48 protein-coding genes, 1 tRNA gene and 1 pseudogene (1 of these 50 running past the window's edge) are annotated in these 57,671 nt (G+C 62.6%); 16 read left to right on the top strand and 34 right to left on the bottom strand.

Going from position 1 to position 57,671, the window contains the following annotated elements:
- The 4 genes from KQH55_RS00995 to KQH55_RS00980 all read right to left on the bottom strand — a co-directional run.
- Positions 1-2,130, bottom strand: partial view of a ribonucleoside-diphosphate reductase subunit alpha gene (locus KQH55_RS00995; protein WP_235090012.1) — the 5' portion only. The gene continues 849 nt to the left of window position 1, outside the view; the window shows 2,130 of its 2,979 coding nt (coding positions 1-2,130); the start codon lies at positions 2,128-2,130; its stop codon lies beyond the left edge, outside the window.
- Between the two features lie 347 nt (positions 2,131-2,477).
- Positions 2,478-3,101, bottom strand: a complete 624-nt coding sequence (gene ampD / locus KQH55_RS00990) for a 1,6-anhydro-N-acetylmuramyl-L-alanine amidase AmpD (RefSeq protein ID WP_076787442.1) — start codon at positions 3,099-3,101, stop codon at positions 2,478-2,480.
- A 124-nt stretch (positions 3,102-3,225) separates the two neighbouring features.
- Positions 3,226-3,564 (bottom strand): PP0621 family protein, encoded by a 339-nt coding sequence (locus tag KQH55_RS00985; RefSeq protein ID WP_076785486.1) that lies wholly within the window; start codon positions 3,562-3,564, stop codon positions 3,226-3,228.
- Positions 3,565-3,623: 59 nt separating this feature from the next.
- Positions 3,624-4,553 carry an inner membrane protein YpjD gene (locus tag KQH55_RS00980; RefSeq protein WP_235090041.1) on the bottom strand — a complete coding sequence of 310 codons (930 nt, stop codon included), beginning with the start codon at positions 4,551-4,553 and terminating at the stop codon, positions 3,624-3,626.
- A gap of 128 nt (positions 4,554-4,681) precedes the next feature.
- Here KQH55_RS00980 and ffh point away from each other — a divergent pair, with 128 nt between their 5' ends.
- Positions 4,682-6,049 (top strand): signal recognition particle protein, encoded by a 1,368-nt coding sequence (gene ffh, locus KQH55_RS00975; protein ID WP_235090011.1) that lies wholly within the window; start codon positions 4,682-4,684, stop codon positions 6,047-6,049.
- Positions 6,050-6,162: 113 nt separating this feature from the next.
- Positions 6,163-6,711 (top strand): hypoxanthine-guanine phosphoribosyltransferase, encoded by a 549-nt coding sequence (locus KQH55_RS00970; protein WP_076785489.1) that lies wholly within the window; start codon positions 6,163-6,165, stop codon positions 6,709-6,711.
- 55 nt (positions 6,712-6,766) lie between these two features.
- On the opposite strand, the gene KQH55_RS00965 is transcribed toward KQH55_RS00970, so the two are convergent.
- Both KQH55_RS00965 and KQH55_RS00960 read right to left on the bottom strand, forming a co-directional pair.
- Complete coding sequence (locus KQH55_RS00965; RefSeq protein ID WP_076785490.1) at positions 6,767-7,363, bottom strand: MarC family protein; 597 nt, start codon at positions 7,361-7,363, stop codon at positions 6,767-6,769.
- 12 nt (positions 7,364-7,375) lie between these two features.
- A complete protein-coding gene (locus KQH55_RS00960; protein WP_235090010.1) occupies positions 7,376-9,112 on the bottom strand; it encodes a proline--tRNA ligase in 1,737 nt (578 codons plus the stop codon).
- A gap of 112 nt (positions 9,113-9,224) precedes the next feature.
- Here KQH55_RS00960 and KQH55_RS00955 point away from each other — a divergent pair, with 112 nt between their 5' ends.
- Together KQH55_RS00955 and KQH55_RS00950 are read left to right on the top strand one after the other, a co-directional pair.
- Positions 9,225-9,935, top strand: a complete 711-nt coding sequence (locus KQH55_RS00955; protein ID WP_083703755.1) for an RNA pyrophosphohydrolase — start codon at positions 9,225-9,227, stop codon at positions 9,933-9,935.
- A gap of 98 nt (positions 9,936-10,033) precedes the next feature.
- On the top strand, positions 10,034-10,636 hold the full coding sequence (locus tag KQH55_RS00950) for a CNP1-like family protein (RefSeq protein ID WP_083703798.1): 603 nt from the start codon (positions 10,034-10,036) through the stop codon (positions 10,634-10,636).
- Positions 10,637-10,740: 104 nt separating this feature from the next.
- Here the strand turns inward: KQH55_RS00950 and proB are convergent, their stop codons facing one another.
- From proB to rplU, 4 genes are all read right to left on the bottom strand, one after another.
- Entirely contained in the window at positions 10,741-11,859 is a 1,119-nt protein-coding gene (gene proB, locus KQH55_RS00945; protein ID WP_076787446.1) for a glutamate 5-kinase, read from the bottom strand.
- Between the two features lie 53 nt (positions 11,860-11,912).
- Positions 11,913-13,031 carry an Obg family GTPase CgtA gene (cgtA, locus tag KQH55_RS00940; protein ID WP_235090009.1) on the bottom strand — a complete coding sequence of 373 codons (1,119 nt, stop codon included), beginning with the start codon at positions 13,029-13,031 and terminating at the stop codon, positions 11,913-11,915.
- Positions 13,032-13,299: 268 nt separating this feature from the next.
- Positions 13,300-13,560: a 50S ribosomal protein L27 gene (rpmA, locus tag KQH55_RS00935; protein ID WP_235090008.1), complete on the bottom strand. Its 261-nt coding sequence runs from the start codon at positions 13,558-13,560 to the stop codon at positions 13,300-13,302.
- Positions 13,561-13,578: 18 nt separating this feature from the next.
- On the bottom strand, positions 13,579-13,890 hold the full coding sequence (gene rplU / locus KQH55_RS00930; protein WP_013434098.1) for a 50S ribosomal protein L21: 312 nt from the start codon (positions 13,888-13,890) through the stop codon (positions 13,579-13,581).
- A gap of 241 nt (positions 13,891-14,131) precedes the next feature.
- Between rplU and KQH55_RS00925 the strand changes: the two genes are divergently transcribed.
- From KQH55_RS00925 to KQH55_RS00885, 9 genes are all read left to right on the top strand, one after another.
- A complete protein-coding gene (locus KQH55_RS00925) occupies positions 14,132-15,157 on the top strand; it encodes a polyprenyl synthetase family protein (RefSeq protein WP_235090039.1) in 1,026 nt (341 codons plus the stop codon).
- A 30-nt stretch (positions 15,158-15,187) separates the two neighbouring features.
- Positions 15,188-15,264 (top strand) — tRNA-Pro (locus tag KQH55_RS00920).
- A gap of 678 nt (positions 15,265-15,942) precedes the next feature.
- Positions 15,943-17,256 (top strand): HlyC/CorC family transporter, encoded by a 1,314-nt coding sequence (locus KQH55_RS00915; protein ID WP_235090007.1) that lies wholly within the window; start codon positions 15,943-15,945, stop codon positions 17,254-17,256.
- Between the two features lie 202 nt (positions 17,257-17,458).
- A complete protein-coding gene (locus KQH55_RS00910) occupies positions 17,459-18,817 on the top strand; it encodes a GspE/PulE family protein (RefSeq protein ID WP_076797345.1) in 1,359 nt (452 codons plus the stop codon).
- 14 nt (positions 18,818-18,831) lie between these two features.
- Positions 18,832-20,058 (top strand): type II secretion system F family protein, encoded by a 1,227-nt coding sequence (locus tag KQH55_RS00905; protein ID WP_235090006.1) that lies wholly within the window; start codon positions 18,832-18,834, stop codon positions 20,056-20,058.
- A gap of 45 nt (positions 20,059-20,103) precedes the next feature.
- A complete protein-coding gene (locus tag KQH55_RS00900; protein ID WP_235090005.1) occupies positions 20,104-21,096 on the top strand; it encodes an A24 family peptidase in 993 nt (330 codons plus the stop codon).
- Positions 21,097-21,098: 2 nt separating this feature from the next.
- Positions 21,099-21,710, top strand: coding sequence for a dephospho-CoA kinase (gene coaE / locus KQH55_RS00895; protein WP_235090004.1), 612 nt, complete (start codon positions 21,099-21,101; stop codon positions 21,708-21,710).
- A gap of 141 nt (positions 21,711-21,851) precedes the next feature.
- Positions 21,852-22,607: a cell division protein ZapD gene (gene zapD / locus KQH55_RS00890; RefSeq protein ID WP_235090003.1), complete on the top strand. Its 756-nt coding sequence runs from the start codon at positions 21,852-21,854 to the stop codon at positions 22,605-22,607.
- A gap of 25 nt (positions 22,608-22,632) precedes the next feature.
- Entirely contained in the window at positions 22,633-22,833 is a 201-nt protein-coding gene (locus tag KQH55_RS00885; RefSeq protein WP_076785499.1) for a DNA gyrase inhibitor YacG, read from the top strand.
- Between the two features lie 3 nt (positions 22,834-22,836).
- On the opposite strand, the gene KQH55_RS00880 is transcribed toward KQH55_RS00885, so the two are convergent.
- The 4 genes from KQH55_RS00880 to secA form a co-directional block, all read right to left on the bottom strand.
- On the bottom strand, positions 22,837-23,298 hold the full coding sequence (locus KQH55_RS00880) for an NUDIX domain-containing protein (protein ID WP_076787453.1): 462 nt from the start codon (positions 23,296-23,298) through the stop codon (positions 22,837-22,839).
- A gap of 17 nt (positions 23,299-23,315) precedes the next feature.
- On the bottom strand, positions 23,316-24,188 hold the full coding sequence (locus KQH55_RS00875) for an ATP-binding protein (RefSeq protein WP_235090002.1): 873 nt from the start codon (positions 24,186-24,188) through the stop codon (positions 23,316-23,318).
- A gap of 43 nt (positions 24,189-24,231) precedes the next feature.
- Entirely contained in the window at positions 24,232-25,473 is a 1,242-nt protein-coding gene (argJ, locus tag KQH55_RS00870; RefSeq protein WP_076785501.1) for a bifunctional glutamate N-acetyltransferase/amino-acid acetyltransferase ArgJ, read from the bottom strand.
- A gap of 89 nt (positions 25,474-25,562) precedes the next feature.
- A complete protein-coding gene (gene secA / locus KQH55_RS00865; RefSeq protein ID WP_235090001.1) occupies positions 25,563-28,397 on the bottom strand; it encodes a preprotein translocase subunit SecA in 2,835 nt (944 codons plus the stop codon).
- 287 nt (positions 28,398-28,684) lie between these two features.
- Here secA and KQH55_RS00860 point away from each other — a divergent pair, with 287 nt between their 5' ends.
- Positions 28,685-29,164 carry a DUF721 domain-containing protein gene (locus KQH55_RS00860; protein ID WP_235090000.1) on the top strand — a complete coding sequence of 160 codons (480 nt, stop codon included), beginning with the start codon at positions 28,685-28,687 and terminating at the stop codon, positions 29,162-29,164.
- Between the two features lie 7 nt (positions 29,165-29,171).
- Here the strand turns inward: KQH55_RS00860 and lpxC are convergent, their stop codons facing one another.
- The 17 genes from lpxC to coq7 all read right to left on the bottom strand — a co-directional run bounded on the left by lpxC (position 29,172) and on the right by coq7 (position 49,093).
- Positions 29,172-30,089 carry a UDP-3-O-acyl-N-acetylglucosamine deacetylase gene (gene lpxC / locus KQH55_RS00855; RefSeq protein WP_076785503.1) on the bottom strand — a complete coding sequence of 306 codons (918 nt, stop codon included), beginning with the start codon at positions 30,087-30,089 and terminating at the stop codon, positions 29,172-29,174.
- A 497-nt stretch (positions 30,090-30,586) separates the two neighbouring features.
- The gene (gene ftsZ, locus KQH55_RS00850) at positions 30,587-31,777 is read right to left on the bottom strand and encodes a cell division protein FtsZ (protein ID WP_076785504.1); all 1,191 of its coding nucleotides are present in this window, start codon (positions 31,775-31,777) and stop codon (positions 30,587-30,589) included.
- Positions 31,778-31,888: 111 nt separating this feature from the next.
- The gene (gene ftsA, locus KQH55_RS00845; protein WP_076785505.1) at positions 31,889-33,121 is read right to left on the bottom strand and encodes a cell division protein FtsA; all 1,233 of its coding nucleotides are present in this window, start codon (positions 33,119-33,121) and stop codon (positions 31,889-31,891) included.
- 36 nt (positions 33,122-33,157) lie between these two features.
- Entirely contained in the window at positions 33,158-33,919 is a 762-nt protein-coding gene (locus KQH55_RS00840; protein WP_076785506.1) for a cell division protein FtsQ/DivIB, read from the bottom strand.
- 15 nt (positions 33,920-33,934) lie between these two features.
- A complete protein-coding gene (locus KQH55_RS00835; protein WP_076796913.1) occupies positions 33,935-34,876 on the bottom strand; it encodes a D-alanine--D-alanine ligase in 942 nt (313 codons plus the stop codon).
- 2 nt (positions 34,877-34,878) lie between these two features.
- Positions 34,879-36,270, bottom strand: coding sequence for a UDP-N-acetylmuramate--L-alanine ligase (gene murC, locus KQH55_RS00830; protein WP_076785508.1), 1,392 nt, complete (start codon positions 36,268-36,270; stop codon positions 34,879-34,881).
- Complete coding sequence (gene murG / locus KQH55_RS00825) at positions 36,267-37,397, bottom strand: undecaprenyldiphospho-muramoylpentapeptide beta-N-acetylglucosaminyltransferase (RefSeq protein WP_235089999.1); 1,131 nt, start codon at positions 37,395-37,397, stop codon at positions 36,267-36,269. Before murG ends, murC begins: the two co-directional genes overlap by 4 nt.
- A complete protein-coding gene (gene ftsW, locus KQH55_RS00820; protein WP_076796910.1) occupies positions 37,394-38,677 on the bottom strand; it encodes a putative lipid II flippase FtsW in 1,284 nt (427 codons plus the stop codon). Before ftsW ends, murG begins: the two co-directional genes overlap by 4 nt.
- Entirely contained in the window at positions 38,674-40,191 is a 1,518-nt protein-coding gene (murD, locus tag KQH55_RS00815; RefSeq protein ID WP_235089998.1) for a UDP-N-acetylmuramoyl-L-alanine--D-glutamate ligase, read from the bottom strand. The genes ftsW and murD overlap by 4 nt, the downstream gene beginning before the upstream one ends.
- A gap of 23 nt (positions 40,192-40,214) precedes the next feature.
- Complete coding sequence (mraY, locus tag KQH55_RS00810; protein WP_076796908.1) at positions 40,215-41,384, bottom strand: phospho-N-acetylmuramoyl-pentapeptide-transferase; 1,170 nt, start codon at positions 41,382-41,384, stop codon at positions 40,215-40,217.
- Between the two features lie 11 nt (positions 41,385-41,395).
- On the bottom strand, positions 41,396-42,826 hold the full coding sequence (gene murF / locus KQH55_RS00805) for a UDP-N-acetylmuramoyl-tripeptide--D-alanyl-D-alanine ligase (RefSeq protein WP_235089997.1): 1,431 nt from the start codon (positions 42,824-42,826) through the stop codon (positions 41,396-41,398).
- Complete coding sequence (locus KQH55_RS00800; RefSeq protein ID WP_235089996.1) at positions 42,823-44,355, bottom strand: UDP-N-acetylmuramoyl-L-alanyl-D-glutamate--2,6-diaminopimelate ligase; 1,533 nt, start codon at positions 44,353-44,355, stop codon at positions 42,823-42,825. The genes murF and KQH55_RS00800 overlap by 4 nt, the downstream gene beginning before the upstream one ends.
- Positions 44,352-46,142 (bottom strand): penicillin-binding protein 2, encoded by a 1,791-nt coding sequence (locus tag KQH55_RS00795; RefSeq protein ID WP_235089995.1) that lies wholly within the window; start codon positions 46,140-46,142, stop codon positions 44,352-44,354. The genes KQH55_RS00800 and KQH55_RS00795 overlap by 4 nt, the downstream gene beginning before the upstream one ends.
- Entirely contained in the window at positions 46,139-46,498 is a 360-nt protein-coding gene (ftsL, locus tag KQH55_RS00790) for a cell division protein FtsL (protein ID WP_076796904.1), read from the bottom strand. The genes KQH55_RS00795 and ftsL overlap by 4 nt, the downstream gene beginning before the upstream one ends.
- Positions 46,495-47,448 (bottom strand): 16S rRNA (cytosine(1402)-N(4))-methyltransferase RsmH, encoded by a 954-nt coding sequence (gene rsmH, locus KQH55_RS00785; protein WP_076796903.1) that lies wholly within the window; start codon positions 47,446-47,448, stop codon positions 46,495-46,497. Before rsmH ends, ftsL begins: the two co-directional genes overlap by 4 nt.
- Before the next feature lie 14 nt (positions 47,449-47,462).
- The gene (mraZ, locus tag KQH55_RS00780; protein ID WP_076787457.1) at positions 47,463-47,891 is read right to left on the bottom strand and encodes a division/cell wall cluster transcriptional repressor MraZ; all 429 of its coding nucleotides are present in this window, start codon (positions 47,889-47,891) and stop codon (positions 47,463-47,465) included.
- A 572-nt stretch (positions 47,892-48,463) separates the two neighbouring features.
- A complete protein-coding gene (gene coq7 / locus KQH55_RS00775; protein ID WP_076785518.1) occupies positions 48,464-49,093 on the bottom strand; it encodes a 2-polyprenyl-3-methyl-6-methoxy-1,4-benzoquinone monooxygenase in 630 nt (209 codons plus the stop codon).
- A gap of 374 nt (positions 49,094-49,467) precedes the next feature.
- Between coq7 and KQH55_RS00770 the strand changes: the two genes are divergently transcribed.
- Positions 49,468-50,652 carry a porin gene (locus tag KQH55_RS00770; RefSeq protein WP_076785519.1) on the top strand — a complete coding sequence of 395 codons (1,185 nt, stop codon included), beginning with the start codon at positions 49,468-49,470 and terminating at the stop codon, positions 50,650-50,652.
- Positions 50,653-50,821: 169 nt separating this feature from the next.
- Here KQH55_RS00770 and KQH55_RS00765 read toward each other — a convergent pair whose 3' ends face one another.
- The 3 genes and pseudogenes from KQH55_RS00765 to KQH55_RS00755 form a co-directional block, all read right to left on the bottom strand.
- Positions 50,822-52,498 carry a long-chain fatty acid--CoA ligase gene (locus tag KQH55_RS00765; RefSeq protein ID WP_076785520.1) on the bottom strand — a complete coding sequence of 559 codons (1,677 nt, stop codon included), beginning with the start codon at positions 52,496-52,498 and terminating at the stop codon, positions 50,822-50,824.
- A 414-nt stretch (positions 52,499-52,912) separates the two neighbouring features.
- A pseudogene (locus tag KQH55_RS00760) lies at positions 52,913-53,047 on the bottom strand (IS5/IS1182 family transposase); the annotation flags it as partial.
- A gap of 117 nt (positions 53,048-53,164) precedes the next feature.
- Positions 53,165-53,674: a YadA-like family protein gene (locus KQH55_RS00755; RefSeq protein ID WP_235089994.1), complete on the bottom strand. Its 510-nt coding sequence runs from the start codon at positions 53,672-53,674 to the stop codon at positions 53,165-53,167.
- A 3,787-nt stretch (positions 53,675-57,461) separates the two neighbouring features.
- Between KQH55_RS00755 and KQH55_RS00750 the strand changes: the two genes are divergently transcribed.
- Positions 57,462-57,671 (top strand): hypothetical protein (locus KQH55_RS00750; RefSeq protein WP_235089993.1); only part of this gene is annotated, 210 nt, incomplete at its 3' end.

Genomic DNA, 57,671 nt, shown 5'->3' with positions numbered 1-57,671 from the left:
GCTCGCCAGTTCGGTGGACGCCCAGTACGCGTAGTAACAGACGGCTTCCATCGAGCGGTCCGCGAACTCCACCGCCTGCTGCGACGCATACGGCGTGCGCAGCAGGTGCAGGCAGTCCTGGAACCCCATGATGCCCATGCCGACCGGCCGGTGCTTCAGATTCGAGTTGCGCGCCTTGGCAACCGCGTAGTAATTGATATCAATTACATTGTCGAGCATGCGCATCGCCACGCTGATCGTGCGCTTGAGCTTATCGTGGTCCAGCACATAGCCGCCGTCCGCGCCTTGCTTCATATGCGCGACCAGGTTGACCGAGCCCAGGTTGCAGACCGCGATCTCGTTGTCGCTCGTGTTCAACGTGATTTCAGTGCACAGGTTCGACGAATGCACGACGCCCACGTGCTGCTGCGGCGAGCGCACGTTGCACGGATCCTTGAATGTAATCCATGGGTGGCCGGTCTCGAACAGCATCCCGAGCATCTTGCGCCACAGTTGCGCGGCCGGAATCTTCTTGAACAGCTTCAATTCGCCGCGCGCAGCCTTTTCCTCGTAAGCGACATACGCCTGTTCAAACTCAGTACCGAACTTTTCATGCAGGTCCGGGCAGGTCGACGGCGAGAACAGTGTCCAATCGCCCCCCTCGATCACCCGCTTCATAAACAGATCCGGGATCCAGTTCGCAGTGTTCATATCGTGCGTGCGGCGGCGATCGTCGCCGGTGTTCTTGCGCAGTTCGAGAAACTCCTCGATGTCTAGATGCCAAGTTTCGAGATACGCACACACCGCGCCCTTGCGCTTGCCGCCCTGGTTAACCGCGACCGCCGTGTCGTTGACGACCTTCAAGAACGGTACTACGCCCTGCGACTTGCCGTTGGTGCCCTTGATATGCGAGCCGAGCGCACGCACGCGGGTCCAGTCGTTGCCGAGCCCGCCGGCGAACTTGGACAATAGCGCGTTTTCCTTCAGTGCCTCGTAGATGCCGTCCAGGTCGTCCGCGACGGTCGTCAGGTAGCACGACGACAGTTGCGAGCGGCGCGTGCCGGAATTGAACAGCGTCGGCGTTGAGCTCATGAAATCGAACGTCGACAGCACATTGTAGAACTCGATCGCCCGCGCCTCGCGATCGATTTCGTTCAGCGCGAGCCCCATCGCCACCCGCATAAAGAAGGCCTGCGGCATTTCAATACGCTGCCCGTCCACGTGCAGGAAGTAACGGTCGTACAACGTCTGCAGCCCGAGGTAGCCGAATTTCAGATCGCGCGACGCATCCAGCGCGTCACCCAGCTTCTTCAAGTCGAATTGCAGCAGCTTCTCGTCGAGCAACTCAGCCTCGACGCCTCGCTTCAAGAACTGCGAGAAGTACTCCGCATAGCGCTCGCCCATCTCGGACTGCAACACCTCTTCGCCAAGGATCTCGCGGCGGATCGTATGCAGCAGCAGCCGCGCGGTGACCTGGCTGTAGGCCGGCTCCTTCTCGATCATTGTGCGCGCGGCAAGGATCGCCGAGTCGTAGACCTGCGACAACGGCACGCCGTCGTAAAGATTCTTCACCGTTTCGGCGACGATCGGCTCCGCGCTGACCGCCTCGCCGAGCCCGTCGCAGGCGGCCGTGATCACATTGCGCAACGCGGCAAGGTCCAGCGGGCGCACAATGCCATTGTCGTTAACGTTCAATCCGCCTTGCGCCGGCTGTTGCGCCACTTCGTGCGTGCGCTCTGCAGCGCGTTTCTCGCGATACAGCACGTAGGCGCGAGCGACATTGTGCTCGCCGGCCCGCATCAGCGCGAGTTCGACCTGGTCTTGAATGTCTTCGATATGGAACGTGCCGCCGTTCGGCCGGCTGCGCACAAGCGCGCGCACGACCGCCTGCGTCAGCGTCTCAACTAATTCGCGCACGCGTGCCGACGCGGCGCCCTGGCCGCCATTGACGGCAAGGAAGGCTTTGGTCACCGCGATCGCGATCTTGGACGGCTCGAACGACACCACACTCCCGTTGCGGCGAATGACCTTGTAGTCGGCAAGCGTCGCCTGCGGCGCCAATGCGCGCGCGCCATGCGCAGCGCCACCACCATGCGGCAAGCCAGCTGCGGCATTGGGCTGTTGGGACGTGACGTTCTCGGTGGTTTGCATGGGCAAAACTCCTGATCTTGTGTCGTGCGGTGAATCCGCGTTCTTGGAACGAGCGGGGCGTGGCACAGCGTATTGGCGCGGTACCGCGGCGCCCCAAAAAACGATGTCTGAGAAGGCAATGCGGCGCCGTCGATGTCAACGAGGCGCCGCATAAAAACCACAATATCTAGTAGCGACGCTGCCGCCACACACCAACTATAGTGGAAATTTACCCCAGATTCCACGAATAAATTTGCGTTCGGAGACTTGACTTTTTGGCATGCGCCACCGGTTGTGGGCTCGCCACCACGCAAGCGCAGAGACGCCGCACGCCCTGGCGTCGCGGCGTGCACCCGCGCGACACCCGTTCAGCGCAAATAGGGGAAAAACGTCGCCGGCAGCGCAAGCTGCGCACGCAACCGATGCCAGTCGAAATGCGGCCCCGGATCGGTCTTGCGACCCGGCGCGATGTCCGCATGGCCGACCAGCGCGGTGATGGGATAACGCTCACACAGTGCGGCACACAATCGCGTCAGCGTGTCATACTGGGGCGCCTCGAACACGTGCTCGTCCGAGCCCTCCAGTTCGATGCCGATCGAAAAATCGTTGCAGCGTTCGCGACCGACGAAACTCGACGCGCCAGCATGCCACGCGCGCTCATTGCACGAGACGAATTGCAGCAATTTGCCGTCCCGCCGCACAAAAAAGTGCGCCGATACGCGCAGCCCGCGCAGTCGCGCATAGTACGGGTGCGCGTCGCAATCGAGTTGATTGAGGAACAGCGCCGCCACCGCATCACCGCCAAACTGTCCCGGCGGCAGACTGATGCTGTGCACCACCACCAGCGTCGGCTCGACTCCTGCGGGACGCGCATCGAAATTCGCGCACGGCGTGTGCCGGGCGGGCCGGGCCCACCCTAGCACATCGACCACGAGGCGCGCCGGCGCGGCAGCGCCCTCGCCGCGCGGCGCGCCCGCCGCTGGATCAGTCATCGGGCCGGTCATCGGACCCGTTGTCGTTGTCAGGCCAATCGTCGGATCGGTCATCGGGCACGCCGCGCGACTCGTTGCCGCTGCGTCGTCGTTCACGGATTTCTGCGCTGCGCACATCGCCCGCTCACCGCGCATTATCGCGCCTGGCCGGCCGGACCGCGTAGCGGACAGCATGCTCGTTGGAACAAAAGGGCTGGCCTTCTACCGACACCGTCTCGCTCACGGGTACGTGTACGCCGCACTGTGCGCAACGCACTATGGCCTCCGGCAGTGCGCCGTCACCGGCGGCACCGGTGCGCCGCGTGCCAGCCGCGCCATCAGCGCGACCCTGTTCGGCCTGCGGGCGCATGGATTCCTGTTCCGCCTTGGATTCGCGGCTGGCATGCCGATCACGACGCGCGCCCTGACGCCACAGCCACTGGATGGCGAGAATTACAAAAAGCCAAAAGAGGATGCGGGCCATGACGAACGAATAAGCACACAGGAAACGATTCGGATGCCACCGCGAGCCGACTGTGTCAATCAGACCACCGCGCGATGCAACAGCACCTCCAGCACGAAGCGGCTGCCGACATACGCGAACAGCAGCGCCGCGAACGACGCCAACACCCAACGCAACGCGGTGCGACCGCGCCAGCCGCGCCGATGACGGCCCACTAGCAACGCGCCGAACATGATCCATGACACGAACGCGAACACGGTCTTATGATCCAGCTTGACGGCCTGGGCAATCAGTTGCTCGCTGAACCACACGCCGCTGATCAGCGCCAGTGTCAGCAGCACGAAGCCAGCGGTGATCAGGCGAAACAGCAACTTTTCCAACGTCAACAACGGTGGCAGCGTATCGAACCAACTCGATAACCAGTCACGCGCGGGTGGCCCCGGCGTGCGCCGCCCGGCCACGCCGCGCAGCGCGTGCAGCCGGCGCTCGACCAGCAACATGAGGATCGCATGCAACGCGGCGATCGCCAGCAACCCATACGCAACGTTAGCCAACACGAAGTGGACCTTGAACAGCGGGTCCGCCGCATAGGCCAGCACGTGTATGCCGCCGAACAGCAGCGGCAGCAGCGTAGCCACACAGGCAATGGGCATCAGCAGCAGTCGCAGCCCGTCGAGCCGGAAAAAGAAACTCTCGATCCAGTAAATGCCCGCGCCGAGCCATAGCATTGCCGACAGCGCGAAGGCAAAGCCGAATACCATCGCATCGGCCGGGAAGATCGTCATATGCAGCAGCACCCCATGCAGCACCAGCGCGGCGAACAGCACCGCGCGTGCCACCGCTGACATGCCGTTGCCGGCGCCGCGGCCGGACGCCGCCGGCAACGCGGCTACCGGCGCCGCGGCCAGCAGCGTGCCGTGCGGATCGCGCACGTGCCGATGCGACCGCCAGGCGGCGATGCCAAGGCTGCCATACAAAAGCGCGGTGAAGGCATACAGTACAATGTGCATAGTCATTCAGTTTACACTAGCGCCCCGCCGCCGGCCCGGATCTCGCTGCCCCCGTGTGTCTTGATGCACCCGGACCGCGCCACCCGCCCGGGCTCGCGTCGATGCGCGGCAAACCGCACGTAACTCCCATGCTCGACAATCTCACACAACGTATGGCGCGCGTCGTGAAGACGCTACGCGGCGAAGCCCGGCTCACCGAGGCCAACACGCAAGAGATGCTGCGCGAGGTACGCCTGGCACTGCTCGAGGCAGACGTCGCGCTGCCGGTGGTGCGCGAGTTTATCGCGAAGGTTCGGGAAAAAGCGCTTGGTGAGGAAGTGATTAGCAGCTTGACCCCCGGCCAGGCGCTGGTCGGTGTCGTACAACGCGAACTGACCGCGGTGATCGGTGGCGACTACGAGGGCAAGGCGGCCGAGTTGAACTTGGCAGTCACGCCGCCAGCGGTGATCTTGATGGCGGGCCTACAGGGTGCCGGCAAGACCACTACGGTCGGCAAGCTGGCCAAGCTGCTGCATGAGAAGCAGAAGAAGAAAGTCCTCACCGTATCGTGCGACGTATACCGGCCCGCGGCGATCGCGCAGCTGAAAACCGTCACCGAGCAGGTCGGCGCGGATTTCTTCCCGTCCCAACCAGATCAAAAGCCGCTGGATATTGCACGGGACGCATTGGACTGGGCCAAGCGGCACTACCATGACGTATTAATCGTGGACACGGCGGGCCGGCTCGGCATCGATGATGCGATGATGCAGGAAATCGCCGCGTTGCACGCGCAGCTCAAGCCGGCCGAGACGCTATTCGTCGTCGATGCGATGCTTGGCCAGGACGCGGTCAATACCGCGAAGGCTTTCAACGACGCGCTGCCGCTCACCGGCGTCGTGCTGACCAAACTCGATGGCGACTCGCGCGGCGGCGCGGCGTTGTCGGTACGCCACGTGACCGGCCGGCCGATCAAGTTCGTCGGCGTCGGTGAGAAGCTCGACGGTCTAGAGACGTTCTACCCAGAACGGATGGCCAACCGGATCCTGGGCATGGGGGATATCCTGGCGCTGGTCGAGGAGGCGCAGCGCGGCGTGGACGTGCAGGCCGCGCAGCAGCTCGCCGAAAAGGTGAAGAAAGGCGGCGCTTTCGACCTGAATGACTTCCGTGCCCAACTGTCACAAATGAAGAAAATGGGTGGCTTATCGACGCTGATGGACAAGCTGCCGGCGCAATTCCAGCAGGCCGCTGGCAACGCCGACATGTCTCAGGCCGAAAAACAGATGCGCCGCATAGAAGGCATCATCAATTCGATGACGCCGGCCGAGCGTGCCAAGCCGGAGCTAATCAAAGCAAGCCGCAAGCGACGCATCGCGACCGGCGCCGGCGTGCAGGTACAGGAAGTGAACCGGATGCTGAACCAGTTTGAACAGATGCGCGGCATGATGAAGAAGCTCAAGGGCGGCAACCTGCAAAAGATGATGCGCGGCATGAAAGGCATGCTGCCCGGGCTACGCTGAGCCGAACAGCCGCGGCGGCTGCCATCGCGGGTTTTCTCTGTGGAGCCCGCGCCGTTTTTTGATTCACACTCTTTTGATTCACACTCTCTATTAGGCCCCTCGCCGAGATCCCGATGAACCGCGAAGAAGCCCTGGATATTTTCCGCCACTCCGAGGAGATCGTATCGTCCGCCGACGTGGCGGCGTCAATCCAGCGGATGGCCGTTGCAATCCGCGACGCGATGAGTGACGAGTTCCCGCTTGTGCTGTCCGTGATGGGCGGTGCCGCGGTGTTCACCGGCATGCTGCTGCCGCATCTGGACTTCCCGCTCGAGTTCGACTATATCCATTTGACCCGCTATCGCAACACGACACGCAGCCATGACATGCAGTGGCGCGTGGCACCGGCCGAATCAGTCAAGGACCGAGTCGTGCTGGTGCTCGACGACATCCTGGATGAAGGCGAAACGATGGCAGCGATCCGAGACCGGATTATCGAGAAGGGCGCGCGTCGCTTCGCTAGCGCGGTGCTGTGCGAGAAGATTCTTGCGAAGACTAAGCCGCTGCGCCCCGATTTCTGTGGTTTCCAAGTGCCGGACCGCTATGTGTTCGGCTGCGGGATGGACGTCAATGGGTATTGGCGCAACCTATCTACGATCCGCGCGCTGAAAAGCGACGCCTGAGCCCGGTGCAGGCCACCGCGTCGGCCCGCCTGTTTTCGCTCCGGGCCTGCAACCCTTAAAGCTGTCGCATGAAGATCCGGATACCCTCGAGGATCATCTCCACCGAAATGGCGACCAACACGAGTCCCATCAACCGCTCGAACGCGGCAACGGTGCGCGTGCCGAGCCATCGCTGGATCTTATCGGCCAGTAGCAGCACGATCGCGCACACGGCCATCGTCACCGTGAGCGCGCCGATCCATTCGAGCATCTTGCCCGGCGCCTGTGACGTCAGCAGCATGACGGTCGCGATGGCGGACGGTCCCGCCAGCGCCGGAATCGCAAGCGGCACGATCAGCGGCTCGCCGAGCGGATCGCCGCCGAACGGACCTTCCGCGTGCGGAAAGATCATCCGGAGCGCAATCAGAAACAGCACGATCCCGCCCGCCAACCGCAACGACAAATCAGTCAGGTGCATCATGCGCAGAAACGCGTGGCCAGCGATCATGAATACCAGCAGGATGACGAACGCGATCGCCACTTCGCGCAGGATCACCTTCGGGCGCCGCTCTCGCGCAACATTGCGCAGCACATTGATGAACAATGGGATATTACCCAACGGATCCGTAATCAGGATCAGCAGGACCGTCGCGGATAGAAATGTGTATTGCACGGCCGTGGTCCGTCAACGTGCCAGTGCCGCGCACACCCGCTCGACCACCCATGCTGCCGCCTGTTCGAGCGGCAACAGCGTCGGCTCCACATCGCGGCGGCCCTGATACTCGATCTTGCCTTCCTTGAGGCCGCGCTCGCCGATCACGAGCCGGTGTGGCACGCCGATCAATTCCCAATCCGCGAACATCACGCCGGGACGCTCGCCCCGGTCGTCCAAGATCACGTCAATCCCCGCGCCGAGCAGTTCGTCATAGAGCTTGTGCGCCTGCTCGCGCACCGCGTCGCTGCGCTCGTAGCCCATCGGACACAGCACCAAATGAAAGGGTGCAATGGCCTCCGGCCAGATGATGCCGCGTTCGTCGAAGTTCTGCTCGATCGCCGCACCGAGGATCCGCGTGATGCCGATCCCGTAGCACCCCATCGTCATCGGTGCCGGCTTGCCGTTCTCGTCCAGGAACGTCGCGCCCATGGCTTCCGAGTACTTCGTGCCAAGCTGAAATACATGCCCGACCTCGATGCCACGGCATAGGTCCAGCTCGCCGCGGCCGTCCGGCGATGGGTCGCCCTTGCGCACGTTGCGCAAGTCCGCCACTTCCGGCTCCGGCAGATCGCGACCCCAATTGACCCCCGTCGTATGGTAGTCCATCTCGTTCGAGCCGACAACGAAGTCGCTCATATTCGCCACGGTGCGGTCCGCGACTACCTTCACCGGCTTGCGCGTGTTCAGCGGCCCCAAATAGCCGGGCGGCGCGCCAAACCAATCGACGATCTCCTGCTCGGTGGCGAACCGATAGCCGGCCAGCCCCGACACCTTGCCAGCCTTGATTTCGTTCAGTTCATGGTCGCCGCGCAGCAACAGCAGCCAAATCGTCGGGTCGGCACCCTCGTTATCCACGGCCAGCACGATCGACTTGATCGTGCGCTCCAACGCAATACCCAGATAATCGGCCACCTGCTCGCATTTCGCCTTGCCCGGCGTGGCCTTCTTTGTCAGCGGCTCGCTCGGCGCTGCGCGCGACGCGATCAACGATACGGCTTCGGCAGCCTCAACATTGGCCGCATAGTCCGAGCTAGGGCAATACGCGATCGCATCCTCGCCGGTCGCAGCGATCACATGGAATTCGTGCGACCCGGTGCCGCCGATTGAGCCGTTGTCGGCCGCCACCGCACGGAATTCGAGCCCCAGGCGCGTGAAGATTCTCACGTACGCGTCGTACATCTTCTGGTACGACAGCTGCAGCCCGGCATGGTCGCGATCGAACGAATACGCGTCCTTCATGATGAACTCGCGTCCCCGCATCACGCCAAACCTGGGGCGGATTTCGTCGCGGAACTTGGTCTGCACCTGGTAAAAATTCACAGGCATCTGGCGGTAGCTCTTGATTTCCTTGCGCGCGATATCGGTGATCACTTCCTCATGGGTCGGTCCGACGACGAAGTCACGGTCGTGGCGATCCTTTACGCGCAGCAGTTCGGGGCCATATTGCTCCCAGCGGCCGGATTCCTGCCATAGCTCGGCCGGCTGCACCGCCGGCATCAACAGCTCGACGGCACCCGCACGGTTCATCTCTTCGCGTACGATCGCCTCCACCTTGCGGACCGAGCGCAACCCAAGCGGCATGTAGTTGTAGATACCGCCGGCGACGCGGCGAATCATCCCCGCCCTGACCATCAACTGGTGACTGACGATCTCGGCATCGGCCGGCGCTTCCTTAAGCGTGCCGATGAAAAAACGCGAAGCTTTCATTCTTGAGAGGTTCCAAAACGAGGGCGCCGGCGCACCCGACTCCAGCCGGGTCGCACGGCGCCCATTAACTGTTTATAATCAAAGCAATTTTAAAGGATTCGAAGGTGGTTGTATGCTGGATCGTGAAGGCTTTCGCCCGAACGTCGGCATCATCCTCTTGAACGCGCGCAACGAGGTGTTTTGGGGTAAACGGCTGCGTGAGCATTCCTGGCAGTTTCCGCAAGGCGGCATCAAGTATGGTGAGACGCCCCTGCAAGCGATGTTTCGGGAGTTGCACGAAGAAACCGGTTTGAGACCCGAGCACGTCAAGGTCATCGGTCGCACGCGCGACTGGTTGCGTTACGAGGTGCCCGACAAGTACATCAAGCGTGAAGTCCGCGGTCACTATCGAGGACAGAAGCAGATCTGGTTTCTGTTGCGCATGATCGGACGCGATTGCGATATCTGTCTGCGCGCGACCGATCATCCGGAATTCGACGCGTGGCGCTGGAACAGTTACTGGGTGCCGCTGGACGCCGTGATCGAGTTCAAGAGAGATGTATACCAGATGGCGCTAACCGAGCTTTCCCGCTTCGTGCGACGGCAGCCCGGACGCCATGAACGTTCTGCGTCGCACCATGGCACCCGCCATCCAAAGGCGAATGCAAAAGTGGTAACGGTATCGATTAAGACGGTATGTTCGAACACCGAGTCCAGCGCTGAGCCTAACCCAGGTCGCGCAGCGACCGCAGTACTGGGCGTGGCTACCGCGGCGCTGGTCGTCGAGCCGGTCGACGCCAAGCCCGACCATGACTGCCACATGGGTTTGCCTGGCGGCGCATAGCCGCCTGAGCAAACCGCCGAGGGCCGCGGTCCGGAGATCTGCCTCTGGATCCCGGCCCTTGTGCTTTAATACACCACCTTTTGTGCCAGGAATTCGTCTTGAAACGCGTCTGCCCGCCTGCCTATCCATCGCGCCCAAGTCCGTGCCGCGTCACCGCCCTGATCAGCACGATCACCACTGCCGCACTGCTCGGCGCATGCTCGTCCCCGTCGCCGGAGCAGGGGCCCAAGCCCGGTCAGGACTTCGTCTACCTGCTGGAGCGCACGCAGAACTGGATCGAGAGCAAGGTCGATAAGTTGCCGCCGATGCCGCGCGCCGCGGACCTGCTGCCATTCGAGGTCTCCGCGACGACGAACCTACAGTTCGCCGTTGACGCGGCTTCCGTGTCGGTGGGCACTGACGGCGTCGTGCGCTATACGATCGTGATCACGAGCCCGCGAGGCGCACGCAATGTCTATTACGAAGGTTTGCGTTGTGAAACCTATGAATGGCGCCGTTATGCGGCCGCCGATGACAGCGGCGAACAATGGGATCGGGGCGCGGCAAACGGCTGGCGGCGCATCGAGAACGGCCAGCTGAACGCGTATCAGGCCGCGCTATACCAAGACTACATGTGCACGAACAAGATGCCGCAGGGCAAGGCCTCGTCGATCGTGCAGAATATCCGTTACAAACGGATCGCCGCATCGCGCTATCAATAGAGAGCCCCAATAGTGAGCCCCAGTAGCGACCCCGATAGCAGGATAGCAAAGCCAACCGGCTTCGCGCATCGCGGGTCCACCGCGAGGCGCGCACCTCGCTGGCGTTAAAGCATCACCAGGTTATCCCGGTGGATCAGTTCGGGCTCGAGCATGTAACCGAGAATCGACTCGATCTGCGCACTCGGATGGCGGCGAATCAGCCGCGCCTCGACGCTACTGTAGTTCGTCAACCCACGCGCCACCTCGCGGCCCGCTTCGTCCAGGCACGCAATCACCTCGCCGCGAGCAAAAATGCCTTGCACGTCGACGATGCCGATCGGCAACAGGCTCTTGCCGCCGGATGTCAGCTTCTCGACCGCGCCCGCGTCGATCACGACATGGCCGCGCACTTGCAGTTGGTCCGCCATCCATTGCTTGCGTGCGGCCATGCGGGCGGTCCGCGCAATGAGTTGCGTGCCAATCGACTCCGCCGCCGCCAGCCGGACCAGCACGTCCGGCTCTCGACCGCTTGCAATCACCGTATCCGCGCCGCTGTGCGCGGCGCGCTTGGCGGCCAGAATCTTGGTCAGCATCCCACCCCGGCCGATGCTTGTACCGGTGCCACCGGCCATTGCCTCCAACGCGGAGTCGCCGGCGTCGGCCTGTTGCACCAGCGTCGCGGCAGGATCCTTGCGCGGATCGGCCGTGTACAAACCACGCTGGTCGGTCAGAATCACCAGCACGTCCCCTTCGATTAAGTTCGCCACCAACGCGCCCAACGTGTCGTTGTCGCCGAACTTGATCTCATCCGTGACGACCGTGTCATTCTCATTGATGATCGGCACCACGCCGAGTCTGAGCAACGTAAGCAGCGTCGAGCGTGCATTCAGGTATCGCTCGCGATCGGCAAGGTCCGCGTGCGTGAGCAAGATCTGGGCCGTGCGGATCGAATACTCGGCAAAGCGGCTTTCATAGACCTGCGCCAGCCTCATTTGGCCAACCGCGGCCGCGGCCTGCAGCTCGGCGATCTCGCGTGGACGCCGGTTCCAGCCCAGTCGCTGCATCCCCTCGGCGATCGCGCCGGAACTGACCAGCACCACGTCCTTGCCCTGCTGGCGCAATGTGGCAATTTGCGCGGCCCATCTCCCGATCGCGTCATGATCCAGCCCACGCCCGTCATTGGTGACCAGGCTCGAACCCACTTTCACAACCAGCCGTTTTGCATCGGCAATGATCGAACGCATCGTTGCGCCGTCCTTGTGTTCCCGTTCGGTATCGTGTTGCGCGGCGGCGACAGTCACTGTGTATCGGCGCCGGGTGGTGTCGCGTCGTCGCACGTCTGTGCGTCACCCCGGAACCGCACGTCGGCCGCCAGGTCCTCGGCATGCTGCGCACGCGCCGCCAGTCCAGTCTCGCTCAAGTAGTCGTAGACCGCATAACACAGATTCTCGCAGCCTAGACCGGTGAGCGCCGAGATCTGGAATACCGGTCCCTGCCAACCGAAGCGCTCGACAAAGTCGGCCACGCGCGCTTCGCGCTCGTGCTCTGCAATCATGTCAACCTTGTTCAATACCAGCCACCTCGGCTTGCGGTAAAGCGCCTCGTCGTACTTGCGCAGCTCGTTGACGATCGCACCTGCCTCCGCGACCGGATCGACGCCGGCATCAAACGGCGCAAGATCGACCAAATGCAGCAATATCCTGGTGCGTTGCAGATGCCGTAGGAACTGGTGCCCCAGCCCAGCGCCTTCGGCGGCGCCTTCGATTAGGCCCGGGATATCAGCGATCACGAAACTCTTCGTCGGTCCGACCCGCACCACACCAAGGTTCGGCGCAAGCGTCGTGAACGGATAGTCGGCGATCTTCGGCTTCGCGTTCGACACCGACGCGATAAACGTCGACTTGCCCGCATTGGGCATGCCCAGCAGGCCGACATCGGCCAGCACCTTCAACTCGAGCCTGAGCATGCGGCGCTCGCCCGGCTTGCCTTCGGTTTTTTGCCGTGGTGCCCGGTTCGTGCTCGACTTGAAATGCAGGTTGCCGAGCCCCCCGGCGCCGCCCTTGGCCAGCAGCACGCGCTGATCGTGCTCAGTCAGGTCGGCGATCAGCTCACCGGTATCCCGATCCGTGATCACCGTGCCGACTGGCATGCGCAACGTGATGTCCTCGCCTCCCTTGCCGTAGCAGTCCGATCCGCGCCCGTTCTCGCCGTTGCGCGCTTGGTGCTTCTTTGCGTACCGGTAGTCGATCAGCGTATTGATGTTGCGATCCGCGATAGCGTAAACACTGCCACCACGCCCGCCGTCACCTCCATCCGGCCCGCCGAACGGAACGAACTTCTCACGGCGCATCGATGCGCTGCCATCCCCTCCGTCACCGGCGATGACCTCGATCCTCGCTTCGTCAATGAACTTCATTCAAATTGCTCCGTTCGGCTTGCGCCGTTTGCCTGCTGCCGCCGACCCGCCGATCGTGCCGCCGGCGCCGCGATTTTGTCCGCGCTCACCAACGCGTTGCGGCACTCACAACCTATCTTGCCAGCACCAACAAAAAGGCCCCGCAGATTGCGAGGCCTTTTGCTTCGTCACGCCCGCTCTGCATCGGCAGCCCGAGGCGACGTCACCGGCGCAAGCCCGGCGGAGTGCCGGATCCGGTCAGCCGGTTCGCGTGGTGACCACCGGGTATTCAAGCAGCCGGGACCACGCTGACGATATGCTTCCTCGCCGCGCCCTTGACCGCAAAGCGGACATGACCGTCGGTCAGCGCGAACAGCGTATGGTCCTTGCCAATCCCGACGTTGTCGCCAGCATGCATCCGCGTGCCGCGTTGACGCACGATGATGCCACCCGCATGGATTGCCTGGCCGCCGAACACCTTGACGCCGAGACGCTTGCTTTCGGAATCGCGGCCGTTCCGGGACGAGCCGCCTGCCTTTTTGTGTGCCATCTGTGGACTCCCTGCGCGTTACGCGTTAATCGCGTCGATGCGCAATTCGGTGTAATTCTGGCGATGACCGCCATGCTTCTGGTAGTGCTTCCGGCGACGCATCTTGAAGATCGTCACTTTCGCATGCCGTCCGTGCGATACCACGGTAGCCTTGACGGAAGCCCCACCCACCAGCGGCGTACCGAACTTAATCGATTCGCCCTCGCCGACTGCGAGCACCTGGTCGAGCGTGATTTCAGCGCCAATGTCTGCCGGTATCTGTTCTACTTTCAATTTTTCGCCGGCAGCGACCTTATACTGCTTGCCACCGGTTTTTATGACCGCGTACATTGTTGAACCTCACTTGAAAAGCGGCCCGGATCCGGACCCCTTCATTGGTTTCGAACACGCATTTTCGCGCGCTTCGTGCGTTTCTGCGCGCCATGCACAGAAACGCTTGATTATATAGAGATTTTTAAGGCAAGTCAAAACCTGCTGCAGATCGAGCGCACACGAGCGGGCGCCTCGTCCGACCATGATCGACAAACTGGCGGCAAAGCACGGTCGGCCGCTCCAGTGCCTTATAATTCGCCTGTTTTGCTCCGCCCACCCTTTTTTCCGGTTTACGTCGTTGACAGCCACCACCACCCCGTCCGCGGCCGCCACGCTAGCGCCGATCGCCGACGACATGCAACAAGTCAATCGCGTGATCCGCACGCGGCTCGCGTCGGACGTCGTCCTGATCAACCAGATCGCCGAATACATCATCGGTGCGGGTGGCAAGCGCCTGCGCCCCGCCCTGCTGTTGCTGGTGGCGAACGCACTGGGAGAGCGCAGCGGCCACCGGCATGAGCTAGCGGCGGTCATCGAGTTCATCCACACGGCGACGCTACTCCATGACGACGTGGTCGACGAATCACAGTTGCGGCGCGGCAAGCAAACCGCCAATGCGCTGTTTGGCAACGCAGCCAGCGTGCTGGTCGGCGATTTCCTGTATTCGCGCGCGTTCCAGATGATGGTCGCGTGCGGTAACTTGCGCGTAATGCAGATCCTGTCGGACGCCACCAACGTCATCGCGGAAGGCGAGGTGTTGCAGTTGCTGAACATGCATGATCCGGACGTGGATCAAGCGCGCTACATGCAGGTGATCCGCTACAAGACCGCCAAGCTGTTCGAGGCGGCAGCCCAGTTGGGCGCGGTCATCGCCGGTGCGCCCCCCGCGATGGAGGCCGCCGCGGCGGAGTTTGGCCGCACGATCGGCACCGCCTTCCAGATCATGGACGACTGGCTCGATTACACAGGCACGCCCGAGTCAATGGGGAAGAATGCCGGCGACGACCTGCGCGAAGGCAAGCCGACGCTACCGCTGATCTATTTGATCGAGCACGGCACCGACGAGCAGGCGCAGTTGGCCCGGGACGCCATCGAGCACGGCGGCACCGACCGATTCGACACGATTTTCACCGCCGTCACCGAGTCGGGCGCGCTCGACCACACGCTGCGCTGCGCCGAAGCGGAAGCACAGGCCGCGGCGCGCGCCATTTTTGCATTTCCAGATTCCCAATTCAAAGAATCGCTGCTACAATTGTGCTCTTATTCAGCGGCGCGCCAGTCTTGAAAGAGACGAAAATGCTGAAGTGATCCAATTCGGGGTGTAGCTTAGCCTGGTAGAGCGCTACGTTCGGGACGTAGAGGCCGGAGGTTCGAATCCTCTCACCCCGACCAGAATTCTCAATAGGATCAGTGACTTACGGGTCCTTCTAACTCGATGTCCATGTCGAGATAGAATAAATCCTACATCGGGTTACCCAAGGATGTCCCGCCAAGTTGGCGGGACATTTTCTTTTTGACTCTCTTCCCTCACGTCAGCATTCATGGCTGCAAGCTTCATGGCCAGCAACGTTGGGTTCGCGGCGGACGCTCGTTCAAGGTGCCTCATAGCCGGCGGCTGTGAAGGTACGAGTGCAAGGTTCTCGCGTGGATCGATGCCAACCAGAAACCTCCGCCTCCGACTGCTCGGCGCCCGCACGGCCCCGTCCCACAAAAGCGCAGCAGACCGCCTGGCAGCGACAAACGCCGGCGCCGTTCTCGCACTCGAAGGGAATACGATGACAATCGGCGTGCAGATAGACCCCGACGTGTGGCGTGCTGGCTTTCACGCTGGCGATGCGAGTCATGCCATGACACCATGCTCCGTCGGTCTCCACCCAGCCTCCTACTTTTCGGGCTGGATTGAAAGGAATGGGGAGCTGTGGCGGCTCAAAAGCGCTAATGCAGGGATGCAAAGAACCGGCAGGACGCGCGTCGCGCCAGTATGTCGCCCGCCGGGCTACTGCACGGACGCCCCCGGCGCTCTGATATAGTTGACTTCATCGTCCATTAGCCGGCATCCGGCTTTTTCACGTGGAAACTCTCCCTCTTTGGGCGCAAATTGGCGCCGTAGTCGTGCTGCTGCTCATATCGGGCTTTTTTTCAATCTCGGAAACCGCGATGATGGCGTTAAACCGCCATCGGCTCAAGCATTTAGCGGGCAAGGGCGTGGTGGGTGCGAAGACGACGCAGCGCCTGCTCGTGCACACCGACCAGTTGCTGTCCGTGATCCTGATCGGCAACAATCTGATGAACGTCATCATCCCGGTGCTCACGACATCGATCGCGCTGCACGCGTTCGGCAACCACAGCGCGGTGCTGTCGATCACCACCGGGATCGTCGCATTCCTCATCATCGTGTTCGCCGAGATCACACCGAAGATTGTCGGCGCGGCCTATCCCGAAAAGATCGCGTTGCCGGCCAGCCTCGTCATCAAGCCGCTGATCACCCTCGCCCGCCCGCTGGTGTGGTTCGTCAACATGCTGGCCAACGGCATCCTGCTCGTGCTGCACATCAATACGAAAAGCGGGCGTGAACTGCGCATGTCCAACGACGAATTGCGCAGCGTCGTACTGGAATCGAGCAGCTTCATGCCAAGCAAGCACCGCAGCATCCTGCTGAACCTGTTCGATCTGGAGAGCATCTCGGTCGATGATGTCATGGTGCCACGCCGGCGCATCGAGGCGCTAGACTTCGATGCGCCGTTCGACCAGTTGGTCCAGCAGTTGGAAACCTGCTACCACAACAAGTTAGTCGTCTATCAGGGGGACATTGACCGCGTGCTCGGCATGCTTCATGTGCGCAAGACCCTAGCCGCGTTGCACAACCAGGAATTCGAGCGAGAAAAACTGCGCGAGTTGCTCACGGAGCCCTATTTCGTGCCCAGCGGCACGCCGGTCTTCCAGCAGTTGCAGTTCTTCCAAGAGAACCGGCACCGGATGGCGCTGGTCGTCAACGAATATGGCGAAGTCCAAGGGCTGGTGACGCCGGAGGACATTATCGAGGAGTTGATCGGCGAGTTCACGACGACCTTGCCGCGCACGGCAAGCGGCGCGGCAGGCGGCTGGAACGCGCAAGGGGAATGCATCGTCGCGGGCGGCATCCCATTACGGGAGTTGAACCGCCGGCTTGGTCTGCGGTTGCCGCTTGATGGTCCAAAGACGTTAAATGGCCTGATCCTGGAACTGTTGGAGGCCATCCCGGAAGGCGACGTGAGCCTGGTGGTCGGCGACACGCGCATGGAGGTCATGCAGATCGACAATCAAGCCATTCGCACGGTGAAACTCTTCCGGCCCACGCGGTTGGACGCCGCGCACGCGGTGGCAGCACGGCAGCACGCCCGCTAGCCTATCAGCAAAGCGGTACGCCGGCCCGGCAGGACACCAACGCGATTGGCCGTTCGGCTGAATGGCGCGAATGCAGCGAGCACGCGACGATAAGTAGGTCTTTATTGCATTGCGCCGTCAGCACATCGCCAGCATGCCCAATCACCCGTTGTTCCCAGCCGTGCCACCGTCCCCTGCGGCGCACGGCGCCCATCCCATATCCATGCGGTCCACGGCTGAGCCGCCCGTGCCGCGCGAAGCCGATGAGCACACGCGTTCCGGTTTCACGGCGCCGGCCGCACCGGTGCGCTCGGCTGCGGCGCCCGTCGCTACCAAGCTGACGACGCGTGCGGCACAGCGTGCCCGCGCGCTCGCACACGCTGCGCAATCAGACGACACCGACGCACCGGCGGTACGCCTGCTGAACGATTTATTTGCACAAGCCGGCGCGTGTCGCGCCTCGGATATCCATATCGAGCCGAGCCGACACCAATGGCAAATTCGGCTGCGGATCGACGGTCGACTACATCGCCTCGACAATCCACCCGCGCACCTGCGTGACGCAGTCATCACACGAATCAAAGTGCTGTCGCGACTGGACATCGCGCAGCGGCGCGCGCCACAGGATGGCCGGTTGCGCATCGCCGTGTCCGGCACCGAGTTCGATGAATTCCGCGTGTCAACGCTGCCCACGGTATTCGGCGAAAAAGTGGTGCTGCGCCGCCTTGATGCGCTACCCGATGGGCTGGATCTAACAGGACTGGGTTTTGACGCCGCCCAGTTGTCCGCCGTACAGCATGCGTTGCGCGTCCGACAAGGCATGGTGCTGGTCACCGGACCCACGGGCAGCGGCAAGACGCTGACGCTCTATACCTTCATGCGCGAACTCGATCGCGATGCGTTTAATCTTTGCACGATCGAGGACCCGTCCGAGATCGAGCTCGCCGGCGTCAACCAGGTGTCGGTCAACGACCGAGCAGGCTTGGGTTTCGCATCGGTGCTGCGCGCGTTGCTGCGGCAAGACCCGGACGTGATCATGGTCGGCGAGATCCGCGATACGGAAACCGCCTCGGTCGCCATCAACGCTGCACAGACCGGACATTTGCTGCTTGCCACGCTGCACACTAATGATGCGCCAGCGACGCTCGCGCGACTCACGGACCTGGGCGTGGAACCGTACAACGTGGCGGCAGCGGTCAAGCTCATCACGGCGCAACGGCTGGTGCGGCGGTTATGCAACGCGTGCCGGCTCGCCGATACGCCCGACCCCGTCGCGCTGCGTGCGGCCGGCATGACGGCCGCACATGTCGACCAAGCGCTGGCGGGTTATTGGCAATCCTATCGACCAGTCGGCTGCACGGCATGCCGCGGCACCGGCTTTGTGGGCCGCTGCGCGATCCATCAGGTCGTGCCCGTAACCACCGCACTGCAACAGCGCATCGCAGCGCGGACGCCGACCCATGCGCTGGCAGACGTGATGCGCGCAGCCGGTCTGCAAACATTGCGGCAATCCGCGCTCGCGCGTGTGCGCGATGGAACGACATCGCTGCATGAAGCCCTTGCGGTGACGGACGATGCGTGATGGATTGGCGCACGATGCAGCCTCCTATCCAAGCCGCTTCGCCCCGTCGGCCGGCGATGTCCCGCTTCCATTGGCGAGGCATCGGCGCCGACGGCCGCCGACGTCGCGGCACGCTCGTGGCGCTCGACGCGCGTTCGGCACTCGAGCGTATTCGGCGCGACAGGATTGTCGCGGTCGAGCTCATCGAGGTTCGCGCATGGTGGAGTCCACGCGTACGCCACGCCGATCTGACGCGCGCCACGCGACACTTGGCCATGCTGCTGCGCAGTGGACTGTCGCTGCAACCTGCGTTGGCGCTGGTGGCACAGCACACGAGTGCGCCACTGAAACCCCTATTCGAAACCGTGCTGCGAGACATCACAGAAGGCAGTACGCTGTCCAGGGCGCTGCAACGCCACAGCCATGTGTTTCCGGCCGCGTACTGGCGGCTTGTCGAGCTTGCGGAACACACCGGCTCACTCGATACGATCCTCGCTCAACTGGCGGACACTCGGGACCGTGTGGCCGCACAACGTGCGCGGCTGCGCAACGCGCTATGGTATCCGACGCTAATCCTCGCGCTGGCACTGGGCCTGTGCGCGCTACTGCTGGTTTGGGTGGTACCGACATTCGAACAAGTGTTCGCCGGATTTGGCTCGCAATTGCCCAAACCCACGCGGATCGTGGTCGCGCTGTCCCGGCAGTGGCTAACTCACGGCCCGGCGATGGTCGCGGTGGGGGGCCTCGGGATCGCGTGCGGCATGCTTGCCTGGCAACGCTCGCCACAGTTTCGCCTGCGCCTGCATGCACTGCTGTTACGTGCGCCGCTCGTGGGCCCCATCGTGCAGCGCGCGGCCATCGCGCGCTGGAGCCATGCGCTGGGCCAGGTTCTCGAGGCTGGCATCGCCCTGGCTGACGGGTTCGATGCCGTGGACGGCATTAGCGGCAATGCCGCGATGGACGCAGCAACACGCGACATCGCGGCACGCGTGCGCGTCGGCGCAAGCCTGGCCGATGCCATGCGTGCCAGCACCTGCTTTCCGCCCGACGTCGTGGCCACGATCGCACTTGCCGAGCAAGCCGGCACGCTCGGCACGACGCTGGCCGACATCGGCGCTTGGAATGACCAGCTCGTGGCGGAACGAATCGGCCTGCTCGCACAACTGGCCGAACCGCTTATCATTGTCGGGCCCGGTGCGCTGATTGCCGCACTCGTGGTCGCCATGTATTTGCCCATTATCGAAATGGGTAACGTAATGTAATTTCAATCAGGTAGCATCGCGTACCGTTCCTCGCTGGCCATCGACATGCATTCGTTTTCTGTCATCGCCCCCTACGGCCCCGGCCGCTGGATCGCCGGCTTCGCCGACGCTTTCTCGATGCTGCCGGTTGCTTGGCAGTACGCTTTCGCATGCGTGCTCGGATTGGTCATCGGCAGTTTCCTGACTGTTGTCGTACACCGTGTGCCGCAGATGCTTGAACACGCATGGCAGCAAGAACTGGCCGGCTACGTGCCGCACAATGCGCTGCACGCGTTAAGCGCAGCAAGCGATGAGCACGATGCCAAGCCCAATCCGACGCCCGAGCGAAGGCCCGCTCCGTCGTCGCAAACCGATTTGCCACGGCGCTATAACCTGTGTGTGCCACGCTCGGCGTGCACTGCATGCGGACATACGTTGCGCTTGTACGAGAACATCCCGTTGCTCAGCTTTATCGCATTGCGCGGCCGATGCTCGGCATGCGGTACGCGGATCCGTTGGCGCTATCCGTTGATCGAGTCCGCCTGCGCACTGTTCGCGGCGCTCTCACTCGCGGCGTTCGGCCCCACGCCTACGGCGCTTATCGCCTTTGCGTTCTGCGCTGCGCTGCTGGCGATGAGCGCCATCGATCTGGAGACCAAGCTGCTGCCCGATTCGCTGACGTTGCCGCTGCTCTGGGCGGGGCTGCTGATCAATCTACACGCCGTATTCGCCCCCCTGGATGCGGCCGTGATCGGTGCGGCGGCCGGCTATTTGTCACTGTGGGCCGTCTACTGGCTGTTCAAGCTCGTGCGCGGCGCCGAGGGTATCGGCTACGGCGACTTCAAGTTGTTTGCCGCCATTGGCGCATGGTTCGGCTGGAGCCCACTGTTGCAAATCATACTCGTTGCCTCAGTGTGTGGCGCGATCGTCGGTCTTGGCGCCACGCTCGCCAAGCGGATGCGCCTGGAGGAGCCGTTGCCGTTCGGTCCGTTTCTGGCGGGGGCAGCGGTGCTCACGCTGTTCGGCGGCACGCCGCTCTATCGGCTGCTCGGAGGTTAACGATGTTCAAGGTGGGTCTGACGGGCGGGATCGGCAGTGGCAAAACAACGGTCGCCAATGCTTTCGCCGCCTATGGCGTGCCGATCGTGGACACTGATTTGATCGCGCATCGTGTCACCGCACCAGGCGGCGCGGCGATACCCGGCATCCGGACACAGTTCGGTACCACCTTCATCACGGCGCAAGGTGCACTGGACCGCGCGCGGATGCGCGAGTTAGTGTTCAGCAACACGCAAGCGAAGCAACGGCTCGAAGCAATCATGCACCCGCTGATCCGCACCGAGACAGAACGCGAAATGCAAGCGGCGAGCGGTCCCTACGTGATCTGTGTCGTGCCGTTACTCGTTGAGGCGGGCAATTGGCGCGAACGCGTCGATCGCGTGCTGGTGGTAGATTGCGCGGTGCAGACGCAGGTCGAGCGCGTCATGCGGCGCAATGGCTTCACGCGCGAACAGGTGCACGCCATCATTGCACGTCAGGCCACACGGCAGACGCGACTCGCCGCCGCAGACGATATCATCGTCAATGAAACCGACACCATCGAGCCGCTGCGGCCAGAAATCGCATCGCTGCATCAGCGCTATTTGTTATTGGCGCGTAATGCACCATCGTGAATCGGCGTGCGCCGGTGGCATGCAATACAGTGCGAATTTCGTTGCGAATTCCACAGCGATTGCTAGCGGAATTCGAGCGCATTAGAATGGGCGCAAATTGCCGCTTCTCTCCGGCATTTCCAAAGTGAAAGGCACCTACGCTTGATTCTCTACGAGTATCCGTTCAATGAGCGCATTCGGACGTTGTTGCGCCTCGAAGACCTGTTCGAGCGCTTTACGTTCTTCCTAACGCAAGAAGACCCGAGAGAACACCACGTCGCACTGACCACCCTGTTCGAGATCGCTGAAGTGACAAGCCGCAGCGACTTGAAGTCGGATCTGATGAAGGAGCTTGAGCGCCAGCGCCAGGCCCTGACACCCTTTCGCGGCAATCCCGAGATCGAGCAGGACGCGCTCGAGACCGTCCTCTCGGAAATCGAGCAAACGCTGGCCGGCCTTGCGCAGATCCAAGGGAAAACGGGGCAGCATTTGACCGATAATGAATGGCTGGCCAGCATCCGCAGCCGGGCCATCATTCCCGGCGGAACTTGCCGCTTCGATCTGCCGTCGTACTACGCATGGCAGCGCAGCGCTGCAGAGCAGCGCCGCGCAGATATCATGCAATGGGCGATGCCGTTGTTGCCGCTGCGCGATGCAACAGTCATTGTATTGCGTCTTGCCCGCGAATCGGGGCAGGCCGCGAAGGTCATGGCGATGCAGGGCAGCTATCAGCAAATGTTGTCGGGGCGGGCCTATCAATTGATGCAAGTGCGTGTGGCGCCGGACCTGCGGGTCATTCCCGAGGCTAGCGCCAACAAGTATATGTTGTGGGTGCGCTTCACTGCGCAGGACGGCGACATGCGGCCGCGTGCTGTTGACGTCGACGTGCCATTCCAACTAACGTTGTGCAACCTGTAAGCCGGATAATCAACCCTTTGCCGATATGACGACTGTCGTCAACTGCCCGACTTGCGGCCAAAAGGTCGAATGGAAGCCGGAAAGCCGGTTCCGTCCTTTTTGTTCCGCGCGCTGCAAGCAAATCGATCTCGGCGCGTGGGCCACCGGGAAGTACACGATTGGCGGCGATGACCGCCCGGCCGATGAGCCGCATGGCGACCCGCAAAAACCGGGCGGGCTAAACTGAGGTTTAACCCCGTTCAGCGTCGAGCCAGTCGATCACCGGCAATGCCGCCGGCAGCAGCGGCGCAACCTGGATGGGGGGTGCCTGCCAGACAAACGCCTGCCCTTCTCGACCGCTCGGCTCACCGCTCCACCGGGTCACCTTGCAGAAGAACAACCGCACGTAAGCGTGCGGATAGTCATGTTCAAGGACCCGCCAGCGCACGCAATCGACAATCGTCACGCCGAGTTCCTCATGCAGCTCGCGCGCCAATGCGTCCTCGACGCTTTCGCCCGGCTCCAGCTTGCCACCCGGAAATTCCCAGTAGCCCTCGTATGGCTTGCCGGCGGGCCGCTGCGCGAGCAGGAAACGCCCGTCCTCATGCAACATTACACCGACGGCCACTTCGGTGATCCGACGTCCATCAGCAGTATGCGTGGCGGCGTGCGCCTGCGACACGTCGCGCCGTGCGACCGTATCCGGCGTCATGGTCGGGCGCCGCGCGGTCATTGGGCTTCCTGCCGTCGGCCGGACCAGTCCCGGGCAAACTGCCACGCAACCCGGCCCGAACGCGAGCCGCGCTCCAGTGCCCAAACCAGCGCGTCGCCCCGCGCGGCCTCGATCTGCGCATCGCTGCACGCAAAATGCCTGAGCCAATGCGCGACGATCGCCAGATAGTCGTCTTGCTTAAATGGATAGAAGCTGACCCACAACCCAAAGCGCTCGGACAGCGAAATCTTCTCCTCGATCACTTCGCCCGGATGGATCTCGCCATCCGCCGTGTGCCGGTAGGTCTCGTTGTCGCGCATGTACTCGGGTAGCAAATGACGACGGTTCGACGTCGCGTAGATCAGCACGTTGTCGGACTGGGCTGCAATCGAGCCATCCAAGGCCACCTTCAGCGCCTTATAACTGGACTCGCCTTCCTCGAACGACAGGTCATCGCAAAACACGACGAACCGCTCCGGGCGCGAGGCGATCTGCTCAACGATGTCACCCAGATCGTGCAGGTCGCCCTTATCGACTTCGATCAGGCGCAGGCCTTCGGGCGCAAACTGGTTCAAGCAGGCCTTGATCAGCGACGACTTGCCGGTGCCGCGCGCGCCCGTCAGCAGCACGTTGTTCGCCGGCAGGCGCCGCACGAACTGACGGGTGTTCTGCTCGACCAACGCCTTTTGCCGGTCAATGTTCTGCAAGTCGGACAACTGGATCGTCGACGGATGGGCGACCGGCTGCAAAAAGCTCCGCCCCTGCCGTAAGCGCCATCGAAACGCAATGGCCGCGTCCCAGTCGGTAACCGGCGCGGCCGGCGGCAACACGGCCTCCAGGCGTTCGAGCAGCGCCTCGGCACGCGTCAGGAATTGTTCAAGCTTGTCCATCGCAATCGATCTCCAGCGGTACGGTCATGTCCGTTAGTGTGGGTCAGGAGCGGTAATCGGCATTGATGGACACGTAGTCGTGCGACAGGTCGCAGGTCCAGAGGGTCGCCTGGGCATCACCGCGCGCCAAGCGCACGCGAATCGTGATTTCGCTTTGCTTCATCACGCGCTGGCCGTCCTCCTCGCGATAGTCGGGATGGCGGCCACCGGCCTTGGCCACCAGCACGTCGTCCAGGTACAGCTCGATGCGGCTCACATCTAGGTCAGCAATGCCGGCGTAGCCGATCGCTGCCAGGAGCCGGCCCAGGTTGGGGTCAGACGCATAGAAAGCAGTCTTGACCAGAGGCGAGTGGCTAATCGCATAGGCCACCTGCCTGCACTCGTCGACACTGCGGCCCGCCTCGACGCGCACTGTCATGAATTTCGTCGCCCCTTCGCCGTCGCGCACGATCAATTGCGCCAGGGTCTGCGCGAGTTGCGTCAACGCGTCGCGCAACGCGCGGTATGCGGCGCTTTGCGTGGACGTAATCGCCGGCAGCGTCGAGCGGGCGGACGCTACGACGATGAACGAGTCATTCGTCGACGTATCGCCATCAATGGTGATGCAGTTGAACGATTGGTCGGCCACGTCCTTGACCAGTGCGTCCAGTACGGGCTGGGTGATGGCCGCATCGGTCGCGACAAACCCTAGCATCGTGGCCATGTTCGGCTTGATCATCCCGGCGCCCTTGCTGATCCCGGTTAGCGTGATCGTATGGCCGTCGATGTCGAGCTGCCGTGAGGCGGCCTTGGGCAACGTATCGGTCGTCATGATCGCCTGCGCAGCTTCGTACCAGTGCGCCGGCGCGAGTTGCGCAACGGCTTGCGGCAATCCTGCCTTGAGCCGCTCAATCGGTAGCGGTTCAAGGATCACGCCAGTGGAGAACGGCAGCACCTGCTGCGCATCGATGCGCAGCAGCCGCGCCAATTCCGCACAACTGTCGCGGGCATGCGCCAAACCCGGCTCGCCGGTCCCGGCGTTCGCATTGCCAGTATTGACGAGCAGCGCTCGAATCGGCGCGGCACCGCCACGCGCCGACGCGAGATGCTCACGACACACGACGACCGGCGCGGCGCAAAAGCGGTTCGTGGTCAACACGCCGGACACCGTTGCACCGTCATCGACGGCGATCACCAGTACATCCTTGCGATTCGGTTTGCGCAGATTGGCCTCGGCCCAGCCGAGCGTGACGCCGGGCACGGGATGAAGCGACGCGGGATCGATCGAGGGGAAATTGACGGCCATGATTGCAAGCGCTGGTCAGAGAAAAAGCCGCCCGCGGGCGCAGCGGGCGGCATCGGACAGGAACGGGACCACCCCGCTCGCGGAGCACATCACGCGAGCCGACCGTGGCACTGCTTGTACTTCTTGCCGCTGCCGCACGGGCACGGATCGTTGCGGCCGACCTTCGGGTACGGGTTGTCGCGCGCGGCCACCGACGACTGGCCGGCGGCGAAGTCCAGTGACAGCCCAGAGACCGTATGGGGCGCGGGCGCCATCGGTAACCCGCGCGGCGGCGCATCGGCGAACGCGGCCTCGGCCTCGGCGGCCTGGGCAAAGTCAGCGTGTCGAAATTCAACGTTCTCCAAATGGCTCGCCTGCTCTTCGTATTGCTCGGCCGCTGCCTCGAGTTGCTCCGGTGTCTGGATCTGCACGTTCATCACAATGCGCGTGACCTCGTGCTTGACCGCGTCCAGCATCGCAGCAAACAGCTCAAATGCCTCGCGCTTGTATTCCTGCTTCGGATTTTTCTGCGCATAGCCGCGCAGGTGAATGCCCTGGCGCAGATGCTCGAGCGCGGCCAGGTGCTCGCGCCAACGCGAATCCAGCGTCTGCAGCATCGCCGAGCGCTCAAAGCCACTGAACGCATCGCGGCCGACCTGCGCGACCTTCGCCTCGTACGCTTCGTCACCTGCCGCGATCACCGCGTCAAGTACCTCGTCGGCCTCAATTGTGTCCGCCTCGTTCACCATCTCCTGCAACGCGAGATCGAGCTGCCACTCGTTGCGCAACGCCTCCTCGAGCGCCGGCACATCCCACTGCTCCTCGATGCTGCCAGCCGGCACATAGGTGCGCACCACCTCAGTCAGCACGCCATGCCGCATCGCGCCAATCGTCTCGTGAATGCCCTGCGCTTCCAGCAACTCGTTGCGCTGCTGGTAAATCACCTTGCGCTGGTCATTGGCGACGTCGTCATACTCGAGCAACTGCTTGCGGATATCGAAGTTACGGGCCTCGACCTTGCGTTGCGCCGATTCGATCGACCGCGTCACGATGCCGGCCTCGATCGCCTCGCCTTCCGGCATCTTCAACCGGTCCATGATCGCGCGCACACGGTCACCGGCGAAGATGCGCAGCAACGGGTCCTCGAGCGACAGGTAGAAGCGCGACGAACCGGGATCGCCCTGGCGGCCCGCCCGTCCGCGCAACTGGTTGTCGATCCGGCGGGACTCGTGCCGCTCGGTGCCGATGATGTGCAGTCCACCGGCTGCCTTGACCTGCTCGTGCAGCGTTTGCCATTCGTCGTGGATCTGCTGAATCCGACGTCGCTTCTCGTCGTCGCTGATCGACGCATCGGCTTCGATCAGCGACGCCTGCTTGTCCGGGTTGCCGCCGAGTACGATGTCGGTGCCGCGGCCCGCCATGTTGGTCGCGATCGTGATACGCTTCGGACGGCCAGCCTCGGCGACGATCGCCGCCTCACGCGCGTGCTGCTTTGCGTTGAGCACCTCGTGTGGCAACCCGGCCTGCTTGAGCAGGCGCGATAGCAACTCGGAATTCTCGATCGACGTGGTGCCGACCAGCACCGGCTGTCCGCGCTCGTAGCAGTCGCGGATATCGCGGATCACCGCGTCATAGCGCTCCTTCGCGGTCTTGTAGATCTGGTCCTGGCGATCCGTGCGCTTGGACGGCCGGTTGGTCGGGACCACGACCGTCTCGAGTCCATAGATCTCGTTGAACTCGTACGCCTCGGTGTCCGCCGTGCCGGTCATGCCAGCCAGCTTGACATACATCCGGAAGTAATTCTGGAACGTGATCGACGCCAGCGTCTGGTTCTCTGCCTGGATCTTCACATGCTCCTTCGCCTCAACAGCTTGGTGCAGGCCGTCCGACCAGCGCCGACCCGGCATCAGGCGCCCGGTGAACTCATCGACGATGATTACCTCGCCATTCTGCACGACATAGTGCTGATCGCGGAAGAACAGCGTATGCGCGCGCAGCGCCGCATACACATGATGCATCAGCGTGATGTTCTGCGGTGCATAAAGACTCTCGCCATCGCCAATGAGGCCCCATTCGGCCAGCAGACGCTCGGCCTTCTCGTGACCCGATTCAGTCAGGAATACCGAGCGCGCCTTCTCGTCCAGCGTGTAGTCGCCCGGCTTCTCGACGCCACTACCATCGGCCTTTTCTTCACCAATCTGGCGCTCCAGCAGCGGCGGCAACGCATTCATCCGCACATACAGTTCGGTGTGGTCCTCAGCCTGCCCCGAAATAATCAGCGGCGTGCGCGCCTCGTCGATCAAAATCGAGTCGACCTCATCGACGATCGCGAAATTCAGCCCGCGTTGCACGCGCGCATCGGTCTCATAGACCATGTTGTCGCGCAGGTAGTCGAAGCCGAATTCGTTGTTCGTGCCATACGTGATGTCCGACGCGTAAGCTTGCTGCTTCTGGCCGTGTTCCATCTGCGACAGGTTGATGCCGACGGACAGACCGAGAAAATTGTAGAGCCGGCCCATCCACTCCGCATCGCGCTGCGCGAGATAGTCGTTGACCGTCACCACATGCACGCCGCGCCCCGATAGCGCATTCAGGTACGCCGCCAGCGTGGCCACCAGCGTCTTGCCCTCGCCGGTGCGCATTTCGGCGATCTTGCCGTAGTGCAGCGCCATGCCGCCGATCAGCTGTACGTCGAAGTGCCGCATCTTCAGCACGCGGCGGCTCGCTTCCCGACACACCGCGAATGCCTCCGGCAGCAGCCTGTCGAGCGACTCCCCAGCCGCTACGCGCTGCCTGAATTCGTCGGTTTTCGCGCGCAATTGCTCGTCCGTCAGCTTTTCAATCTGCGCCTCCAGCGCATTGATCGTCGCGACAGTCTTTTGATACTGTTTGATCAGCCGCTGGTTGCGACTGCCAAAAATCTTTTGCAGAAAACCGGTGGTCATCGGATCGGGATCTCGAGTCGGCACGCGACGCCGGATCGGCGCGACTCTCGCACGACCCGTTGGCGAACGGCGGTTCGACGGCTGTGTCCAGTTGGATTTAAAGGCGCGATTTTATCACGCCGACTGTGTACTGCCCGCGTCAGGACGCGCTCGCGCGCGGTTGTCAACCCGTGCAGCCGGCCAGCGGCGCAATAATCGTCGAAGCCGGCCACCAGCGGCTACAATAGTGGCGTGGATACACGTCGATTCCCCGACGGCCGCGAGCCGCCAGTCCCTGCATGAGTGCCATGAGCCGCTATTCGCCCTATCCGTTGCCACGCAAGCCGTTGACGCCCCGGCCGCTCGCCGAGTTGATGTCGTCCAGCGCCGAGTTGGCCGCGCTGCAAGCCGGCGTGCGACAAGTGGCGGCGCTGGAAGCGGCACTGCAAGCCGTGCTGCCCAGTTATCTGGCCAGCCATGTGCATGCCGGCCCAATCAAGGATCAGACACTGACCCTTTTTGCAGCCCACACTGCGTTGGCCGCCCGGTTGCGTCATCTGGAGCCCACCGTGCTGACCGAACTGCAGCAGCGCGGTTTCGCACTGCGGGCGATCAAAATCCGCGTGCGCCCGCAAGCGCCAGCCGCTGCTGCGCAGATCAAACAAGCCCGGGTTTCAGTAGCCGGCGCCGATTGTCTTCGCGAGTTGGCCGACGCATTGGAGCCTTCGCCGCTGCAGCAAGCCGTTGCCCGCATGGCGCAGCGGCATACGGGTCGCCGCCGCGCCTAGCGAGACTTCACGCGTACACCGCCTGCGGGTCGTAGGCAAAACCGCGCGGCGCCGCTTTCTGGTCGGCAAACGTGACGATCTCGTACGCGTCCTCGTGGGCGAGCAATTCGCGCAGTAGCGCATTGTTCAAGCCGTGACCGGACTTGTACGCGGTGTACGATGCCAGCAATGGATGGCCAACCACGTATAGGTCGCCGATCGCGTCTAGCATTTTATGTTTCACGAACTCGTCGCCATAGCGCAGGCCATCGTTGTTCAGCACGCGGTACTCGTCTAGCACGATCGCGTTGTCCATGCTGCCGCCTCGCGCCAGGCCCAACTCGCGCATCATTTCAACTTCGTGCGCGAAGCCGAATGTGCGAGCCCGCGCGATCTCGCGCACATAGGACGTGTCGGCAAAATCGACCTCCAGTTCCTGGCCCGTCTTGTCCACCGCCGGGTGACGGAAGTCGATCGTAAACTTCAGCTTGAAACCGAAGTACGGCTCCAGCCGGGCAAACTTGTCCCCATCACGCACCTCGACCGGCCGCGTGACCTTGATGAACTGCTTGGCGGCAGCCTGCTCGTCGATCCCGGCCGACTGGAGCAAGAACACGAACGACGCCGCGCTGCCGTCCATGATCGGGATTTCCTCGGCCGTCACGTCGACATACAGGTTATCGATCCCGAGCCCCGCGCAAGCCGACATCAGGTGCTCAACGGTCGATACCCTCGCGCCGTCCTTTTCCAGCACCGACGCAAGGCGCGTGTCGCCAATCGACATCGCACTGGCCGGAATGTCGACCGGCACGGCCAAGTCGGTGCGACAAAACACAATTCCGGTATTGGCAGCAGCCGGACGCAGCGTCAACTCGACCTTGCGCCCGGAGTGCAGGCCGATGCCAACCGTCTTCACGATCGATTTGATGGTCCGCTGCTTCAACATCGTCTTAACTCTTAATAGGTTATTCTAATCGCGGGTTTTAATCCCATAGTCATTAGTATACTCGACTTGCTCAATTCCCGCTTTTATCCATCTGTATAAAACTGTTTCCCGTTGTTACGTTTTCCGTGTTGAACGGATGATAAAGCGGCCCGATACCTGGAAGGAGGCGGTTTCCAGGCACCGGGCCGTGTGACAGCAGGGCGAAAAACGCTCGCGCACGCGTTGCCAGCACGCAACAGCAGCGGCTATCCCGTTAGATCTGCGCCGTCGGTGAACCACACGCCCTGCCCGGGACGTGCTATCACTGCTGCGCTTGCACCTCTTCGTCGGCCAAGCGCCCACTCGCGACCGGCGTCTATCATGCCACCGGCGCGCAACGTCGCATCCGCTGTTTCTTCAGCGGGCAGCAAGCGGGGCGAGCATCTTGCGGGATGCCGAGCTTGCGGGTCCAGCCAGCGCGGTCCGCGTCGCTGTGACGCCTGCGTCGGGCGCGCTGATCAGTCGGCTTGCTTGCGCAGAAACGCCGGGATGTCGTACGTGTCCACGCCCTTTTCTTGCAATGCCTGCACGTGCGATGCAGCAGTTTCCCGCGAGTTGCGCCACACTGCCGGCGTATCCAGTGCGCCATAGTCGGTCGCGCTCGGCGCGGCGGCATAGCTGACCGGCTGCGCGGCGATTGGATGATTATCCGTGCCAGTGCGCAGCAGCGTCATCGGCGCCGCCTGCTGCTTCTTGGCGACGCGGCCAAGGCCCGTCGCCACCACGGTTACCCGCAGCGCATCGCCCATCGCGTCGTCGTACACCGCGCCGAAAATCACCGTCGCATCGTCGGCCGCGTAGCTCTTAATCGTGTTCATCACCTCGCGGGTTTCCGACAGGCGCAGCGAGCGGCTCGACGTGATGTTGACCAGCACGCCTCGCGCGCCAGACAGGTCCACGCCCTCGAGCAGCGGGCTGGCCACAGCTTGTTCGGCTGCCAGCCGCGCGCGGTCGACGCCAGCCACCGTCGCGGTGCCCATCATCGCCTTGCCTTGCTCGCCCATCACGGTCTTGACGTCCTCGAAGTCCACGTTCACGAGGCCGTCGACATTGATGATCTCGGCAATGCCGGCCACCGCGTTATGCAACACATCGTCCGCGCACTGAAAGCACTTATCCATCTCAGCGTCGTCGCCCATCACGTCGAACAGCTTGTCGTTCAGCACGACGATCAGCGAGTCGACATGCGATTCAAGTTCCTGCGAACCCGCTTCGGCAATCCGCATGCGCTTGCCGCCCTCGAACTCGAACGGCTTGCTAACGACACCTACTGTTAGGATGCCCATCTCCTTGGCAATTTGCGCGACCACAGGCGCGGCGCCGGTACCGGTGCCGCCGCCCATGCCCGCCGTGATGAACACCATGTGCGCACCGCGCAGCGCGTCGGCAATGCGCTCGCGAGCCTCCTCCGCGGCGGCGTGCCCCATGTCGGGTTTCGCCCCGGCGCCCAGGCCGGTCTTACCCAATTGGATCACGGACGGTGCCTTGGACCGATTCAGCGCTTGAGCATCGGTATTCATCACGATGAAATCAACGCCCTGCACACCGCGGTTGATCATGTGCTGGACGGCATTGCCGCCAGCGCCACCGACCCCGACGACCTTGATGATCGTGCCGTTGGTTTCGGTTTCCAGCATTTCGAATTCCATTAGTGCCTCCGTCAAGTATTAAGCGACTTCACTCGGCGTTACGCGGTGGCGGAATCGGGCAATTCCGTCACCGTGCACTGGCCGCCGCCGCCAGCGCGTTGCGAAACGACTTCAAAAATTGCCTAGGAACCAGTCCTTCATCCGGGCCCACACCTGCGTGGCGGAACCAGACTGCGTGGCGACCTTACGCCCGCGCATGCGCTGTGAACGCCCCTCCACCAGCAGCCCCATCGCGGTCGAATAGCGCGGGTTGCGCACTACGTCCGCCAGTCCGCCGGCATATTCCGGCACGCCGATACGCACCGGTTTGAGGAAGATGTCCTCGCCCAGTTCAACCATGCCGGCCATCATCGCCGCGCCACCGGTCAACACTACGCCGGAGCTCAGCAGCTCCTCGTAGCCGGACTCGCGCACGACTTGCTGGACCAGCGAAAACAGCTCCTCCACGCGCGGCTCAATCACCGCCGCCAGCGCCTGGCGAGACAGCACCCGCGGGCCGCGCTCGCCCAGCCCCGGCACCTCGATCATCTCGTCCGGATCGGCCAGCGCCTGCTTGGCGATCCCGTAGGTTACCTTGATATCTTCCGCGTCCGGCGTCGGCGTGCGCAGCGCCATCGCGATGTCGCTGGTGATCTGATCGCCCGCGATCGGGATCACTGCGGTATGGCGAATCGCCCCCTCGCTGAAGATCGCGATGTCGGTAGTCCCGCCGCCGATATCGACCAGCACAACACCGAGCTCCTTCTCGTCCTCGGTCAGCACGGCCAGGCTCGACGCGAGCGGCTGCAGAATCAGATCGTTGACCTCCAGCCCGCAGCGGCGCACGCATTTGACAATGTTCTGTGCGGCCGAGACGGCACCCGTCACGATGTGCACCTTCACCTCCAGCCGGATACCGCTCATGCCAATCGGCTCGCGCACGTCTTCCTGGCCGTCGATGATGAATTCCTGCGTCAGGATGTGCAGCACCTGCTGGTCGGTCGGAATATTGATCGCTTTCGCCGTCTCAATCACACGCGCGACGTCCGCCTGCGTGACCTCCTTGTCCTTGATCGCCACCATGCCGCTCGAATTGAAGCTACGGATATGGCTGCCGGCGATGCCGGTGAACACGTTGGTAATCTTGCAGTCGGCCATCAGTTCAGCTTCCTCGAGCGCGCGCTGGATCGACTGAACCGTCGCCTCGATATTAACGACCACCCCCTTCTTCAGACCCTTCGAGTCGCTTTGCCCGAGCCCAATCACTTCATAGTGGCCCTCGCCTTTTAACTCGGCGACAACGGCCACCACCTTCGACGTCCCGATGTCAAGGGCAACCAGCAGGTCCTTGTAGTCTTTGCTCATAGCGTGCTCAATTGCGAGTGTTGTCCGTTCATTGCGTCATGGACGCAGCTTCTTCGCCTTCGGGTCGTCGGGAATGAAGCGCATCCCTGCAGCCCGGATCGCGAACCCATTCGGGTAGCGCAAATCCACATATTCGATGTCGTTGCCCCAGCGCTGCGTGACCATCGGCCAGGCAACCACGAGCCGCCGCGCACGGCTGGCCAGCATATCCTTGTTACGTTCGCGCCCCAGCTCCACCTGCATGCCATTGGTCAGCTTGACGGTCCACGCGTAGCGCGGCGACAACGTGACCTCCTCCGGCTTCGCACCCAACGGCTCGAACCATTTCTGGAAATCGTGGTAACGGGCCACGACGTCGCGCTCCGAGCCTATTGGGCCGGCGAACACCGGCAACTCGGCATCGGCCTCGGCCTGATTGGCCGTAAAGACCTCGCCATCGACGCTAACGAACTGGTCGCTGCCCCACGTACCCAGGGGCTTGTACTCCTCGAGCGTGACCGCCAGCGCATTCGGCCACACGCGGCGCACGCTCGCATGGCGCACCCACGGGATCTGCTCGAACGCGGCACGCGCGCCGTCCAGATCCACCGTAAAGAAATTGCCGTGCAGCTTGCCCAACACGTTCGCGCGCACCGTCGGCCGGTTGATGTGCTCGATATCGCCGTCGATCAGCAGCGTGCGCAACGCGAAGGCCGGCCGCTGCAGCAGCCACAGGCCGGCACCGGCGAGCACAATCGCCAGCAGCGCGGCGTGCAGCGTGCTGGTGATCATGTTGAGCTGGCGCGGATTGTTCCACATGTGGGTAGCCGGGCGTCAATCCTTCAGCGTGAGCGCAAGCACGTTCACGAGCAGTTCACTGTACGAGATGCCGACCGCACGCGCCGCCTTCGGCGGCAATGAGTGATCGGTCATGCCGGGCGCAGTGTTGACCTCCAGGAAATACGGGTTGCCATCGCTGTCAAGCATGAAGTCGGCGCGCCCCCAGCCGACGCACGCGAGGACCTCGAATGCGCGACGCGCGAGCGCCGTCAGCCGCTGCTCGTCGGCATCGCTCAATCCGCACGGAATCAGGTACTGGGTATCGTCGGCGACGTATTTCGCGTGGTAATCATAGAACTCGCCAGCCGGCACGATCCGAATCAGCGGCAACGGCAGCGAGCCAGCGATGCACGCGGTGTATTCCCCCCCACCGTCGATGCTCTTCTCCACCAGCACGACCGGATCATGCTGCGCGGCCTGCGCCAGTGCATACGGCAGGTTGTCGGCCGCCTTGACCTTGATCACCGCGACGCTCGACCCTTCGGTGGCCGGCTTGACGAACAGCGGCAACCCGAGTTTCGCGACGATCTGCTGCGCTCGCGTGTCGTAGTCCTCGCCGCGTAGCACCGTGTCGAACGGCGGCGTCGGGATCCCGAGCTGCTGCCAGATCAATTTCGTGCGGAACTTGTCCATGCCCAGCGCCGAGCCCAGCACGCCCGGGCCAGTGTAGCGGATCCCGTAGAAATCGAGCGCGCCCTGGATCTGACCATTTTCACCATATCCGCCGTGCAACGCAATGAATGCGCGCACGAACCCTTCGTCCTTGAGCGCCGACAAGGGCCGCTCCTTCGGATCGAACAAGTGCGCGTCCACGCCGGCGTCACGCAGCCCCTGGCAGACCAGCGGGCCGGACACGAGCGACACGTCGCGCTCAGACGACTCGCCGCCATAGAGCACCGCCACCTTGCCAAACGCCTTGGGATCGATCGCGTCCATCATCACGCCCTTTGCTCCTGCGTAAGCCGCGCCGGCACACCGCCGATCGAGCCCGCCCCCATCGTCATCACGACGTCGCCGTCGGCGACCACCGCCGCCAGCGCGTCCGCAATCTCGTCGAGCGTGTTAACAAACACCGGTTCGACCCGGCCGGCCACGCGGATGGCGCGCGCCAGCGCGCGACCGTCCGCGGCCACGATCGGCGCCTCGCCGGCCGCGTAGACCTCGGTCAGCACCAGCGCGTCCACCGTCGAGAGCACTTTGACAAAGTCCTCGAAACAATCGCGCGTGCGCGTGTAGCGGTGTGGCTGGAACACGAGGACCAACCGCCGGTCCGGAAATGCACCGCGCGCCGCGGCAATCGTCGCGGCCATCTCGACCGGATGGTGACCATAATCGTCGATCAGCAAGTACGCGCCGCCGCGCGTGAGCGGCACTTCGCCATAACGCTGGAAACGCCGGCCCACGCCGTTGAATTCGGCGAGCGCCGACTGGATATCGGCATCGGCCACCTCCAGCTCAGTCGCGATCGCGATGGCCGCGAGCGCGTTCTGCACGTTGTGCGTGCCGGGTAGGTTCAGCACGATGTCCAACGGCGCCGCGTCGGCGCGATGGACGGTGAAATGCATCCGCCCGTTGCTGGCGCGCACCTGGGTCGCACGCACGTCCGCTTCCTGCGCGAACCCATAGCGGATGGTCGGCTTGGACACGAACGGCAAAATCTCGCGCACGTTCGGATCGTCCACGCACAGCACCGCGATACCGTAAAATGGCAGCCGATGTGTGAATTCGATGAACGCCTGCTTGAGCCGGGCGAAGTCATGACCATACGTATCCAGGTGATCGGCATCGATGTTCGTGATGACTTCGATCACCGGGAACAGGTTAAGGAACGATGCATCCGACTCGTCGGCCTCGGCAACGATAAAATCGCCCGTGCCCAACCGTGCGTTCGCGCCCGCGCTGATCAGCCGCCCCCCGATGACGAAAGTCGGATCCAGTCCACCGGCCGCCAGCAAGCTGGCCACGAGACTAGTCGTCGTGGTCTTGCCATGCGTGCCGGCAATCGCGATGCCTTGCTTGAGTCGCATCAGCTCCGCGAGCATGACGGCGCGCGGCACGATCGGAATATGCCTGCGGCGTGCCTCAAGCACCTCGGGGTTGTCGGTGCGCACCGCCGTAGAGATGACAACCGCATCCGCGCCGTCGATATGCCGTGCGTCGTGACCAAACTTGACGTGGGCGCCGAGCCTGCTCAACCGGTCGGTGACAGCTGAGCGATTCAGATCCGAGCCGCTGACCTGGTAACCCAGGTTGACGAGCACTTCGGCGATGCCGCTCATCCCGGCACCGCCGATCCCGACAAAGTGAATATGCTTGACGATATGTTTCATTGCTTTCCTTGCGCCCCATGCCGCGCATGGTGCGATGCGGCTGCCACATCGCGCGTGACGAGCGACGCGCACACTTGTGCGACGCGCTCGGCGGCATCGGGCATGGCTAGTTCGCGTGCACGGGCCGCGACTCGTGCGAGCGACGCGCGCGTCTGACCGCCAATCCAGTCCGCGAGTTTCTTCTCGGACAACTCATTTTGTTGCATGACGCTCGCCGCGTGATGCGCGACGAGAAATGCCGCGTTGCTCGTCTGATGGTCGTCGACAGCGAACGGGAACGGCACGAACAGCGCAGCCACGCCTACAGCGGCGATTTCCGATACCGTCATCGCGCCGGAGCGACAAATCACGAGGTCGGCCTCGGCATAGGCGCGCGCCATGTCGTCGATGAACGGAACCAGCTCGATGCCGTCGCCCTGCGCCAGGCCCGCGTCCGCGTAATGCGCACGCAACGCTTCGATATGCTTGGCGCCGGCCTGGTGCACCACGTGTGGACGCCGCGCCGGATCGAGCAACGCCAACGCGCACGGCACCGTTTTGTTGAGCGCCGCGGCGCCGAGGCTGCCGCCGACCACCAGCACGCGCAATGGACCGGTGCGCGCCGCGTACCGCGCCTGAGGCGGGGCCACCGCAGCCAGTTCCGCGCGGATCGGGTTACCGGTCCATTGCGCGCCGGGCAGCGCATCGGGAAAGGCAACCAGTACGCGGCGCGCGAGCCTGGCTAACAGTTTGTTGGCCAGGCCCGCAATCGAATTTTGCTCGTGCAGCACCAGTGGAATGCGCGCGAGCACAGCCGTCACGCCGGCCGGAAACGTGATGTAGCCTCCCATGCCGAGCACGACGTCGGGCCGCACGCGGCCAAGCACAGCACGACTTTGCAGACACGCGCGCAGCAGGTTCAGCGGCAAGCACAGCTTTGTGACAATGCCCTTGCCGCGCACGCCGCCAAAACGCACGAACTCGACCGCGATGTCGTACTTAGGCACCAGTGTCGCTTCCATGCCTTTCGGATTGCCAAGCCATACGACCCGCCAGCCCTGCGCCTGCATCCGCTGCGCGACCGCCAGTCCGGGAAACACATGACCGCCGGTGCCGCCCGCCATGACGAGCAACGTGCGTGCGCTCATACCTTGCCTCCGCGCATCAGCACCCGGTTCTCGTAATCGACGCGCATCAGCAGCGCCAGCGCCACGCAGTTGAGCAGGATGCCGGAGCCGCCGTAGCTGACTAGCGGCAGCGTTAACCCCTTGGTCGGCAACAGACCGAGGTTCACCCCCATGTTAATGAACGTCTGCGCGCCGACCCACAGGCCAATGCCTTTCGCGACCAATCCGGCGAACGTGCGATCCAGTGCGAGCGCCTGGCGGCCGATTTCGAACGCGCGCCGCACGATCCAATAAAACAGCAGAATCACAACGCCCACGCCAACAAAGCCAAGCTCCTCGCCGATCACCGCGAGAATGAAGTCGGTGTGCGCTTCAGGCAAATAGTTGAGCTTCTCGACGCTGCCGCCCAGGCCGACTCCAAACCACTCGCCGCGTCCGAATGCGATTAACGAATGGGTAAGCTGGTACGCCTTGCCTTGCGCATAGCGGTCGTCCCACGGATTCAGGTACGCAAAGATGCGCTCGCGACGCCACGGTGAGGCCCAGACCAGCATGCCAAACGTGCCAATGGCGGTCAGCGCCAGGCCGCCGAACAGCCGCCCGCTTACGCCGCCCAGGAACAACACGCCCATCGCGATCGCCGCGATCACCATGAACGCCCCCATGTCCGGCTCCAGCAGCAGCAGCGCGCCGACCACGCCGACTGCAAGCGCCATCGGCAAGAAGCCCTTCGCGAACTGGTGCATGTACTCTTGTTTGCGGACCGTATAGTTGGCCGCGTAAATCGTCACCGCCAGTTTCATGATTTCCGACGGCTGCATGTTTGTGATACCCAGTGGAATCCACCGGCGCGCGCCGTTCACGCCCTTGCCCAGGTACGGTATGAGTACGACCACCAGCAACAGCAACGCGACAAGGAAGAGACGCGGCGCGTACTTGTCCCAGGTCTTGACCGGAATGCGAAACGCCACCAGCGCGCCGAGCACACCGGTCACGAGCGACGCAACGTGCCGCACGAGAAAATGGTATGGCATATAGGCCGAGTACTTGGGCGAGTCAGGCAGCGCGATCGATGCCGAATACACCATCACGAGTCCGAGCGACAACAGCGCGATCGTTGCCCAGAGCAGCGAGTGGTCATAGTCGCGCATGCGCGAGCGCAACGGGCGGATGCCGCTGACCGCGCTGGCCAGCCCCACGCCGCGTGCCGGGGTGGCCGCACTGGCGGCGCCGATCCCGTCGCTGGGCACTGCGTAGCGGCGCCCAGCGAGCCTTGCTGCGATCCGCTGCACCCGGCTCATAGCATCCCTCCTTTGTCGGCCGCGATGTCCTCGACTTCGCTGCGGAACACCTGCGCACGCTGCGCATATCCGGAAAACATGTCCAGGCTCGCGCACGCGGGAGACAGCAGCACCGCATCCCCGGGCTGGGCGACGGCTGCCGCGGCACGCGTCGCCGCCTGCAGGCTCGAGTGCAGGGCCAGTTCGACACCGGTATCAGCCAGTGCCGCGCGCAGCGCAGGCGCGTCACGGCCGATCAACATCACAGCCCGGCACCAGCGCGCCACCGGCGCCGCAAGCGGCGCAAAATCCTGGCTCTTGCCGTCACCGCCGGCAATCAATACGATCCGCTGCGCGAGGCCATCGAGCGCGGCCACGGTCGCGCCAACGTTGGTACCCTTGCTGTCATCAACGTAGTCGACTCCGTCGATCGATCCAATCCACTCGACGCGATGCGGCTCGCCGCGGTACTCGCGCAAGCCGTGCAGCAACGCGGCGAGCGGCAGACCGATCGACTGGGCCAAGGCAAGCGCGGCCATCGCATTCGCCGCGTTATGCAAACCACGAATGCGCAGGGCATCGACAGGCATGAGCCGCTTGACCACGATATCGGGCGCGCAGCCGCCGCGCTTGCGACGGCGATTCGTCGCGCGTTGTTCGGATGCGTCGTTGCGCTCGTATGCCTGGACGAGCCACGCAATGCCTCCATCGCGTTGGATACCGTAGTCGCCATCGTTCTGCGGCACGTTAAGTCCAAAGGTCAAATACGGTGCAGTGGCATCGCCAGCCGGCACGAATGCCATCACGCGCGCATCGTCGCGGTTCAATACACGCAGCGTACGCAGCCCGAAGACCCGCCCCTTTGCGGCAGCGTAAGCGTCCATTCCGCCATGCCAGTCCAGATGGTCCTGCGTGATGTTGAGGATCACCGCCGCCTCGGGTTCGAACGTGTACGATGTCTCGAGTTGGAAGCTGGACAGCTCCAGTACCCAGACGTCAGGCAGCTTCGCCGCGTCGATGGCCTCGGCCAGCTTATCCAGCATGGCCGGACTGATGTTGCCGGCCACCGCAACGCTCCTACCAGCCCGCTCGCACAGCAGCGCGGTTAGCGCCGTGGTCGTCGTCTTGCCGTTCGTGCCGGTAATCGCCAGCACCTTGGGCTGGTAGCCGTCGTTGGCCAGTGCGCGCAACGCCTGCGCAAAGAACTCGAGTTCGCCCCACACTTCAATGCCGCGCTCGCGGGCCGCGTCGATCAGTGCAGCCAGTTCCGCGCCAAGCGGCGACAAACCGGGACTGATGGCCACCAACTCGATACCGTCATCGAGCAGCGTGGGACTGAACGCACCGCTGACGAATTCGGCGTCGATACCCAGCGCTGCCAATTGCGACAGGTTCGGCGGCGCGGCGCGGGTATCGGCCACGCGCAAGCGGCAACCGTGACGCGCGCACCAGCGCGCCATCGCCAGCCCCGATTCGCCGAGCCCCAGCACGAGCGTCGTCGGGCGTTGCCGTTCTCCGAACTTCTCACCGAACATCGTTTCGTTTCCTCGGTTTCCAGTTACCGTAATTTCAGCGTGGACAGACCAAACAAGCACAGCATCAACGTGATGATCCAAAAGCGGACGACCACCTGAGTCTCCTTCCATCCAGACAACTCAAAATGGTGATGCAACGGCGCCATCTTGAAGATGCGCCGGCCCTCGCCATAGCGACGCTTCGTGTAGCGGAACCACGTGACCTGCAACATCACCGAGACGGTCTCGGCGACGAACACGCCGCCCATGATGAACAGCACGATTTCCTGCCGCACGATCACTGCAATGGTGCCCAGCGCGCCACCGAGCGCGAGTGCGCCGACATCCCCCATGAATACCTGCGCGGGGTACGTGTTGTACCAAAGGAACGCGAGTCCCGCACCGCCCATCGCCGAGCAAAAGATGAGTAACTCGCCCGCGCCGGGAATATGCGGAAACAGCAGGTACTTCGAATAGACGGCGCTGCCCATCACATACGCGAACACGCCGAGCGCTGCCCCGACCAGCACGACCGGCATGATCACCAGTCCGTCCAGCCCGTCGGTCAAGTTCACCGCATTGCTCGAGCCAACGATCACGAAATAGGTCAACGCAATGAATCCCCAGACGCCGAGCGGATAGCTGATCGCTTTCAGGAACGGCAGGGCCAGATCGGCGCGCGCCGGCAAGCCGATTGAGAATCCGCTGCGCACCCACGCCATGAACAGATCGAACACGCGCGCGTTATTCGCCTCGGATACCGAGAACGCAAGATACACGGCGGCGAACAAGCCGATCACCGATTGCCAAAAGTACTTTTCGCGCGAGGACATGCCGCGCGGGTCCTTGTAGACGACCTTACGATAATCGTCGACCCAGCCGATCACACCGAAGCCAAAAGTGACTAGCATCACAATCCAGATGAAGCGATTGGTCAGGTCGCTCCACAACAGCGTCGACACGGCAATGCCAATCAGGATCAGCACACCGCCCATCGTCGGCGTGCCGGACTTGATTAAATGCGTCTGCGGTCCATCCTTGCGCACGGCCTGGCCCATCTTCAGCGCGGAGAGCTTGTGAATCACCGCAGGGCCGCAGACGAGTCCGATCAACAGCGCGGTGATGGTCGCCATCACCGCGCGAAACGTCAGATAGTTGATCACACGCAAATAGCTTGCATCGCTTTGCAGCCATTGCGCTAGCGCCAATAGCATTCGAGGTCCTTTCAATGCGCGCCGGTCTTAGCCGGCGCATCGGTTGCAGTGGGAAGGGTCAGAGCCTGGACCACGCGCTCCATGCGCATGAAACGCGAACCCTTAATCAGGATCGTCGCACCGGCGGCGCGCTCCGATGCGACGGCATCCTGGCGGAGCAGCGCGGAAACGAGTGCCTCGGCTGAATCGAAATGATGAGCGCGCGGGCCGAACGCGGTGCACGCAGCGCGACTCGCGTCACCGAGCGCGTACAGTGCATCGAGCCCGCGTTCGCGCGCATAGGCGCCGACTTCGCGATGAAACGCGGGGCCGTTGTCACCGACTTCTCCCATGTCGCCTATCACCAGCACGCGCGGCGCTGCACGCATGGCCAGGACGTCGATCGCCGCGCGCATCGAATCCGGATTGGCATTATAGGTATCGTCGATGACCGTCGCGCCGGCCCATGGCGTCGCTTGGGCGAGCTTGGCCTGCAGCCGTCCATTGACCGGCTCGAAGGCCTCGAGCCCGCGCCGTATCGCATCCAGTCCGACGCCGGCGGCAAGCGCGGCCGCGGTGGCAGCGAGCGCATTGCGCGCATTGTGCTCGCCGAGCGCGCGCAACGATACCTCGAGCGCGCCGGCGCGGGTCTCAATTCGCAATGCGCCGGTGTCCGCAATCGTACCCTGAACCGCCGCATCGCTATGGGCACCGGGCCGGCACAGCGCGAAGTCCACGATCGGGTTGCCGGTGGCCGCCACCCGCCAGATGCCGGCATACGGATCGTCGGCGGGGAACACCGCCGTGCCGTCCGGCGGCAGCGCATGGATCACGCTCGCGTGCTCCAGCGCTACGGCCTCGACCGTCGCCATGAACTCTTGATGCTCGCGCTGGGCATTGTTCACCAGCGCGATCGTGGGTCCGGCAATCCGGGCGAGTTGTTGCGTTTCGCCGGGATGGTTGATGCCAAGCTCGACGACCGCGAGCCGATGCTGCGGCGCGAGCCGCAACAACGTGAGCGGCACGCCGATGTCGTTGTTCAGGTTGCCTTGCGTCGCGAGCCGCTGCGCTTGACCGACGGCGGCAGCAAAAATCGACGCGATCATTTCTTTGACCGTGGTCTTGCCGTTGCTGCCGGTCACCGCAACCAGCGGCAACGCAAACCTGCGACGCCAGCCGGCCGCAAGCGCGCCGAGCGCGGCCCGTGTGTCGGTCACACGGATCGCCGGCACACGCCAGTCGCCGGGGCTACGCGACACCAATACGGCGGCCACGCCGCGCCGCGCAAGCTCCGGCAGAAAATCGTGCGCGTCGAAACGCTCGCCTTTGAGCGCGACAAACAGACTTGCCGGCCCGCAACTGCGACTGTCGGTTGAGACTTGATCGAAAGCGACCGTATCGTCGCCCAATACCGTGGCGCCGTCGATTAGTGCAGCCGCCTCGCGCAGCGTCAACCTCGTCATTGGGCTTCTCCGCGAGGTTGCGTGGCGCGCGACGCGAGCGCGAGGCGTGCATGATCCTGATCCGAAAACGGCCGCTTCTTGCCCATCACTTCCTGTGTTGCCTCATGCCCCTTGCCGGCGATCAGCACGACGTCAGCAGCGGCCGCGCCACGCACCGCCTGCAGTAACGCGCCGGCGCGATCTTCGATGGTGCGCGCGCGTGCCGGCTCGCGCATCGCACCGACGATCTGGCCGATGATGGCCAGCGGCGGCTCGCTACGCGGGTTGTCACTCGTCACGATGACGCTGTCGGCAAGCCGCTCGGCAATCGCCCCCATCAGCGGCCGCTTGGTTGCATCGCGCTCGCCCCCACAGCCGAACACGCAGACAAGCTTGCCGCCCCGCTGCGTGGCGATCGGCCGCAGTGCGTCGAGCGCCTTTTCCAAGGCATCCGGCGTATGTGCGTAATCGACGACCACCAGCGGCTCGTCCATTTGCAGCCGCCCGCCGAGCTGTTGCATCCGGCCGTTGACCGGTTCCAGCCGCGTGATTTGCGACAGCGCCGTATCGAATGGCACGTCGGCGGCCAGTAGCACGCCGAGGACGGCGAGCAGATTGGCGACATTGAACATGCCGAGCGTGCTCACCTCGAGTTCGGCGTGCCCCCAGTCGGATACCACCGTGAAGGCGGTGCCGGTGGCGGTCGCGCGGATCGCCATTGCATGCAGCGAAGCGTCGCCGCGCGGCCTGGTCGAGGCGATGCCGTACGAGATCGTGCGCACCCGTGTGGCCAAATGCCCGATCAGCCGGCGCCCGGCCTCGTCGTCCCGATTGATGACCGCCGCGCGCAAGCCCGGCCAGTCGAACAGCCGCGCCTTGGCGGCCTCGTACGACGCGAGGTCCTTATGATAGTCGAGATGGTCCTGCGTCAGATTAGTGAACACCGCAATGTCGAACGCGACGCCATTCACGCGCCCTTGGTGCAGTGCATGCGAGGACACTTCCATCGATACTGCGCTTGCGCCGTGCGCACGCAGCGCCGCAAGGCTGCGGTGCACCTGCGGCGCGTCGGGGGTCGTGAACCCGGTGTGCGAAAGCTGCCCCGGCAGTCCGGTGCCCAACGTGCCGACGATCGCGCAACGGGTGCCGCTGCCGCTCAGCGCGCCCGCGACCCAGTGACTGGTGGTGGTCTTGCCATTGGTGCCCGTAATGCCGACCATCAGCATGTCGCGACTGGGCTCGCCATACCACGCGCTAGCAATGTGGCCCGCAAGCTGATCGAGTTCAGGAACCTCAAGCACCGGTCCACCAGCCGGAGACTCGCCGCCGGCCTGGACCAGCACGGCCGCCGCGCCGCGCTGCAATGCATCGGCAATATACGGACGACTGTCTGCGCCGTCCACTGCATACGAGACGAACGCATCGCCAGCGCGCACTGCGCGACTGTCCGCCTGCAATTGCGCATGCGGCGCAAGCCGGGTGCGCAACCACGCGAGCACATCGGCCCGCGCGCGCTCGATTTGTTCGGGCGTCAGTGGCGGGCGGCTCATCGTACGGTCCTTTGCGTCGCGCTCACATTGATGATTGGCTTAGCGTCGTTGCTGACCACGAGCTGCTTGACCGGCATGTCGGGCGGCACATTCAGCGAGCGCAGCGTGTCGCCGGCAATCGCCGAGAAGACCGGACCGGAGACTTGTCCGCCGAAGTGACTGCCAGCGGTCGGCTCATCGACCGATACTGCCACTACGATGCGCGGATTCGGCATCGGCGCCATGCCGACGAACGACGCCCGATATTTACCGCGATCGTAGCCGCGTCCCACGTGCTTGTATGCAGTGCCGCTCTTGCCGCCGACGCGGTATCCCGGCACCGCCGCATCGGGCGATGTGCCGCCCGGCCGCGTGACGGTCTCCAGCATCGCGCGAACCTGCCGCGCCGTGGTGGCCGAGAACACCTGCGCGCCTTGCGGCTCGTCGCCGTTGTTGCCCCTGACCAGCGTGAGCGGCATGATGCGGCCGTCATGCGCGATCGCGGTATAGGCCCGGCCGAGCTGAAACAGCGACGCGGACAAACCGTAGCCATACGACATCGTCGCCTGCTCGATGCGACGCCAGCTCTTCCAAGGGCGCAACCGTCCAGCTGCCGCGCCGGGAAAGCCGACCTTCGGCGCCTGGCCCAGTCCGATGCTCGTATACATATTCCACATTTCCTCGGGCCGCAATTGCATCGCGATCTTTGTCGCGCCGATGTTGCTGGACTTCTGAATGACACCGCCAACGGTCAACACGCCAAAGCCGGCGTCGTCCGTGATCGTCGCGCCATCCAATGTGAAGCGGCCCCCGCCGGTATCGACTAACGTCGTCGGCGATACGCGGTGCAAATCTAGTGCGAGCGACACAGTAAACGGCTTCATGATCGAGCCGGGCTCAAACACGTCGGTCAGCACACGATTGCGCAACTGTTCGCCGGTCATGTGCGAGCGGTCATTCGGGTTGTATGTCGGATAATTGACCAGCGCGAGTACCTCGCCCGTCTTCACGTCGATGACGATCGCCGCGCCGGCCTTCGCCTTGAACCGATCTACCGCCGCCTTCAGGTTAGCGTACGCGATGTACTGGATCTTGCTGTCCAGTGACAACTCGACGTCCTGCCCATTGCGCGGCTTGACCAACTCGTCGACGTCTTCGACGATGCGCCCGATCCGGTCTTTAATCACGCGGCGGCTGCCCGGCACGCCGGCCAACTCCTTCTGGTCCGCCAGCTCGATGCCTTCCTGCCCCTCGTCCTCGACGTTGGTGAAGCCGATCATATGTGCAGTGATCTCGCCTTCTGGATAAAAGCGCTTGTATTCAGCACGTGCGTAGATGCCGGGGATGTCTAGTGAGGCGACCTTCTGCGCAACGTCTAATGGCACTTGCCGCTTCACGTAGACGAATGTCTTGTCCTGCGACAACTTTGCGCGCAATTCTTTCTCACCCATCGACAACAGCTGCGAGAGCTTCGTCAGCTTATCGGCGCCCAGATCGTCGGGCACCGATTCGGGAATGGCCCAGATCGCGCGCACCGGCAAGCTGGTGGCCAACACTAGCCCGTTGCGGTCCAGGATCTTGCCGCGCGTGGCCGGCAACTCGATGGTGCGTTGGTAGCGGCTTTCACCCTGCTTTTGATAAAACGCGTTGCCCGGTCCCTGGATCCAGAATGCACGCGCCGCCAGTACGACGAACGCGACGAACAGCAGAAACACGACAAGCTTGGAGCGCCACATCGGCAAGGGCACCGACAGCACCGGACTCGATGAGAACGGTACATGACGACGATGATGGGCCGAGCGCTTCATCGAGTCACTCCCGCCGTGGTGCTCGGCGACGCGGAGCCAGATGCCCCACCACCTACGTCGCTGGCCGGCGGCGTATCGGCCGGCACGCTCGCCGGGTCAACGCTCACATACTGGGTACGACCCGGCACCACCGGCTGCATTTTCAGGTCGGCGGTGGCGATACGCTCGATGCGCGAAGTCTTTGACAATGCGCTTTGCTGGTATTGCAACTGCGCATAGTCCAACTGCAGCTGATGCTCTTGCGACTGGGCGCGCTGAAGATCGATAAATACCTCGCGCTGCCGGTTCGTCGCGTTGACGACCGACAGCGCGCAGCCCAACACAACGATGAGCAGGACAATATTGAGCCGGCTCATGCCAACACCCGCTCAGCGATGCGCATCACAGCGGAGCGGGCACGCGGGTTGGCCGCCACTTCCGCCTCGCCAGCAAAGACACGCCCAAGAATGCGCAACGGCGGACTGGGCAAGTCCGCCGCGCGAATCGGCAGGCGCCGGTCCATGGCCGGCGCGCGCGCGCGCGATTGAAGGAATCGCTTGACGATGCGGTCCTCTAGCGAATGAAAGCTGATGACCACCAACCGGCCCCCCTGCTCCAACGACTCCAATGCAGTCTCAAGAACTACCGGCAGCTCCGCAAGCTCTTGATTGATGTGAATCCGTATAGCTTGAAAGGTGCGAGTGGCCGGGTCCTGGCCCTTCTCGCGGGTCTTGACGGCACGCGCCACGATCTCGGCAAGCTCGCGTGTGCGCACGAGAGGCCCGAGACGCCCGGATTCCGCCCGGCGAGCAACAATCGCCTTTGCAATCTGAACAGCAAACCGTTCTTCCCCATAATCCCGTATCACCCCTATCAATTCCCGCTCGTCTACATGCGCGAGCCATTGTGCGGCGGACTCGCCGCGCGTCGGATCCATGCGCATGTCCAGTGGACCATCGTGGCGAAAGCTGAAACCTCGCGCCGGATCATCGATTTGCGGCGACGACACGCCCAGATCCAGCAATACGCCCGACACGCGCACACCGCCGCGCGCCGCCAGCACGTCGCGTAGTTGCGCGAAGCTGCCATGCACGACATCCAGCCGTGGATCGGCGATTCGGCGTGCCACCTCGATCGCCTGCGGGTCTTTGTCGAACGCAATCAACCGCGCGGCAGGCGCAAGCCGCGCGAGCACCGCGCGACTGTGGCCGCCCCGGCCGAATGTGCCATCGACATAGATCCCATCGGCGCGCGTGACCAGCGCATCGACCGCTTCTTCCAGCAGCACCGTGCGATGCTGTCCCGGCTTTTCTATTGCGGACGCCATCCGATGCTCCGCAATCAGAAAGTAAAGTTCTTTAGTGCGTCGGGCATACCTTGCGCCATCGCGGCCTGCTCCTTCGCAGCATACGTTTGCGCATCCCACAACTCGAAGTGGCTACCCATGCCGAGCAGCATCACCTCACGCTCCAGGTTCGCAGCGGCGCGCAACTCAGGCGAGACGAGCACCCGGCCCGCAGAATCCATATCGACGTCCGATGCATTACCGAGGAAGATCCGTCGCCACCAGTGCGCATCCATCGGCAACGCGGCAATCTTGTTCCGGAACACTTCCCATTCAGGCCATGGAAATAGCAACAGGCAGCCATCGGGGTGCTTGGTGATCGTTACCCGGCCCTCTGCCTGTCCTAACAGCGCTTCCCGATAACGCGACGGCACCGACATCCGGCCCTTCGCATCGAGCGTTAGCGCCGACGCCCCCTGGAACACGTCCCATCTCCCTGTCACCGACATGCGCAGCGCATGCCACCCGGACCCACCTCATCGCACAAGTCGCGCAGATAACACACAAAACTACACTTTTTCACACTGGGCCCCACTTTAGAGGAACGCCCGGCAGGGGTCAAGGGCGCAACTGCGGTTTTGCACGCGAATTCATTCGATAGAACAAAGACTTAGCGCAACCCGTTAAAGCGGGTTCCATAAAGATTTTTCAACTAAATGAAGGGATTGCCTGCGCTTTTAAAAGTAGTACGTGAGAATTCGGCACTTTTTTCACTGCGTCGCGGGGTTCGCGGGCCGGCAAAAGGTCATTTTTGCGCAACAATAGCAGCGCCACGCCGGATCGGGCGAGTTGACCCGGTAACCCGTAGGACCAACGCGATCGGCGTTGCGAGCTACCGGCCGTGTCATCACGCTCGACGTCACGGCACCCGGCCATGTCGACGCGATCAGATCGCCGGCAGTCGCACCGTGTCAACGCAATCGGCATTGGGAAGTCGCCCGCCTGCGGCCGGTCCCACGCCCGCTAGGTCCGGGCGGCGCATGCGATAGCGCTAGAGCTAGATATAGTACGCAGTACGGGTCATCACACGCGCGGCCACGCGCATCAGTGCGGTCACCGGGGCGGGAAGCTCCACACCACCAGCGTCCGACGCAGCACGCGCATGTGTAATCTCGTCTGTGCGCATCTGCATGACGATCGCACGTGACGCATGGTCGAGCGCCGGCAGCCGGTCCAGATGGCCATCCAGGTGCTGCTCGACCTGGCGCTCCGTTTCAGCCATGAAGCCAAGGCTGACGCGATCGCCGAACCGGCCGGCGACAAAGCCGATGGCAAGCGAGCCAGCGTACCACAACGGATTGAGCAAGCTCGGCCGCGAGTTTAGTTCGCGCAACCGATGTGCGGTCCACGCCAGGTGGTCCTCCTCCTCGCGCGCAGCCCGCTCGAACGCTTGCTTCAGCCGCTCGGAGTGGGTCGCCAGCTTCTGCGCCTGATAAAGCGCCTGCGCGCATACTTCACCGACATGGTTCACTCGCATCAGCGCCGCCGCATGACTTTGCTCGGCCACCGTCATTTCACTGTCGTCGGCCACCACGTCGGGCTGCGGCACCGGCCGGCTCATTTTGGCCACCCCTGTGATCGAGCGCAAGCCACGGTCAAACTCCCCGATCAACTCGTCGAGCAACATTTCAATACTCCTTCATCCATACGTCACTATCACTGGACGCGGCACCGGGTACCCCTTGCGCGCGCCCGCGCCCGGCAACCGTCGCGTAACGGATAGCGCCGGGCTAACTTAATCGATTCCGCCATCACACCCACGCTCATAAACCATTGACATTGAAGCGATTCTTTGCAGTCATGGCCGATCAGGATAGCTACTGGCTGGCTGTTGCGTAAAAGTGACACAAGGCGCCCCAAGCACGGACAAAAACCGTCTTTTTCTTGGTCGATATGAACCCTTTTGCTACATTAAGCTCTAGCTTCTCGCGAAGTTGCAAAGCAAGGAAATTATCACACTGACTTTGCCTATCAGTCAGACAATCTCTGGAGATCATTTTGATGAAAAAGTCGCTTCTCGCTCTCGCGGCATTGGGCGCTTTCTCAGGTGTTGCCCATGCGCAAAGCAGCGTGACGCTGTACGGTATCATTGACGAAGGCCTGAATTACACGAGCAACAGCGGCGGCCACACGCTATGGAACCTGTCCAGCGGCGTGATGCAAGGCAGCCGTTGGGGCCTGCGTGGCACCGAAGACCTAGGCGGTGGCTTGAAGGCGATCTTCACGTTGGAAAACGGTTTTGACGTCAACACCGGCAAGCTCGGTCAAGGCGGCCTCGAATTCGGCCGTCAAGCGTTCGTCGGTTTGTCGTCGAGCAGCTTCGGTACGGTCACGCTGGGTCGTCAATACGACTCCGTGGTCGACTACGTCGGCCCACTGGAAGCCGGTGACCAATGGGGTGGCTACATTGCCGCTCACCCGGGCGACCTGGACAACTTCAACAACACCTATCGCATCAACAACTCGATCAAGTACACGAGCCCAAACTTCGCAGGCTTGACCTTCGGTGGCTTGTACAGCTTAGGCGGCGTGGCTGGCGACTTCTCGCGCAACCAAGCGTTCTCGCTGGGCGCCGGCTACACGAACGGCCCGTTGGTGTTGGGTGTCGGCTACTTGAACGTGCGTAACCCGAACGTCAGTTTCTTTGGCAACAGCACGTCGGGCACGATCAACGCTGGCGTGTCGAACGTGACCTCATCGGTCTACGGCGGCTACGGCTCGGCCCACACGTATCAAGTGATCGGTGCGGGCGGCGCGTACACGTTCGGCCCGGCAACGGTCGGCATCACGTACTCGAACACGAAGTTCTACAAGCTGGGCAGCACGTACGCATCGGCTTTCGCTGGCAGCACTGCGACGTTCAACAACGCCGAAATCAACTTTAAGTACCAGTTGACCCCGGCGTTGGTGCTCGGCGCAGCGTATGACTTCACGAAGGGCAGCTCGATCAACGGCCAGTCTCCTGCGAAGTACCACCAAGGCGCGCTGGGCGCGGACTACTTCCTGTCCAAGCGTACTGACGTCTACCTGATCGGTGTCTACCAGCACGCGTCAGGCAACACGGTGTCGACTTCGTCGAGCGGCGTAGACTCGGTGGCTGCGGCCACCGCCAATATCATGGGCCTGTCGCCGTCGACGACGAACAACCAAGCCACGGTTCGCGTCGGCATCCGCCACAAATTCTAATAACACGCTTTAAAACGGTTTTAACCTTTAAAGGCGCCTTCGGGTGCCTTTTTTAATGCGCTGCCACGCTGATACACGGCAGGTTCGACGTCGCAGCTAGCTCAGCGTCGGGGCCAGTTCAATGTCTCGGCGCACTCGCCGTCCCAGCAAACTTAATGTCAGAGCAGGCTTAGTGTCGAGGCGCGTCGCGCAGCTCGCGCCGCAGGATCTTGCCAACGTTTGTCTTCGGCAGTTCAGCCCTGAACTCGACCGCTTTCGGACGCTTATAGCCAGCTAGGCGCTCCCTACAGAACTCGATAACAGCCTGCTCGGTGAGCGCTGGGTCTTTTTTCACGATGAACAGCTTCACCACCTCGCCGGAATGCGGGTCCGTCACGCCCACCGCGGCGACTTCATAGACGCCCGGCATCTGCGCGACCACGTCCTCGACCTCGTTCGGATAGACATTGAAGCCCGACACCAGGATCATGTCCTTCTTGCGGTCGACGATTTTCACGTAACCACGTTCATCGATCACGCCGACGTCGCCGGACTTGAAGAAACCATCCGCCGTCATCACGCTGGCCGTCTCACCCGGGCGGTTCCAGTAGCCGGCCATGACCTGCGGGCCGCGAATGCAGATCTCGCCGGGCTGCCCCAGCGGCAACTCGTTGCCTTCGTCGTCACGGATCGACACTTCGGTGGACGGCAACGGCAAGCCGATCGTGCCTGTGTACTCGGTCGAGGTCGCCGGGTTGCACGTCACGCAAGGTGACGTCTCGGACAAACCATAGCCTTCGACGATCGGCGCACCGGTCATTTCGTACCACCGCTTCGCCACCGCCTCCTGCACGGCCATCCCTCCCGCGTTAGCTACCACCAGTTTCGAAAAGTCCAGCTTGCCGAAGTCTGGATGATTGAGCAGCACGTTGTACAGTGTATTGACTGCGGGGAACATACTGACCGCGTACCCCTTCAGCTGCTTGATCGTACCGGCAATATCGCGCGGGTTTGGAATCAATACCGCAAGCCCGCCGGTACGAATCGTCAGCAGTGCGCAGACGGTCAACGCATAAATGTGATACAGCGGAAGCGCGATCACCGTAGTCAATTGCGTGAGTTCTGCATGCGCGCTGCGCGCCGGATTAAGCCAGACTTCCGATTGCAGTACGTTCGCAACGATGTTCCGATGTAGCAGCGTCGCCCCCTTCGCGATACCCGTCGTGCCTCCGGTATATTGCAGGAAGGCGACATCATCCGGTCCTTGCTGCACGGGGCGAAACGTGCCTCGCTTGCCCTGCGCGAGCGCATCGTTGAAGCGCACCGAGCCCGGCAGCGACCAGGCCGGCACCATCTTTTTCACATGCCGCACGACCCAATTGACCAGGCAGCCCTTCACGCCCATCAGGTCGCCCATCGCTGCCACAATAACGTGGTTGACATCGGTGTTGGGCACGACCGCCTGCAGCGTCGTCGCAAAATTCTCGAGTAGGATGATTGCCTGTGCGCCACTGTCGCGCAGCTGGTGTTCAAGCTCGCGCGGCGTGTATAGCGGATTGACGTTGACCATGACATATCCGGCCCGCAACACGGCAGCAATTGCAACGGGATACTGCAGTACGTTTGGCATCATCACTGCGACGCGAGCGCCCTGAGTCAGACCCTTGCATTGCAAATAGGCGGCCAATGCCCGCGACAGCCGGTCCAGTTCCCCATAGGTCAACACCTGCCCCATGCAGGCAAACGCTGGCCGCTCAGCAAATTTGCCAAAGCTCTCCTCGAGCAGCAGCGTCACCGACGCATAGATCGACGGATCGATATCCGCTGGCACGCCGGCGGGATACGATTTAAGCCAGATGCGTTCCATGCGGCACCTCCTCCGATTGATTTCGAATGATCGTGCTAAAAATGGCATGCTAGCCGCAACGGCGTTCTCGGACAATCGCTTTAGATGGTCTCCTCGGCCGGCATTGCCCCTTTCAGCCGGCATTAAACGTGCAGTCGGTGTTGGCCGTGCAGGAAGCATTGATTGTTCAAGCGGCTTCGAACTGGACCAGGCAGTCGTAGAGCGCCTGCACCGCGGCCCGAGCCGGTCAATCGCTGGCGGGTCACTCGTTGACGTTGCGGCCATCCGGGGCCAGTTTCCTCTACCGTATCGACAAGCCAACCGCCCCTTGATCGCGTGCGCGATCCGTGACCGTGACTCGCTCAGTCATCGCGCCACGGTCGTCGAAGATGCACGCCATTATGCCGTTTGCGATGCCTCGTGCAGCGGATTTCAGATGCCTGCTTGCTGCCAATCGCGCAGCCGACGCCGATGACTCATGCCCGAGCCGCCCCCCGTTTTCTGCGCAAGCATTTCCCAGGCAATGCCAATATGCGACACGAACAGAATGCCGGTCAACACGGCGTGATTGTCGAGCAGCTTTCGATGGCGTAGCGCGCCCAGCACGAATACCGAATATCGCCTTACATCCGATTCTGCAACGTCAGTGCCGCATTGCAGAATGCGTGAACTGCTAAGGAGGACCTATCACCATTGGAATCCTCCTGACGCAACGGCCCCCAAATAACCGCGACCGTTCGCGTTTGCGGCGAGCTTGAAAACCCAGCGATTATTCGGCGTGACGTGCGATATGCCAAGCGCAGCGCCATACTGGCCGCGGTATGTTGCACCCGCAAACGCCGCCAGACTCTTCCCGGGTAACGTCGGTTGTGGCAATCCCGCCACCGCCATTGCCGCTGCAATGCCTGCTGACGCGTCACGATCGACACGCGCAACGGCTTCGTCTAACTGAGCTTTGTTGACTGCATCGGTCGGTTCAGTGCCGCGTGCGACATGCGTGATCTTGCGCTCCTGGCCAGGCGTGCCGACTGATACGCGGGTTTCGTCGACACTAATACCGAGTTGCTCGGTCATGACCGACGGCAACTCTGCCGCGATCGCCTCGCGCAACCACCCATGAAGCACGTCTTGTTCGGGAGCGGCGTCACGTGACGTAGCGGCTGCCGTACTTGGGCTGGGCCATGTCAAGGACGTCATTTTTGTCGGCTCAGAGTTTGGAGGTTGATCGGCCTGCACACTATTCGAAACACTTGAGGAATTGCTGGCGACCGGTTCAGGGATATTCTCGCCTACTTGAGACTGCTTTTCATTATCCGTCTTCGCCATTACAGCGGCTTGACTGACAGAAATCGGATCTGCACCGGCATCGCTCATCGTTGACGTGCTGCTTCGAGGCAAAGCCGGGCGTTCCGCCAGCACCTGCCCAACCGCCATCTCCCTTGACGGGGCTGGGCCGCTTTGCCATATACCGCCCTCCAAGCCTGCTGCATCCAAACCGTCCGATCTGCGTCGGTCTTCACTGCTGGATCGTAACCGCTTCGCCACCTGGGGCTGCTGATGCAGCAACACTGCCGATTTGGATCTTCCCCTGTTGCCCGGCGCAGCATCTCGCACCTTCTCAGCCGCTGTCTGCTGCACGGCAAGGGACGAACTGGCCTCCGGGTTCTGGGCCAAGGGCTGAGTGCGGGGCTCGTCAGCGGACTGTGTTGACCTACTGCCGATACTGGCACCGGCATCGCTCATCGTTGACATGCTGCTTCGGCGCGAGGCCGAGTGTACCGACGTTGTGGCGATCGCATCTTGGCCGGCTGGCTGCGCCTGCTGCGACAACTCTGCCGAGTCAGATCCACCCCTGTTGCCTGGTGCAACGCCTTGCACCTTGTCAGCTGCTGTCAAGGCAGGGGACAAACTGGCCTCCAGAGCCTGAAGTTGAGTGCGGGGCTCGTCAGCGGACCTACTATCGATACTGGCACCGGCATCGCTCATTGTTGACGTGCTGCTTCGGCGCGAGGCCGAGTGTGCCAACGTTGTGGCGCTCGCATCATGGCCGGCTGGCTGCGTCTGCTGCAGCGACTCTGCCCCGTCAGATCCGCCACTATTGCCCGGTGCAACGTCTCGCACCTTCTCAGCCGCTGTCTGCTGCGCAGCAAAGGACAAACTGGCCTCCGGGGTCTGGGCTAGAAGCTGAGTGCGGATCTCGTCAGCGGACTGTGTTGGCTTACTGTCGACGCGGGCACCGGCATCACTCATCGTTGACGCGCTGCTTCGAGGCAAGGCCGGGTGTTCCGCCAGCACCTGCCCAACCTCCATCTCCCTTGACGAGGCTGGGCCGCTTTGCCATATACCGTCCTCCAAGCCTGCTGCATCCAGGCCGTCCGATCTGCGTCGGTCTTCACTGCTGGATCGTAACCGCTTCGCCACCTGGGGCTGCTGATGCAGCAACACTGCCGATTTGGATCTTCCCCTGCTGCCCAGCGCAGCATCTCGCACCTTTTCAGCCGCTGTCTGCTGCACGGCAAGGGACGAATTGGTCTGCGGAGTCTGGACCAAGGGCTGAGTGCGGGACTCGTCAGCGGACTGTGTTGGCTTACTGTCGACACGGGCACCGGCATCGCTCATCATTGACGCGCTGCTTCGAGGCAAAGCCGGGTGCTCCGCCAGCACCTGCTCAACCCCCATCTCCCTTGACGGGGCTGGGCCGCTTTGCCATATACCGCCCTCCAAGCCTGCTGCATCCAAACCGTCCGATCTGCGTCGGTCTTCACTGCTGGATCGTAACCGCTTCGCCACCTGGGGCTGCTGATGCAGCAACACTGCCGATTTGGATCTTCCCCTGTTGCCCGGCGCAGCATCTCGCACCTTCTCAGCCACTGTCTGCTGCGCGGCAAGGGACGAACTGGCCTCCGGGGTCTGGGCCAAGGGCTGAGTGCGGGTCTCGCCAGCGGACTGTGTTGGCTTACTGTCGACACGGGCACCGGCATCGCTCATCGTTGATGCGCTGCTTCGGTGCGAGGCCGGGTGTGCTGCCGACATTGTGGCGCTCGCATCATGGCCGGCTGGCTGCACCTGCTGCGGCAACTCTGCCGAGTCAGATCCACCCCTGTTATCTGGTGCAACGCCTTGCACCTTGTCAGCTGCTGTCAAGGCAGGGGATAAACTGGCCTCTGAGGTCTGAGTTTTTGCCGGCTCAGAGTTTGGATATTGATCGGCCTGCCCACTATTCGAAACACTTGAGGAATTGCTGACAACCGGTTCAGGGATGTTCTCGCCTACTTGAGACTGCTTTTCATTATCCGTCTTCACCATTACAGCGGCTCGACTGACAGAAGCCGGATCTGCACCGGCATCGCTCATCGTTGACGTGCTGCTTCGAGGCAAGGCCGGGTGTTCCGCCGGCACCTGCCCAACCCCCATCTCCCTTGACGGGGCTGGGCCGCTTTGCCATCCATCGTCATCCCTGCCCACAATATACGGTTCCACAGGCTCATACGGAGCCAACGCCCTCTGTCCTTTGCTTCCACTCTCAAAGGCGGAACTATTCTTTCCGAGAATTGGAGTATGCGTATTGCCACTTGCATCACGCAACACAGCAACCTTGTTAGCTACGATGTTAACGTCTGTGCCGGAAATAGTGATCGGCGGCACATTGGTAAACGACGATTGAGACCAGGCCAATTCGTGCGCCCCTACCTGTTGCGCGCCATCCGGATTCCCGTCGTCAGACGTGTCCACAGGAACGAACAACGGCGTATCAGCTTGCAAACGGCGTTGTTCCAACCCGGGCGCTAATACTGGTAGCGACCGAGACCGCTGGCGTACCCGGTTAGCTCCTTGCATGCTAGATAACGGCGCATGACTGTCGTCGGCATGGTCCTTTCCCGTATGCGATGGGTGCAGCCCTCCCCCGTCGATTTGATTAGCTGCGTCCTTCTGCGGGCTACTGGGCTTTACATTGTCATTTTGTAGGTCCATGGCCGATAGCGGTTCATTTTTCGGTCGCTTCCTTTTCGCCAAACGGCCTGTCTCCCTTGGCGAAGACTCACTGGGCAAACTTATTGGGACCGACTGAGACCTCTCGCGCCGTCGTTTTTCTCTTTGTACGCCAACATCCGTTGGTGTTCCAGCCGTCACGTTCAGTCGCTGTTTCAACTCCCATCCCGGAGTCAGCTTATCTTGCGTATCCGAACCGAGCGTGGATGGCTTCATCCCCCTTGACGGAGCTGGGCCGCTTTGCCATCCATCGTCATCCCTGCCCACAATATACGGTTCCACAGGCTCATACGGAGCCAACGCCCTCTGTCCTTTGCTTCCACTCTCAAAGGCGGAACTATTCTTTCCGAGAATTGGAGTATGCGTATTGCCACTTGCATCACGCAACACAGCAACCTTGTTAGCTACGATGTTAACGTCTGTGCCGGAAATAGTGATCGGCGGCACATTGGTAAACGACGATTGAGACCAGGCCAATTCGTGCGCCCCTACCTGTTGCGCGCCATCCGGATTCCCGTCGTCAGACGTGTCCACAGGAACGAACAACGGCGTATCAGCTTGCAAACGGCGTTGTTCCAACCCGGGCGCTAATACTGGTAGCGACCGAGACCGCTGGCGTACCCGGTTAGCTCCTTGCATGCTAGATAACGGCGCATGACTGTCGTCGGCATGGTCCTTTCCCGTATGCGATGGGTGCAGCCCTCCCCCGTCGATTTGATTAGCTGCGTCCTTCTGCGGGCTACTGGGCTTTACATTGTCATTTTGTAGGTCCATGGCCGATAGCAGTTCATTTGTCGGTCGCTTCCTTTTCGCCAAACGGTCTGCCTCCCTCGGCGAAGACTCACTGGGCAAACTTATTGGGACCGACTGAGACCTCTCGCGCCGTCGTTTTTCTCTTTGTACGCCAACATCCGTTGGTGTTCCAGCCGTCACGTTCAGTCGCTGTTTCAACTCCCATCCCGGAGTCAGCTTATCTTGCGTATCCGAACCAAGCGTGGACGGCTTCATCCCTAATCGCGATGCCCGCACCTTCGGTTGGCTCACCCCTTCATCGTACGAGACGATTTCGTCCATCGGTGCGTCTTGCAGATCGGCTGGCTTCACATCCCAACGCGATGGTTTTTTCTGTCCCTTCGGCTGGCTCAACCGCTCATCGTACGAAGCGGTTTCGTCCATCGGTGCGTCTTGCAGACCGGCCGGCTTC

The sequence above is a fragment of the Mycetohabitans sp. B3 genome (assembly GCF_021498065.1).
Classification (GTDB): Bacteria; Pseudomonadota; Gammaproteobacteria; order Burkholderiales; family Burkholderiaceae; genus Mycetohabitans.
The sequence above is the reverse complement of the archived record's forward strand: the minus strand, read 5'-3'. Positions and strand labels throughout refer to the sequence as shown.

Excerpts from the sequence above, each read along its gene's own strand:
- coaE (WP_235090004.1), top strand. The coding sequence starts at position 21,099 with ATGTTCAAGGTGGGTCTGACGGGCGGGATCGGCAGTGGCAAAACAACG.
- ftsA (WP_076785505.1), bottom strand. The coding sequence starts at position 33,121 with ATGAGCAAAGACTACAAGGACCTGCTGGTTGCCCTTGACATCGGGACG.
- KQH55_RS00905 (WP_235090006.1), top strand. The coding sequence starts at position 18,832 with ATGCAGCCTCCTATCCAAGCCGCTTCGCCCCGTCGGCCGGCGATGTCC.
- KQH55_RS00860 (WP_235090000.1), top strand. The coding sequence starts at position 28,685 with ATGAGCCGCTATTCGCCCTATCCGTTGCCACGCAAGCCGTTGACGCCC.
- murG (WP_235089999.1), bottom strand. The coding sequence starts at position 37,397 with ATGAGCGCACGCACGTTGCTCGTCATGGCGGGCGGCACCGGCGGTCAT.
- proB (WP_076787446.1), bottom strand. The coding sequence starts at position 11,859 with ATGCGTTCGATCATTGCCGATGCAAAACGGCTGGTTGTGAAAGTGGGT.
- KQH55_RS00840 (WP_076785506.1), bottom strand. The coding sequence starts at position 33,919 with ATGTGGAACAATCCGCGCCAGCTCAACATGATCACCAGCACGCTGCAC.
- ftsL (WP_076796904.1), bottom strand. The coding sequence starts at position 46,498 with ATGAGCCGGCTCAATATTGTCCTGCTCATCGTTGTGTTGGGCTGCGCG.
- secA (WP_235090001.1), bottom strand. The coding sequence starts at position 28,397 with ATGACCACCGGTTTTCTGCAAAAGATTTTTGGCAGTCGCAACCAGCGG.
- KQH55_RS00960 (WP_235090010.1), bottom strand. The coding sequence starts at position 9,112 with ATGAAAGCTTCGCGTTTTTTCATCGGCACGCTTAAGGAAGCGCCGGCC.
- KQH55_RS00795 (WP_235089995.1), bottom strand. The coding sequence starts at position 46,142 with ATGAAGCGCTCGGCCCATCATCGTCGTCATGTACCGTTCTCATCGAGT.
- KQH55_RS00800 (WP_235089996.1), bottom strand. The coding sequence starts at position 44,355 with ATGAGCCGCCCGCCACTGACGCCCGAACAAATCGAGCGCGCGCGGGCC.
- mraY (WP_076796908.1), bottom strand. The coding sequence starts at position 41,384 with ATGCTATTGGCGCTAGCGCAATGGCTGCAAAGCGATGCAAGCTATTTG.
- rsmH (WP_076796903.1), bottom strand. The coding sequence starts at position 47,448 with ATGGCGTCCGCAATAGAAAAGCCGGGACAGCATCGCACGGTGCTGCTG.
- murD (WP_235089998.1), bottom strand. The coding sequence starts at position 40,191 with ATGTTCGGTGAGAAGTTCGGAGAACGGCAACGCCCGACGACGCTCGTG.
- ampD (WP_076787442.1), bottom strand. The coding sequence starts at position 3,101 with ATGACTGATCCAGCGGCGGGCGCGCCGCGCGGCGAGGGCGCTGCCGCG.
- KQH55_RS00985 (WP_076785486.1), bottom strand. The coding sequence starts at position 3,564 with ATGGCCCGCATCCTCTTTTGGCTTTTTGTAATTCTCGCCATCCAGTGG.
- ftsW (WP_076796910.1), bottom strand. The coding sequence starts at position 38,677 with ATGAGCCGGGTGCAGCGGATCGCAGCAAGGCTCGCTGGGCGCCGCTAC.
- rpmA (WP_235090008.1), bottom strand. The coding sequence starts at position 13,560 with ATGGCACACAAAAAGGCAGGCGGCTCGTCCCGGAACGGCCGCGATTCC.
- KQH55_RS00900 (WP_235090005.1), top strand. The coding sequence starts at position 20,104 with ATGCATTCGTTTTCTGTCATCGCCCCCTACGGCCCCGGCCGCTGGATC.
- murC (WP_076785508.1), bottom strand. The coding sequence starts at position 36,270 with ATGAAACATATCGTCAAGCATATTCACTTTGTCGGGATCGGCGGTGCC.
- KQH55_RS00755 (WP_235089994.1), bottom strand. The coding sequence starts at position 53,674 with ATGACGTCCTTGACATGGCCCAGCCCAAGTACGGCAGCCGCTACGTCA.
- cgtA (WP_235090009.1), bottom strand. The coding sequence starts at position 13,031 with ATGAAGTTCATTGACGAAGCGAGGATCGAGGTCATCGCCGGTGACGGA.
- KQH55_RS00980 (WP_235090041.1), bottom strand. The coding sequence starts at position 4,553 with ATGCACATTGTACTGTATGCCTTCACCGCGCTTTTGTATGGCAGCCTT.
- KQH55_RS00880 (WP_076787453.1), bottom strand. The coding sequence starts at position 23,298 with ATGACGCCGGATACGGTCGCACGGCGCGACGTGTCGCAGGCGCACGCC.
- KQH55_RS00955 (WP_083703755.1), top strand. The coding sequence starts at position 9,225 with ATGCTGGATCGTGAAGGCTTTCGCCCGAACGTCGGCATCATCCTCTTG.
- murF (WP_235089997.1), bottom strand. The coding sequence starts at position 42,826 with ATGACGAGGTTGACGCTGCGCGAGGCGGCTGCACTAATCGACGGCGCC.
- KQH55_RS00885 (WP_076785499.1), top strand. The coding sequence starts at position 22,633 with ATGACGACTGTCGTCAACTGCCCGACTTGCGGCCAAAAGGTCGAATGG.
- KQH55_RS00910 (WP_076797345.1), top strand. The coding sequence starts at position 17,459 with ATGCGGTCCACGGCTGAGCCGCCCGTGCCGCGCGAAGCCGATGAGCAC.
- lpxC (WP_076785503.1), bottom strand. The coding sequence starts at position 30,089 with ATGTTGAAGCAGCGGACCATCAAATCGATCGTGAAGACGGTTGGCATC.
- KQH55_RS00765 (WP_076785520.1), bottom strand. The coding sequence starts at position 52,498 with ATGGAACGCATCTGGCTTAAATCGTATCCCGCCGGCGTGCCAGCGGAT.
- KQH55_RS00875 (WP_235090002.1), bottom strand. The coding sequence starts at position 24,188 with ATGGACAAGCTTGAACAATTCCTGACGCGTGCCGAGGCGCTGCTCGAA.
- KQH55_RS00970 (WP_076785489.1), top strand. The coding sequence starts at position 6,163 with ATGAACCGCGAAGAAGCCCTGGATATTTTCCGCCACTCCGAGGAGATC.
- coq7 (WP_076785518.1), bottom strand. The coding sequence starts at position 49,093 with ATGTTGCTCGACGAGTTGATCGGGGAGTTTGACCGTGGCTTGCGCTCG.
- ftsZ (WP_076785504.1), bottom strand. The coding sequence starts at position 31,777 with ATGGAATTCGAAATGCTGGAAACCGAAACCAACGGCACGATCATCAAG.
- rplU (WP_013434098.1), bottom strand. The coding sequence starts at position 13,890 with ATGTACGCGGTCATAAAAACCGGTGGCAAGCAGTATAAGGTCGCTGCC.
- KQH55_RS00770 (WP_076785519.1), top strand. The coding sequence starts at position 49,468 with ATGAAAAAGTCGCTTCTCGCTCTCGCGGCATTGGGCGCTTTCTCAGGT.
- KQH55_RS00835 (WP_076796913.1), bottom strand. The coding sequence starts at position 34,876 with ATGGACGCGATCGATCCCAAGGCGTTTGGCAAGGTGGCGGTGCTCTAT.
- ffh (WP_235090011.1), top strand. The coding sequence starts at position 4,682 with ATGCTCGACAATCTCACACAACGTATGGCGCGCGTCGTGAAGACGCTA.
- argJ (WP_076785501.1), bottom strand. The coding sequence starts at position 25,473 with ATGGCCGTCAATTTCCCCTCGATCGATCCCGCGTCGCTTCATCCCGTG.